44 protein-coding genes (2 of these 44 only partly in view) are annotated in these 57,671 nt (G+C 48.0%); 22 read left to right on the top strand and 22 right to left on the bottom strand.

Translation table 11 applies throughout. The features are described 5' to 3' along the window. The 4 genes from GWG06_RS04210 to GWG06_RS04195 form a co-directional block, all read left to right on the top strand. Positions 1-96, top strand: partial view of an RNA polymerase sigma factor gene (locus GWG06_RS04210; RefSeq protein ID WP_160711531.1) — the end only. It extends 462 nt beyond the left edge of the window; 96 of the gene's 558 nt are visible here — the last part of the coding sequence; the start codon falls outside the window, past its left edge; the stop codon is at positions 94-96. Between the two features lie 27 nt (positions 97-123). Next, on the top strand, positions 124-555 hold the full coding sequence (locus GWG06_RS04205) for a hypothetical protein (RefSeq protein WP_160711529.1): 432 nt from the start codon (positions 124-126) through the stop codon (positions 553-555). 12 nt (positions 556-567) lie between these two features. After that, positions 568-777, top strand: a complete 210-nt coding sequence (locus GWG06_RS04200; RefSeq protein ID WP_127044287.1) for a hypothetical protein — start codon at positions 568-570, stop codon at positions 775-777. 197 nt (positions 778-974) lie between these two features. Further along, positions 975-1,541 carry a DinB family protein gene (locus GWG06_RS04195; RefSeq protein ID WP_127044288.1) on the top strand — a complete coding sequence of 189 codons (567 nt, stop codon included), beginning with the start codon at positions 975-977 and terminating at the stop codon, positions 1,539-1,541. A 123-nt stretch (positions 1,542-1,664) separates the two neighbouring features. On the opposite strand, the gene GWG06_RS04190 is transcribed toward GWG06_RS04195, so the two are convergent. Then, the gene (locus GWG06_RS04190; RefSeq protein ID WP_127044289.1) at positions 1,665-3,551 is read right to left on the bottom strand and encodes a M1 family metallopeptidase; all 1,887 of its coding nucleotides are present in this window, start codon (positions 3,549-3,551) and stop codon (positions 1,665-1,667) included. A 299-nt stretch (positions 3,552-3,850) separates the two neighbouring features. Between GWG06_RS04190 and GWG06_RS04185 the strand changes: the two genes are divergently transcribed. After that, on the top strand, positions 3,851-4,534 hold the full coding sequence (locus GWG06_RS04185; RefSeq protein ID WP_127043488.1) for a nitroreductase family protein: 684 nt from the start codon (positions 3,851-3,853) through the stop codon (positions 4,532-4,534). A gap of 5 nt (positions 4,535-4,539) precedes the next feature. Here GWG06_RS04185 and rsmI read toward each other — a convergent pair whose 3' ends face one another. The 4 genes from rsmI to GWG06_RS04165 all read right to left on the bottom strand — a co-directional run bounded on the left by rsmI (position 4,540) and on the right by GWG06_RS04165 (position 7,943). Then, a complete protein-coding gene (gene rsmI, locus GWG06_RS04180; RefSeq protein ID WP_127043487.1) occupies positions 4,540-5,208 on the bottom strand; it encodes a 16S rRNA (cytidine(1402)-2'-O)-methyltransferase in 669 nt (222 codons plus the stop codon). Positions 5,209-5,334: 126 nt separating this feature from the next. Continuing rightward, complete coding sequence (gene purS, locus GWG06_RS04175; protein ID WP_127043486.1) at positions 5,335-5,580, bottom strand: phosphoribosylformylglycinamidine synthase subunit PurS; 246 nt, start codon at positions 5,578-5,580, stop codon at positions 5,335-5,337. Between the two features lie 151 nt (positions 5,581-5,731). Then, positions 5,732-6,490, bottom strand: a complete 759-nt coding sequence (locus GWG06_RS04170; RefSeq protein ID WP_127043485.1) for a CDP-alcohol phosphatidyltransferase family protein — start codon at positions 6,488-6,490, stop codon at positions 5,732-5,734. 163 nt (positions 6,491-6,653) lie between these two features. Further along, entirely contained in the window at positions 6,654-7,943 is a 1,290-nt protein-coding gene (locus tag GWG06_RS04165) for an aminopeptidase P N-terminal domain-containing protein (RefSeq protein WP_127043484.1), read from the bottom strand. A gap of 399 nt (positions 7,944-8,342) precedes the next feature. On the opposite strand from GWG06_RS04165, the gene pckA reads away from it, so the two are divergent. The 4 genes from pckA (at position 8,343) to GWG06_RS04145 (ending at position 13,874) form a co-directional block, all read left to right on the top strand. Then, positions 8,343-9,947: a phosphoenolpyruvate carboxykinase (ATP) gene (gene pckA, locus GWG06_RS04160; protein WP_127043483.1), complete on the top strand. Its 1,605-nt coding sequence runs from the start codon at positions 8,343-8,345 to the stop codon at positions 9,945-9,947. 300 nt (positions 9,948-10,247) lie between these two features. Beyond that, positions 10,248-11,162, top strand: coding sequence for a bifunctional methylenetetrahydrofolate dehydrogenase/methenyltetrahydrofolate cyclohydrolase FolD (gene folD, locus GWG06_RS04155; protein ID WP_338076683.1), 915 nt, complete (start codon positions 10,248-10,250; stop codon positions 11,160-11,162). Between the two features lie 38 nt (positions 11,163-11,200). Next, positions 11,201-11,827, top strand: a complete 627-nt coding sequence (locus GWG06_RS04150) for a 7-carboxy-7-deazaguanine synthase QueE (protein ID WP_160711525.1) — start codon at positions 11,201-11,203, stop codon at positions 11,825-11,827. A gap of 160 nt (positions 11,828-11,987) precedes the next feature. Beyond that, a complete protein-coding gene (locus GWG06_RS04145) occupies positions 11,988-13,874 on the top strand; it encodes an OmpA family protein (protein WP_160711523.1) in 1,887 nt (628 codons plus the stop codon). 155 nt (positions 13,875-14,029) lie between these two features. On the opposite strand, the gene GWG06_RS04140 is transcribed toward GWG06_RS04145, so the two are convergent. Next, positions 14,030-14,836: a 5'-nucleotidase, lipoprotein e(P4) family gene (locus GWG06_RS04140; RefSeq protein WP_160711521.1), complete on the bottom strand. Its 807-nt coding sequence runs from the start codon at positions 14,834-14,836 to the stop codon at positions 14,030-14,032. A gap of 91 nt (positions 14,837-14,927) precedes the next feature. Here GWG06_RS04140 and dprA point away from each other — a divergent pair, with 91 nt between their 5' ends. Further along, positions 14,928-16,046: a DNA-processing protein DprA gene (gene dprA, locus GWG06_RS04135; protein ID WP_160711519.1), complete on the top strand. Its 1,119-nt coding sequence runs from the start codon at positions 14,928-14,930 to the stop codon at positions 16,044-16,046. A gap of 186 nt (positions 16,047-16,232) precedes the next feature. Then, on the top strand, positions 16,233-17,705 hold the full coding sequence (guaB, locus tag GWG06_RS04130) for an IMP dehydrogenase (RefSeq protein WP_127043477.1): 1,473 nt from the start codon (positions 16,233-16,235) through the stop codon (positions 17,703-17,705). A 118-nt stretch (positions 17,706-17,823) separates the two neighbouring features. Here guaB and GWG06_RS04125 read toward each other — a convergent pair whose 3' ends face one another. Together GWG06_RS04125 and GWG06_RS04120 are read right to left on the bottom strand one after the other, a co-directional pair. After that, the gene (locus GWG06_RS04125) at positions 17,824-19,236 is read right to left on the bottom strand and encodes a SusD/RagB family nutrient-binding outer membrane lipoprotein (protein WP_160711517.1); all 1,413 of its coding nucleotides are present in this window, start codon (positions 19,234-19,236) and stop codon (positions 17,824-17,826) included. A gap of 21 nt (positions 19,237-19,257) precedes the next feature. Next, positions 19,258-22,308, bottom strand: a complete 3,051-nt coding sequence (locus GWG06_RS04120) for a SusC/RagA family TonB-linked outer membrane protein (RefSeq protein WP_160711515.1) — start codon at positions 22,306-22,308, stop codon at positions 19,258-19,260. Between the two features lie 732 nt (positions 22,309-23,040). Between GWG06_RS04120 and lnt the strand changes: the two genes are divergently transcribed. The 6 genes from lnt (at position 23,041) to GWG06_RS04090 (ending at position 31,357) form a co-directional block, all read left to right on the top strand. Continuing rightward, positions 23,041-24,648 (top strand): apolipoprotein N-acyltransferase, encoded by a 1,608-nt coding sequence (gene lnt, locus GWG06_RS04115; RefSeq protein WP_160711513.1) that lies wholly within the window; start codon positions 23,041-23,043, stop codon positions 24,646-24,648. Beyond that, complete coding sequence (locus GWG06_RS04110; protein ID WP_160711511.1) at positions 24,629-25,420, top strand: alpha/beta fold hydrolase; 792 nt, start codon at positions 24,629-24,631, stop codon at positions 25,418-25,420. Before lnt ends, GWG06_RS04110 begins: the two co-directional genes overlap by 20 nt. A 33-nt stretch (positions 25,421-25,453) precedes the next feature. Then, on the top strand, positions 25,454-28,072 hold the full coding sequence (locus GWG06_RS04105; protein ID WP_160711509.1) for a PKD domain-containing protein: 2,619 nt from the start codon (positions 25,454-25,456) through the stop codon (positions 28,070-28,072). Between the two features lie 178 nt (positions 28,073-28,250). Next, the gene (locus tag GWG06_RS04100) at positions 28,251-30,173 is read left to right on the top strand and encodes a T9SS type B sorting domain-containing protein (protein ID WP_160711507.1); all 1,923 of its coding nucleotides are present in this window, start codon (positions 28,251-28,253) and stop codon (positions 30,171-30,173) included. Positions 30,174-30,282: 109 nt separating this feature from the next. Further along, positions 30,283-31,038 (top strand): SDR family NAD(P)-dependent oxidoreductase, encoded by a 756-nt coding sequence (locus GWG06_RS04095; protein WP_127042355.1) that lies wholly within the window; start codon positions 30,283-30,285, stop codon positions 31,036-31,038. Positions 31,039-31,195: 157 nt separating this feature from the next. Further along, on the top strand, positions 31,196-31,357 hold the full coding sequence (locus GWG06_RS04090; protein WP_158631587.1) for a hypothetical protein: 162 nt from the start codon (positions 31,196-31,198) through the stop codon (positions 31,355-31,357). A 131-nt stretch (positions 31,358-31,488) separates the two neighbouring features. Here GWG06_RS04090 and GWG06_RS04085 read toward each other — a convergent pair whose 3' ends face one another. The 5 genes from GWG06_RS04085 to ruvA all read right to left on the bottom strand — a co-directional run bounded on the left by GWG06_RS04085 (position 31,489) and on the right by ruvA (position 43,482). Beyond that, positions 31,489-32,694, bottom strand: coding sequence for a sialidase family protein (locus GWG06_RS04085; RefSeq protein ID WP_160711505.1), 1,206 nt, complete (start codon positions 32,692-32,694; stop codon positions 31,489-31,491). 5 nt (positions 32,695-32,699) lie between these two features. Next, the gene (locus GWG06_RS04080; RefSeq protein WP_276529320.1) at positions 32,700-34,985 is read right to left on the bottom strand and encodes a TonB-dependent receptor; all 2,286 of its coding nucleotides are present in this window, start codon (positions 34,983-34,985) and stop codon (positions 32,700-32,702) included. A 78-nt stretch (positions 34,986-35,063) separates the two neighbouring features. Next, on the bottom strand, positions 35,064-35,435 hold the full coding sequence (locus tag GWG06_RS04075; protein WP_160711503.1) for a hypothetical protein: 372 nt from the start codon (positions 35,433-35,435) through the stop codon (positions 35,064-35,066). A gap of 152 nt (positions 35,436-35,587) precedes the next feature. Next, a complete protein-coding gene (sov, locus tag GWG06_RS04070; RefSeq protein WP_160711501.1) occupies positions 35,588-42,862 on the bottom strand; it encodes a T9SS outer membrane translocon Sov/SprA in 7,275 nt (2,424 codons plus the stop codon). Positions 42,863-42,894: 32 nt separating this feature from the next. Continuing rightward, a complete protein-coding gene (gene ruvA / locus GWG06_RS04065; RefSeq protein WP_127042621.1) occupies positions 42,895-43,482 on the bottom strand; it encodes a Holliday junction branch migration protein RuvA in 588 nt (195 codons plus the stop codon). A 195-nt stretch (positions 43,483-43,677) separates the two neighbouring features. Here ruvA and GWG06_RS04060 point away from each other — a divergent pair, with 195 nt between their 5' ends. After that, positions 43,678-44,688: a beta-ketoacyl-ACP synthase III gene (locus GWG06_RS04060; protein ID WP_160711499.1), complete on the top strand. Its 1,011-nt coding sequence runs from the start codon at positions 43,678-43,680 to the stop codon at positions 44,686-44,688. A 116-nt stretch (positions 44,689-44,804) separates the two neighbouring features. On the opposite strand, the gene GWG06_RS04055 is transcribed toward GWG06_RS04060, so the two are convergent. From GWG06_RS04055 to GWG06_RS04040, 4 genes are all read right to left on the bottom strand, one after another. Then, positions 44,805-46,712 (bottom strand): sensor histidine kinase, encoded by a 1,908-nt coding sequence (locus tag GWG06_RS04055; protein WP_127042625.1) that lies wholly within the window; start codon positions 46,710-46,712, stop codon positions 44,805-44,807. Further along, complete coding sequence (locus GWG06_RS04050) at positions 46,709-48,658, bottom strand: sensor histidine kinase (RefSeq protein ID WP_160711497.1); 1,950 nt, start codon at positions 48,656-48,658, stop codon at positions 46,709-46,711. The genes GWG06_RS04055 and GWG06_RS04050 overlap by 4 nt, the downstream gene beginning before the upstream one ends. A gap of 86 nt (positions 48,659-48,744) precedes the next feature. After that, positions 48,745-49,440: an NUDIX hydrolase gene (locus tag GWG06_RS04045; protein ID WP_127042629.1), complete on the bottom strand. Its 696-nt coding sequence runs from the start codon at positions 49,438-49,440 to the stop codon at positions 48,745-48,747. Between the two features lie 47 nt (positions 49,441-49,487). Further along, complete coding sequence (locus tag GWG06_RS04040; RefSeq protein ID WP_160711495.1) at positions 49,488-49,982, bottom strand: DinB family protein; 495 nt, start codon at positions 49,980-49,982, stop codon at positions 49,488-49,490. Positions 49,983-50,238: 256 nt separating this feature from the next. Here GWG06_RS04040 and GWG06_RS04035 point away from each other — a divergent pair, with 256 nt between their 5' ends. Both GWG06_RS04035 and GWG06_RS04030 read left to right on the top strand, forming a co-directional pair. Next, a complete protein-coding gene (locus tag GWG06_RS04035; protein ID WP_160711966.1) occupies positions 50,239-50,706 on the top strand; it encodes a GNAT family N-acetyltransferase in 468 nt (155 codons plus the stop codon). Between the two features lie 70 nt (positions 50,707-50,776). After that, positions 50,777-51,628 carry a GNAT family N-acetyltransferase gene (locus GWG06_RS04030; protein ID WP_160711493.1) on the top strand — a complete coding sequence of 284 codons (852 nt, stop codon included), beginning with the start codon at positions 50,777-50,779 and terminating at the stop codon, positions 51,626-51,628. A 133-nt stretch (positions 51,629-51,761) separates the two neighbouring features. Here GWG06_RS04030 and fabD read toward each other — a convergent pair whose 3' ends face one another. From fabD to GWG06_RS04015, 3 genes are all read right to left on the bottom strand, one after another. After that, on the bottom strand, positions 51,762-52,652 hold the full coding sequence (gene fabD / locus GWG06_RS04025; RefSeq protein ID WP_160711491.1) for an ACP S-malonyltransferase: 891 nt from the start codon (positions 52,650-52,652) through the stop codon (positions 51,762-51,764). A gap of 284 nt (positions 52,653-52,936) precedes the next feature. Beyond that, positions 52,937-53,524, bottom strand: coding sequence for a GTP cyclohydrolase I FolE (folE, locus tag GWG06_RS04020; RefSeq protein ID WP_160711489.1), 588 nt, complete (start codon positions 53,522-53,524; stop codon positions 52,937-52,939). 58 nt (positions 53,525-53,582) lie between these two features. Continuing rightward, positions 53,583-53,996, bottom strand: coding sequence for a 6-pyruvoyl trahydropterin synthase family protein (locus GWG06_RS04015; RefSeq protein WP_127038106.1), 414 nt, complete (start codon positions 53,994-53,996; stop codon positions 53,583-53,585). A 113-nt stretch (positions 53,997-54,109) separates the two neighbouring features. Between GWG06_RS04015 and mqnB the strand changes: the two genes are divergently transcribed. Both mqnB and GWG06_RS04005 read left to right on the top strand, forming a co-directional pair. Beyond that, positions 54,110-54,796 (top strand): futalosine hydrolase, encoded by a 687-nt coding sequence (gene mqnB / locus GWG06_RS04010; RefSeq protein WP_127038104.1) that lies wholly within the window; start codon positions 54,110-54,112, stop codon positions 54,794-54,796. 24 nt (positions 54,797-54,820) lie between these two features. Continuing rightward, positions 54,821-55,612 carry a 1,4-dihydroxy-6-naphtoate synthase gene (locus GWG06_RS04005; RefSeq protein WP_127038102.1) on the top strand — a complete coding sequence of 264 codons (792 nt, stop codon included), beginning with the start codon at positions 54,821-54,823 and terminating at the stop codon, positions 55,610-55,612. A gap of 21 nt (positions 55,613-55,633) precedes the next feature. On the opposite strand, the gene GWG06_RS04000 is transcribed toward GWG06_RS04005, so the two are convergent. Continuing rightward, the gene (locus tag GWG06_RS04000) at positions 55,634-56,944 is read right to left on the bottom strand and encodes a cryptochrome/photolyase family protein (RefSeq protein ID WP_202182942.1); all 1,311 of its coding nucleotides are present in this window, start codon (positions 56,942-56,944) and stop codon (positions 55,634-55,636) included. A 123-nt stretch (positions 56,945-57,067) separates the two neighbouring features. Beyond that, on the bottom strand, positions 57,068-57,671 hold the 3' portion of the coding sequence (locus GWG06_RS03995; protein WP_127038100.1) for an aminotransferase class IV. The gene runs 239 nt beyond the window's last position; the window shows 604 of its 843 coding nt (coding positions 240-843); its start codon lies off the right edge, out of view — the gene reads right to left on this strand; its stop codon occupies positions 57,068-57,070.

Below are 57,671 nucleotides of genomic sequence, written 5' to 3'. Positions count from 1 at the left end.
ATCAGCGTCAATACGCTGCTGTCCAGAAAAAGATATGCCGTGCTGTACCTGCGGGAACAACTGGCAGCACTGTATAAAGAAATTTCAGAAGATTAAAATCATTCATTAAATAATTACATCATTATGAGACATCGATTCAGCATAGGAAAGAAAATAGGACTGGGCTTTCTGGGCATCCTGTTCTTTGCACTGGTTATTTTTGTAACCCAGCAATTGTGGAACTGGCTGATACCTGAGCTCTTCCATGGTCCGGTAATTACCTACTGGCAGGCATTGGGCCTCCTTGTTCTTGGCAAACTGCTCTTTGGATGGAATGGCCACCGTGGCGGTGGCTGGGGCAAGCGCAGGCAGTGGGATGAAAGATTAAAGGAACGTATGGCCGGTATGACTCCTGAACAAAGAGAACGCATGAAAGAACACCTGCGCAACCATTGCCGTCCCGGACGCGGCCCCTGGCGCAGAGACTGGCGGCAGTACCCGGAAGATGAAACCTGGGATAACCCCGGTCAGCCGTCCGCTGAAAAGGATAAAGAACAAGATAAAGGTCAACGCTAAATCCGCCATGCCATGATAGGTATTTTCAAAACCAACATATCCAGCCCGCAGGAAAAACAGCAGATGATCCATGCCATTGAATCACAGTTCATTGTCGGCAGCTGTCATGTAGATATCGAGGATTGTGATAAGGTATTACGCATCGCCGGTCTTCAGGTAGAAGAAAATATTATCATCGATTTTGTTAAAAACCAGGGCTTTTTATGCGAAGTCCTGGAATAATCTGAAAAATTTTTACACATACACATATTTTGCGGTACCCACTGCCAACAAAAGCTAATATTATCTTTTTAAATATTCAATATTTTATTGGTTACCTCGTAAAACCGGCGTAACTTCAGAGAGAATGCAATGGCCCGGGTATACTGATTCAAAGCGCGAGGTTATGTGTTTTTCTGCACCCTTTAAATCATCTTCCTATGTACCTGAACCAGCATGAGATCCGCACTCACCTCAGCAAGAGCTTCGACGATTTCGTCGCCTTTATTCAGACACTTCCTGATCAAAGGTTTACAGCTACGCCATATGGGAAATGGTCTGCCGGTCAGCAGCTGCATCATCTGATAAAATGTGCCCGGCCGGTAGGAAATGCCATGTCGTACCCTAAACTGGTACTCCGGTATTTCGGCACCAGCCAGCAACCTTCCCGCTCCTATAACACCCTTGTGGAAGCATACCAGCATTTACTTGACAACGGCGCTACCGCCACCAGAGCCTATTGGCCCGGGATTGTCTACAATGCACAACGCCCCGTACTCATTCAGGCATTTCTGAAACAACGGGACAAACTTCAGGACCTGCTGTCCGGATGGTCGGAGCAGGACCTGGATAAATACCGCCTTCCCCACCCTATCCTGGGCAAAATAACCGTCAGGGAAATGCTGTATTTCACCACCTACCATAATGAACATCATCTGCAACAACTCCGGTATAATGAGCTGCAAAGCCATACGTGGGAGAATCAGCTGCAACAGCTTATATTTTAAATTACGAATTGCGAATTACGAATTGCGAATGTAAAAGCGAAGACCGAAGCGCATACTTAAAGTATGATCGCTTCGGTCTTCGCTTTTACATTCGCAATTCGTAATTCGTAATTCGTAATTTCCTTACAGTATTGCTTTATTATTCTTCCTGTCCATATCTGCCATCCGTTGGCTGGGGTCTATTTCCAGTTCTCTGATGTCTGATAATGGCAGGTCTATTTCCACATCGTAGGTGGGGTGTGTCCAGAACCAGGGAGTATTTACCACGCGTTTAATGGCGGGGGACTCGTCAGGCTTTTCACCGTACATGATGGAGAGCGGAATGTATTGCAGTACCTGACTGCCGTTTCTGGCAGTTACCATCAGGTCAACCGGCATGGGCATGTAGCCAACGCGGCGCAGGCGTACCGTGGTTTTATTTCCGTTACTGAAAACGCTGTCGATGCCGTAATCTATGTGCTTGGTGGTGTTGATAAAGTATTGTTTATACCAGTCCAGCTCAATGCCGCTTTGTTTTTCCATAACGCGGATGAAGTCATTGGCGTTGGGATGTTTGAAGCGCCATTCGTTGTAATAGCGTAACAGGCCGGCATCGCGGTTTTGCGCGCCGATCACATATCCCAGCTGTTCCAAGAATACTGCACCTTTGGAATAGGCCGTGCGGCTGTAGCCAACATTGGTATTGTAGTGGTCGGAATGCGTGGTAGCCGGTTCTTCAAACGGGCTTCTGGCAAGTCCGAAGTAGCTGTCATACGAGCCCTGATGCGGGTTACGGTTTTTCAGGGAATCGATAGTATAGTGGATGGTATTATCTTCAGCGAAGGTGGTGAAGCCTTCATCCATCCATGGATACAGGCTTTCGTTGGTAGCCAGCATGCCCTGGTACCAGCTGTGCATCCATTCGTGGATAGCTACGCCGTAGAGGCCATCGATTTTACCATTACCGAGGATAAGCGTACCCATAGGGTATTCCATACCGCCGTCGCCACCCTGGATAAAGGAGTATTGCTGGTACGGATAAGGTCCGTAATGCGTTTTGATGAAGGCATAGGCAGCAGGAATCATCTTAGCCAGCTGCGGCCACGTTTCGCGCGTATGCTCATTTTCTATATAGAAGAAGTGCGCGGTGAAATTATCTACCTTCTGGGTGATGTGTTTATAATCCGGGTCTGCGGCCCACATAAAGTCGTGCACATTCGGAGCAATGAAATGCCAGGTCAGTGTATTGCCGGCTGGGCGAGTTACCTTAGCGCCGGGAGCTTCATAGCCGTAACCGATCTGGTTGGGGTTCTGCAGGTAACCCGTACCACCCAGTACATATTTTTTATCGATGGTGATTTTCACATCATAGTCGCCCCAGACGCCGTAGAATTCGCGGGCGATATAAGGAGTAGCGTGCCATCCTTCGTAATCGTATTCACACATTTTGGGATACCACTGCGCCATGGAGAAGTCTACACCTTCTGCATTATTTCTGCCACTGCGGCGGATCTGCACTGGCACCTGTGATTCGAACTCCATATCGAATACAGCTTTGGAATGAGGCAGTACAGGTTTATCCAGCGTTACTTCCAGGATAGTTTCTATTACTTTGAAAGCCTGTGGTTTACCATCTCTTTTGAGGGAGATGATTTTCTGGTAGCCGGTTTCATTGGGGGTCAGCTGGGAAATGCGGTCACGGACACGGTTATCCCAGTCAGGACGGTTGTTACCTTTGCTGTCTCTTCCCACCACAATTTTTCCCAGTTCACGACTGCGTACATCCATCATACTGTTGGGCTGAAACGCGTTCCAGTAAAGGTGGTAGAAAACTTTCTTCAGCGTGTCCGGAGAGTTGTTAAAATACTCAAGATGCTGTTTTCCGGTGAACCTGTTGGCAGGGGCATCTACCGCAATATCCATTGTGTATTTTACCCTTTGCTGCCAGCGGTCTGACTGCGCCTGAGACTGTAACCAGCTGCCTGCCAGCATTGTGACAGCCAGACAGCTACCTAATACCCTGTACTTCATTCAATTTAATTTTGTTCAAAAAGCGAAAATACCAATAATAATTACGAATTACGAATTGCGAATTACGAATGAGGAAGCCAATCTGATCAGGCAGGAATTGGAATTAATTATGAATTAAGCATTATGAATTATGAGTTAAAGCGAAGATTATAGCGAATAACACATGTCGCTCTGATCTTCGCTTTAACTCATAATTCATAATGCTTAATTCATAATTAATTCCAATTCCTGCCTGATCAGATTGGCTTCCTCATTCGTAATTCGTAATTTGTAATTCGTAATTTAAAAAATCATACATCATGTCAACCCAAAAAATCATCGCAGGTTATCCCTTTATCAGTTATTCTCATGATACTTACGAAACGTCTGAAATGATAGCGCAGGCGGCCTCCTTTGAAGATTGGATGGAAAAAAGGAGGACGGTAAGGGACTTTTCAGACAAGGCCGTACCGAAGGAGGTGATAGAGCACATTATCCGTGCTGCCAACACAGCGCCATCGGGGGCTCATAAGCAGCCCTGGACCTTTTGTGTGGTGGGTGATCCGGCTATCAAGAAAGTGATCCGGACAGAGGCAGAGAAAGAGGAATACAGGAGCTATAACAGCCGTATGTCGCCGGAATGGCTGGAGGATCTGAAGCCACTGCAGACCGACTGGCATAAGCCCTTCCTGGAAGTTGCGCCCTGGCTGATTATTATGTTCAAGCGTATTTATGAGACTGATGACAACGGGAAGAAGAAAAACAATTACTATGTACAGGAAAGCCTGGGTATAGCGGCAGGTTTTCTGCTGACGGCTATTCACCACGCAGGGCTGGTAGCGCTGACGCATACGCCCAGTCCCATGAATTTCCTGGGAGAGATTCTGCAGCGTCCGGAAAATGAGAAGCCTTTTCTGCTGGTGCCGGTAGGCTATCCTGCAGATGAGTGCTGGGTTCCGGATATTCACCGGAAGCCGCTGGAAGATGTGGCTGTATTTTATTGAGATGATTATGCTGCGCCCTGTACGACTACTACAATTTCGCCTTTCACGCCCTTTTCCTTAAAGTAGTCATGTACTTCCTGCAGGGTGCCGCGCTTATTTTCCTCGAACATTTTGGTGAGTTCACGGCTCACACAGCATTGGCGGTCTGGTCCGAAATACTGGATCAGGTCCGCCAGTGTTCTTACCAGCCGCATCGGCGACTCGTAAAAAACGATGGTGCGTTCTTCCGTGCTTAACTGTGTAAACAGTGTATGGCGGCCTTTCTTCAGGGGGAGAAAGCCTTCAAAAGTGAAGCGGTTCATGGGTATGCCGCTGTTCACCAGCGCAGGAACAAATGCGGTGGCGCCAGGCAGGCATTCTACGGGCACGCCTGCACGAATGCACTCGCGTACCAGCAGAAATCCGGGGTCGGAAATACCGGGAGTACCGGCATCCGTGAGCATAGCCATAGTTTTGCCTGCCTGCAGCTGCTGCAGCAGGTGTTGCACAATCTTATGTTCGTTATGCTGATGGTAGGGGGTAACCGGTTTGTTGATCTGATAATGCTTCAGTAATACGCCGGAGGTACGGGTATCTTCTGCCAGCACCAGTTCCGCCTCTTCCAGCACTTTTACAGCCCGGTAGGTAATATCAGCAAGGTTGCCGATCGGAGACGGAATGAGATATAATTTCATAAGAATTATGAATTACGAATGATGAATCATGAGTTGAAGAGCGAAGATACGAGCGGAACTTAAACGATCATCCGCTAAAATCTTCGCTCTTCAACTCATCATTCATCATTCATAATTCCTGAATTATTATTGTATTTGTACTTCAAAATATTCCATTACCTGATTTGCCAGGAGCTTCTGGCAGGCATTTTCAGCAATCTGCTGCGCATCTTCTTTGCTGGCGGCTTCAATTTGCAGAGTAATGTGTTTTCCGATACGTACATCGTGAACCTGGCCCATGCCAAGGTTTTTGAGACCACCCATCACCGCTTTACCTTGCGGATCCAGTAATTCCTTCAGTGGCATCACATTGATATGTGCAGTAAAAGTCATTGTGCTAAAAATTTGCCGCAAACCTACGATAAAAATTACGAATTACGAATTGCGAATTACGAATGAGGAGCGAAGATATTAGCGGATAGTGATTACATTATCTGCTAATATCTTCGCTCCTCATTCGTAATTCGCAATTCGTAATTCGTAATCAGACTTTAGGCGGCACTACCAGCGACAGCACCACATAGCATATAAACACAAACGGCACCGTGGCGAAATTCAGTACAGGTATGCTTATCAGGGTGAGAACCACCAGTAGCAGCCTGGGCCAGTTATTCTTCAGGCTTTTATCTTTTATTTTCAGGCTGAGCATGGGAATTTCGGCCACCATGAGGTAGCAGAGGGCAGCTATGGTGCCATAGAGTACCCATACGTTCTGCAGCCATTGAGCCAGGTTATAGGGATTAAAGAGCAGGATCAGCGGGAAAGAGGCTACCAGCAAGCCTACAGCAGGAGTAGGCACCCCGATGAAGTTTTCGGATTGCCGGGTATCCAGGTTGAACTTAGCCAGGCGGTAAGCAGCAAAACAAGGCACCAGCAAGGCCGGAGCCAGGTTCACCATAGAAACGTCGAATACATCAGGTTGTCTGAAATAGGCGCTGCGCAAGAGTCTGTACAACATCATGCCCGGCACCACACCGAAGGTAACCACATCTGCCAGGGAATCCAGTTCCTTTCCCATAGGCGATTGTACCTTCAGTAACCTGGCAGTCATGCCGTCAAAGAAATCAAATATTGCCGCCAGCACCACCAGGGCGGAAGCCCAGTACACCGGTTCAGGACTGGTGATCGTATATTCATTACCGTTAAACTCCGCCCGGAACTCCGGAGCATGCAGCACGCAGATAATAGCCAACGCACCACAGAAAAGGTTACATAGGGTGATAATATTAGGAACTTGTTTCATTCACTTGATTTGAGGCCACAAATTAAACATAAATATGAATTATGAATTGCGAATTACGAATTGCGAATTACGAATGAGGAGCGAAGATGAAAGCGAAGAAGTAAATTCTTTATCCGCTTAAATCTTCGCTCCTCATTCGTAATTCGCAATTCGTAATTCGTAATTATTTCATCAGCCTTTCTATCTCATCAGCCGTAATCGGTATATTCTTCATCAGATCTACATTACCTTCGGCGGTGAGCCAGTAGTTGTTTTCAATGCGGATACCGATTTTTTCTTCTTCGATGTAGATGCCTGGTTCGATTGTCATAACAGCGCCTTCCGGAATAGGTTTATGGAAGGATGGACCCAGGTCATGCACGTCGATACCGAGGTGGTGAGAGATGCCGTGGTAGAGATATTTGCGGTATGCCGGTGTTTCCGGATCCTGGTTTTTGATGTCTTCTTCCGTGAGCAGACCCAGTTTCACGAATTCCTTGCCGGCCTCTACTCCTACCATTTCATGGTATTTGGCAATGGTAATACCCGGGCGGAGGATGGATTTGGCGTACATATGCAGGCGCAGACAGGCATCGTATACTTCGCGCTGGCGGGCAGAGAACTTACCGTTTACCGGTACCGTGCGGGTGAGGTCAGCATTATAGCCGCCGTATTCCGCGCCGAAGTCCATCAGTATCAGTTCACCATCGAGGCACTCCTGGTTATTGGACACATAGTGCAGGGTGCGTGCGCGGTCGCCGGAGGCTATGATAGAGCCGTAGGCTTCGCCGGCAGAGCGGTTGCGCAGGAACTCATGGATAATTTCCGCCTGTATTTCGTGTTCCCATACACCGGGTTTGATGAATGTCAGCACCCGACGGAAGGCTTTCTCTGTGATGTCCATAGCTACCTGCATAACGGCGATTTCTTCCGGTGTTTTCACCGCGCGCAGTTCTTTGAAGATAATGGCAGCGCGGAGATAGTTATGCAGCGGGTAACGCTCTTTCACTTCCTGGGCGTAGCGGTAGTCCTTTACGGGTACCAGGCTGGCCTTGCGGTTATTTTCATTGGAGTTGAGGTAGATGTTCTGTGCATCATTGATCCACTGCTGAAGCAGTGCATCGATGGAGTCGAGCCATACTACGGTATTCATGCCGGATATGGCGTAGGCTTCATCTTTACGCAGACGGTGGCCATCCCATTTTTCTTTCAGCTCGTTAGGACGCACCAGTACCAGTACTTCCCGGAATTTCGGATCCGGATTATCCGGATACAATACTACCATTGTATCTTCCTGGTCAATACCTGTAAGCCAGTACAGGTCTGAGTTCTGTTTAAATTTGTGCAACGCGTCGCCGTTCATCGGCAGTTCATCGTTGGAATTGATAATAGCAATAGAATTGGGCTGCATTTTAGCGACAAAACGCTGGCGATTCTTCACAAAAAGCTGTGAGTCCAGAGGCAGATTCTTCATATCTTCTTATTTTCAAAATGAGGCTTCAAACCTATGCAAAATTTCGGATTCGCGGCCGCGTTTATTTCGTCTTCGGGAAAATTCAGACTGATGGCAATGTCACTGCAGCAATAAAAGAGGTCACATTCTGCGCATATTGCGTCAAATTAGGTAAAACGCAATTTAAAGCGCCCGGTGCCGGCGGTTTTGCACTGATACTCCCTTGCGCATACTTAATGTTATATTCACACACTTATTCTTTGAAATTAATACAAGGAAATGCAGGCTTATTAAACAGATCGCAAAAATATGGCTTGGTACCATCGTGTTCTTCTAAATTTTCATGGTACAACATCGATAAAATTTGACGGTATCAAAAAATCGCTAGTTTTGCTTTTACACCAAAACAATCTTGCTTTTATGCAAATGAGTAGCGTAAGGAACCCTGTTGCTGACTTACGGGAACTGGGCATAGAGAATGTGTCGAATGTATATTACCAACTTTCTCCTGAGGAACTGGCAGAGCAGACTGTAGCCAGGAACCAGGGTGTTTTCTCAGACACAGGAGCACTCGCCGTTAATACCGGAACCTTTACCGGCCGTTCACCAAAAGACAAATTCATTGTAAAAGATGCGATCACCAGTGACACTGTTAACTGGAACGATTTTAACATCCCTATCTCTGAAGCTAATTTCGATCGCCTTTACAAAAAAATAACTGCCTATTTCACCGGCAAAGACGTTTGGGTGCGTGACTGTTATGCCTGTGCAGATGAAGACTACCGCGTAAATGTGAAAGTAGTGACTGAACTGCCATGGTCTAACCTGTTTGCCTATAATATGTTCCTCCGTCCTGCGGAAGATGAACTGGATTACATGCATACTGACTGGACCGTTATTCAGGCGCCCGGCTGCCTCGCAGATCCGGCTACTGATGGCACCCGTCAGCAGAACTTCTCTGTTGTCAACTTCACCAAAAAGGTCATCATTATTGGTGGCAGCGCCTATACCGGTGAAATTAAGAAAGGCATCTTCACCATTCTGAATTATGTATTACCGCATGATAAGCATGTGCTGAGCATGCACTGCTCTGCCAACCTGGGCAAAGACGGCGATACCGCTGTATTCTTTGGCCTGAGCGGCACCGGCAAAACCACGCTGAGCGCTGATCCTGCCCGTAAACTCATCGGAGATGACGAACATGGCTGGACATCCACCGGCGTCTTCAACTTTGAAGGCGGATGCTATGCAAAATGCATTGACCTGTCTGAAGAGAAGGAACCGCAGATTTTCCGCGCGGTACGTAAAGGTGCGCTGCTGGAGAATATCACCTTCTTCCCCGGTACCAAAACGGTTAATTATGCCGATGGCAGCATTACCGAAAACACCCGTGTATCCTATCCGCTGTCTTACATCGAAAATGCGCTGGAACCTTCTGTAGGAGGTATTCCCCGGAATATATTCTTCCTCACCTGCGATGCTTACGGTGTATTACCGCCAATCTCCAGATTATCTCCCGGCCAGGCGATGTACCAGTTCATTTCCGGTTATACTGCCAAAGTAGCGGGAACAGAGGCCGGCATCACTGAGCCTAAATCCACTTTCAGTGCCTGCTTCGGCGCGCCGTTCCTACCGCTGCACCCTGCGCAGTATGCGCAGATGCTGGGCGAAAGAATGCGCCAGTACCAGGTAAACGTATGGCTGATTAACACCGGCTGGACCGGCGGTGCTTACGGCACCGGTAACCGCATCAAACTGTCGTTCACCCGTGCCATGATTTCAGCGGCCCTGAAAGGCGAACTGGATAATGCTACCTTCCAGCCGCATCCGGTATTCGGTTTCGAAATGCCCACTGCCTGCCCCGGCGTTCCGGACAATATCCTGGACCCGCGCAATACCTGGGATGATAAAGCTGCCTACGACGAAAAAGCCAAAGACCTGGCCGGCCAGTTCGTACGCAATTTCGAAAAATATGCCGCTGCCGCAGATGCTGAAATACTCGCTGCCGCACCAAAAACTGCTTAAATACACTTGTGATCCGGGTACTGGCAGCTGCTCCTCAGGCAGCTGCCATACCAAGACTATATGCCTTCGTTGCCTTATAATTTCCACATTCCGGTATTCTGACAGGCGCAACGCCTGAGCAAAACAAGCATGTTTTATGATGTGCTTGTTTTGCTGAATACCGATGAGACATGAATTACGAATTACGAATGATGAATTGCGAATGAAGAGCGAAGATATAAGCGGACTTTACATTAAATTGTTCGCTTATGTCTTCGCTCTTCATTCGCAATTCATCATTCGTAATTCGTAATTACGCCAATGGCGTTTATTTCCTTACCTTTGCACATGCAAATTTTAGACGGTAAACTAGTTTCTGAGGCCATAAAGGCTCAATTAGCCGCTTCTGTGGCAGAATTAAAGGCTGCTGGCAAGAAAGTTCCTCACCTGGCGGCGATATTGGTAGGCAATAATCCTGCAAGCGAAACCTACGTAGCTTCCAAAGTGAAATCATGTGCAGAATGCGGATATAATTCCACCCTGCTTCGCTTTGATGCCCAGATTTCTGAAAAGCATCTGCTGGACCAGATCATTCTACTCAACGAGAATCCGGATGTAGACGGTATCCTGGTACAACTGCCGCTTCCCAAGCATATTAATGAAGAGCTGGTTATCAATACCATTGATCCCAGTAAAGATGTAGACGGTTTCCATCCCATGAATGTGGGTAAAATGGTGAGTGGTCTGCCTGCTTTCATTCCGGCTACTCCTTACGGCATCATGCTGCTGCTGGAGCATTATAACATTCCAACCAAAGGTAAACATGCCGTGGTGATAGGACGCAGCCATATTGTAGGCACGCCTGTGAGCATCCTGCTCAGCCGCAACACCAATCCCGGCAACTGCACCGTAACGCTTACACATTCGCATACACATAACCTGGCAGAAATCTGCCGCCAGGCGGATATCATCGTAGCCGCCATCGGCAGACCTGATTTCGTGACTGCCGACATGGTAAAAGAAGGCGCAGTAATAGTGGACGTAGGTATCAACCGTGTGGAAGATGCCAGCAAAAAGAGCGGTTTCCGTCTGAAAGGAGATGTCAAATTTGATGAAGTAGCACCTAAATGCAGCTATATCACTCCTGTGCCAGGTGGCGTAGGACCTATGACCATAGCCGCACTGCTTAAAAATACCTATCACGCAACGATTGGGCTGAAAGGAAGTATGAACTAAAAGCTCCGGTAAATTCCGGACCTTTGTGAGATAAAGTCATGTCTGTAACAACTACTAATATAATGACCAGCACCCTGCCGGTGATGGAGCGCTTCTACACTATACAGGGAGAAGGGCAGCATCAGGGCAGGGCTGCCTATTTCATCCGCCTGGGAGGTTGTGATGTAGGCTGCCATTGGTGTGATGTAAAAGAGAGCTGGGATGCCGATAAACACCCGCAGCTGACGATCGACAACATTGTACAGGAAGCCGCCTCCTACCCCGGCCGCCTGGCCGTCATTACCGGTGGTGAGCCGCTCATGCATCCGCTCGACGCACTGACCAGAGCGCTGCATAAACAAGGCTTCAGAACACATATCGAAACATCCGGCTCCTCCCCGCTCAGCGGCAGCTGGGACTGGATTACGCTGTCGCCCAAAAAATTCAAGGCCCCCCTGCCGGAAGTCTGCAAGGTAGCCAGCGAACTGAAAGTTGTCATCTACAACAAATCAGATTTCGCCTGGGCAGAAAAATATGCTGCCCTGGTTAACAAGCATTGCCGGTTATACCTCGCGCCCGAATGGAGCCGCAGCGCAGAAATGACTCCGCTCATCATTGACTATATCAAGAACAACCCGCAATGGACCCTCTCTTTGCAGGTACATAAGTATATTAATGTCCCCTAGGCATTTTATCATTTGAAATTTTGTTATTTGAGATTTTAAAGCTCATCAAGGTGCATACTGAAACAATAAGTACACCTTGATGAGCTATAAAATCTCAAATAACAAAATCTCAAATGATAAAATCTCAAATCCGTAAATTCGTGGATCAATAGATCCGTCAATGCTGAAAACTCTTCCCCTGTTATTGCTCCTTTTCTATGGCCTCACCCTGAAGGCGCAGGTTGTTACATATGAAACAGCCCCTAAAAAAGCCAAAGCCAGTTTTGATAAGGCGGTAGACGCCGTACGCATGTATAACACCAAGGAAGCCATCGGCTATCTGCAGGAAGCCCTGAAAACAGCGCCCGGCTTTACGGATGCCTACGGACAAATGGGCCTCTGCTATACAGAACTTAAAAATTACACACAGGCAGTGGCCGCCTTCCAGAAGCTCCAGCAACTGGATAGTAACGGCCTACGCCCGGTAACCATGGCTTACTCCAAAGCGCTGGCAGGAACCGGAAATTTCGTTGAGGCATTGAAGTTAGTAGACAAATACCTGGTTACCGCCCGTTCCAAAAATGCAACTGCCGAAAAACTGAGAGCCAACTACACCTTCGCCGTTAACAACAGCCAGCGCCAGGTACCCTTTCACCCGGTGAACCTCGGCGATCATATCAACAGCAGGGACCTGGAATATTTTCCATCCCTCACCATCGACAGCAGAACCCTCATCTATACCCGCCGTATCAACGGACGCAATGAAGATTTCTTCCTTTCGCGCCGCGATAGCAGCGGCTGGAGCCAGTCCGTGAATATGGGCGAACCGGTAAACAGCTCGTATAATGAAGGCGCACAGAACATATCGCAGGATGGTACCATGCTGATGTTCACCGGCTGCGAATTTCCCGATGGCAAAGGCAGCTGCGACATCTACTATTCTGAGCTGACACCCAACGGCTGGACAACCCCGCAAAATATAGGTGCGCCCGTTAATACCCGCGACTGGGAATCACAGCCCAGTCTTTCTGCAGATAAACAGACGCTGTATTTTGCCCGCGAAACCACCGACAACGCTACAGACATCTTCGTCAGCAAACGCCTCGCAAATGGCCGCTGGAGCGCGCCGGAGCGGTTAGGCCCCAACATCAACACCCCCGGCAGGGAAACAACTCCTTTTATCCATGCCGACGGGCAAACGCTGTATTTCTCTTCCAACGGGCATCCCGGCTATGGCGGACAGGATATTTTCTACTCCCGGCGGCAACCAGATGGCAGCTGGGGACCAGCCGTTAACCTGGGTTATCCGATCAATACCATCGATGAAGACGCATCTCTCATTGTTGATGCAAACGGCACCACCGGCTACTTCGCATCAGACAGGTCTGATACCCGCGGTGGCCTCGATATCTACAGCTTTGAGCTGTATCCGGAAGCCCGCCCGCTGCAGACATTATACGTAAAGGGATTTGTATACGACACGGTTACGCATACGCGCATTGCTGCCAATATCGACGTTATTGACCTGCAGGGAGGCTACCAGATCGCTGCCGTAAAAACCAATGACAACGGGGACTTCCTGGCTCCCCTGCCGGTAGGAAAAGATTATGCCTTCCACGTTAACAAGAAAGGTTATCTCTTCTACTCGGATAATTTCTCCCTGAAAGATCATAATCCCGGTGTTCCCTTTGAAAAAAACATTCCACTGCAGCCCCTCGCTGCCAATGCCAGCATCGTGCTACACAACATCTTTTTCAAAAGCAAACAGTTCAACCTGGAACCCGCTTCTGTTACAGAACTTGATAAACTCGTAAAACTCCTGCAGGAAAATCCGACGATCCGTATTGAAATCGCCGGCCACACCGATAACGTGGGCAGCGATAAAGACAACCTGCTGCTCTCCGACAACCGCGCCAAAGCCGTTGTAAAATACCTCGCAGAAAAAGGTATCCCCACCACCCGCATGACCGCCAAAGGTTATGGAGAAACCCAACCCATAGTTTCCAATGATACTGAAAGCGGCAGAGCCGAGAACAGGAGAACGGTGTTTAAAATAACGGGGTTATAATATAATTACGAATTGCGAATTACGAATTACGAATGTAGAAGCGAAGTTCAAAACGAAGATTAAAGGTGATATTTAATATTTATCCTCTCTAATCTTCGTTTTGAACTTCGCTTCTACATTCGTAATTCGCAATTCGTAATTCGTAATTGATAAAGCTAGTAGTTTTTCAACCTGCTCCTCATCACACTGTCTTTTGCCTGCGGGGTGAGTTTGTATTGAAAGTTGTACAGTGCACCTTCCCAGTCGCCGTACATGGGATTGGGCAGTACGATGTATCTGCTGCCGAAGCCGGGAGCGGATTGGAGGGTAGCGGCGTTTCTTTCGGCCATTGGTTTTTTATCGAAGATATCGGCGAAATCGCTGAGGTTATCACCACAGAGGAGGGCGATATCGTAGTGCTGTAACACTTGCCTGCGGCGGGGTTCTTTGCCGGAGGTGGTGGTTTTCAGCAGCAGGTGTTGTTCATCAGCATCCGGGAAGCCGTATTGCTGCAGGTTTTTCAGCGTAGCTGCTTTTTCTGTTTCCAGTCTGTTGGTGATGTAGAATATTTTTACGCCTTTGGATGCTGCGTATTTAAAAAAGTTCGGCGCACCGGGAACGGTGTCAGCAGCAGCTTTGGCGGTCCATGCTATCCAGCTTTGTTCATCGTAGCCCTTGCCGTTGAGTGCCTGATGAACAGAGTAGGGGCTGTTATCCAGTAGGGTTTCATCAATATCAGTGACGATGGCGAGGGGCTTGTCATGAGGCTGGGCCAGCAGCTGATCGAGGCGCCATGCGGCCAGCTGATATGCCTGCAGGCAGAGGGCTTTATATTCGCCGGATTGCTGCTGCCAGAGGGCTGCCCAGGCCGGACCGTAAGGAGTCAGTGAAGTATCTGAGGCAGCGGTGGTTGCCTGCCTGGTAGTTTTGCACGCGAACAAACCGAGTATCAGCACTCCTGCCCATAACCTTTTCATCATCATAAAAATATCTGTTGGTGTTTTACAAAAATAGTTCTCTCTGCAAAAATAATGATGCAGGAAAGTCGTAATTTAATTTGAAATTAAGTTTGTTATGCCCCAGGAATTAATGTACCAGATTGCATTAACCCGAATCCCGTTGATAGGCGATGTCATTATACGCAGGCTGCTGGAAACCTTTGGCAGTGCCGCTAATATCTTCAAGGCAAAGAAATATGAGCTGGAAAGAACAGCTACAATTGGTGCGGTAAGAGCTGCAGCCATCAGGGATTTCCGTGATTTTGCGCTGGTAGAAAAAGAGATAGCTTTTATAGAACGATATAAAATACAGGCGTTGTTCTGTACCGATCCTTTGTATCCGCAGCGGTTGCTTCAATGCTATGATGCGCCTTCCCTGCTGTATTACAAAGGACGTGCAGATCTCAATGCCGCGAGGATGGTGAGTATAGTAGGTACGCGGCATCCTTCTGCCTATGGCAGGAAGGTATGCGAGCAGCTGACGCAGGAGCTGGCCGCCGCCGATATTACGCTGGTGAGCGGGCTGGCTTATGGTATTGACATCCTGGCACATAAAACAGCACTGGCGCAGCAAATACCCACCATCGGGGTACTGGCACATGGGCTGGACCGTATCTATCCGCCGGCGCATAAGGAGGTGGCGGCCCGGATGCTGGAGCAGGGCGGCCTGCTGACGGATTACATGAGTTATACGCAGCCGGACCGGCAAAATTTCCCCCGCCGCAACCGGATAGTGGCGGGCCTCTGCGATGCCACCATCGTGGTGGAAAGCGGTCTGCAGGGAGGTTCGCTGATTACTGCCGACCTGGCCAACGGCTATAACCGTGATGTATTCTGTATTCCGGGGTCGGTATATGACCCGCATGCTGCCGGATGCCATCACCTGATAAAGAATAATAAAGCCATGCTGATTACCGGAGCAGCAGACATCCTGGAAACCATGGGCTGGTCGGAAACCGCTAAAATACCAGTATCCGGGCAGCAGGAATTGTTTTTACAATTAACCGACAATGAGCGGCAGATACTGGGAATGTTCCGGGAAAAGAGTGAAAGACGGCTGGAAGAATTATATATACAGAGCAGTTTATCCGGCAGTGAAGTGGCTGCCGCGGTGTTCAGCCTGGAGATGCAATTGCTGCTGAAAAGCCTGCCGGGACAACGTTACGGGCTGATAACAGCTGCAGACCGGCGATGAAATTCTTGCTTGTCATTCATCATATGACATTTACCTGGTTAACAGGCTCAGGCTATCTTTTAATCAACTGTAAGTAACATAATATTAACAATGGTAATCATGAGTCGGGGAGTGAATATTTTATTTATTGCCGAAATAGAACTACATTTGCGTGCAATTATTTTTTAACTGACAAATAGTTGCATCATGCCTGCGGGAAAATCTAAACCCAAATTTGTAGCTGACGGACTTACATTTGATGATGTGCTCCTGGTACCTGCCTACAGTGACGTTCTGCCTAAAGAAGTAAATATCTCTTCGCAATTAACAAAAAACATACGCCTGAACATACCGATGGTATCTGCAGCGATGGATACTGTTACAGAAGCCAATCTGGCTATTGCGTTGGCGAGAGAAGGCGGAATAGGTATTCTCCACAAAAACATGAGCATTGAAAGACAGGCCGAAATGGTGAGAAGGGTGAAACGTAGCGAAAGCGGTCTGATTATGGACCCCGTTACGCTGAAAGCCGACGCCACTATCGGACAGGCGCTGAAGCTCATGAAAGAAAACGGCATTGGCGGTATTCCCATTATAGACGACAACAATAAACTGGTTGGTATTCTGACTAACAGGGATCTGCGTTTCGAAAGAAACAAAAAGAGACTGGTAGCTGAAGTGATGACCAGCGAAAAGCTGATCACGGCGCCGGAAGGCACCGACCTGAAAAAGGCTGAAAAAATCCTTCAGCAATATAAAATTGAGAAATTACCGGTTGTTAATAAGCAGGGCAAGCTGGTAGGTCTGATCACTTACCGTGACATCCTGCAGCTGACCAGCTACCCGAACGCAGTAAAAGATGAGTTCGGCCGTTTGCTGGTAGGTGCGGCATTAGGTATTACCCCTGATGTACTGGACCGCGCACAGGCTCTCATCAACGTAGGCGTGGATGTAGTGTGCCTGGACAGCTCTCATGGTCATTCCATTGCGGTGCTCAACACCCTGAAGAAATTAAAGAAAGCATTCCCTAAACTGCAGGTGATTGCCGGTAACGTAGCCACCGCAGAAGGCGCACTGGCACTGGCACAAGCCGGCGCTGACGCAGTGAAGGTTGGTGTAGGCCCCGGTTCTATCTGTACTACCCGCATCGTAACAGGAGCAGGCTTCCCGCAGCTGTCTGCCGTACTGGAAGCAGCCGAAGCATTGAAAAAGCTGGGTATCCCGGTGATTGCTGACGGCGGTATCCGTTATACCGGCGATATGGTAAAAGCCCTCGCAGCAGGCGCCAGCACTATCATGGCAGGTTCCATCTTTGCAGGTGTGGAAGAAAGCCCCGGAGAAACAATCATCTACGAAGGCCGTAAGTTCAAATCCTACCGTGGTATGGGTTCTATCGAAGCGATGCAAGAAGGCAGCAAGGACCGCTACTTCCAGGATGAAGACGATATCAAGAAACTGGTACCGGAAGGTATCGTTGGCCGTGTACCATACAAAGGCAACCTGTCTGAAATCATCCAGCAGTTTGTAGGCGGCTTACGCGCCGGTATGGGCCTGACAGGCTCCAAGGATATCAAAACCTTACAGGCAGCACAGTTTGTAAAAATCACTGCCGCCACCGTAAAGGAAAACCATCCGCACGACGTAGTCATCACCAAGGAAGCACCTAACTACAGCAGATAGATTTCATTTAGTTATTTGATTATTTGAGATATTGAATAAAAAGAAGAAGCCCCCTGATATGCTCAGGGGGCTTCTTCTTTTTATTCAATATCTCAAATAATCAAATAACTAAATGAAATTACTTGGTGTCCCACCATACGCGGGTAGCAATGCTGGTGCTTTTGTGTTCCGGTTGCGGATTGGCTATTTCTTCGTTGGAAGGATAAGGCCACCTGCGCGGAATGTAGTTTACGAAGGCATTTTCAGCCAGGCTCAGTTTAGGGAAACCTGTGCGTCTCCAGTCGTTGTATGTTTCGATGGAGAGGAAGTTGGCTACGTATTTTTCGTAGATGATTTGTTCCAGTGCGTTAGCTGCGGTGAGGGCAGGTCTGCTGTTAATGTAAGCCTGAGCTGCTCCCGTAGCAACACCCAGCATATTCATGTGTGCTGCAATAGCTTCTTTATAAATTGGTTCTGCCGCTGCTGCACCAGACATAATGAAGGTAGCTTCTGCTTTGATAAAAAGTGCCTCGGCATAAGTTGTCAGATAAAGGGCGGAGCCTTCACTGCCATAGAAACTATTGATGCGGGAAAGTGTCATATAGTCACCTACGGTTTTTGCACCGTTCATTTTGCCGACATAATTCACTCCGCTGGCATCTGTGGTTGAGATGATTGGTAAACGTGGGTCAGCAGTAGCTTTCAGGAAGTTGATAAATGTTTGTCCCATAACAAGACCACCCTGTCCGGATTCAGCATTTTTAAACCAGGGGTTTTCCTTCTGAGCAGCGTTCTGATATTGTACAGATGCATTCTGACCGTTACTGGTAAAACCACCTTTAGCCAATGCTTTCAGGGCGCTGTCTGCCTGTAGGGCAGGTGTACGGCCAGGAGCATTGGAAAGACGGAGATAAAACCGTGCTTTCAGCGTATAAATGAAGCTCTTCCATTTAGCCATATCACCCTGATAGATCAGATCATCATTTCCGGGTTTAATACCACTGGCTGGTTTATCTAATGCTACCAATGCTTCATCCAGCAGTTGCTGTATATTACGGTAAATAGATTCCTGGCTGTCGTATTTAGGCTTGATATTCTCCGGTACCTTAAATGCTTCAGAATAGGGAACGCTTCCCCATACGTCCGTTAATATTGCCAGATTAAAAGCTGTCAGGGTCTTACCAATGGCTACATATTCATTATGGCCTACACTGGCAGCCTGGTCCATCATAACCTGAAGGTTCTTCAGCGCATTAGGATAGATAAAAAATGTCCAGGTATTATCGACATCATTGGAAACTATCCTGTAGGACTCCAGGTGCGGAGCCTCCTGGTTAAGTGACAACTGTTGCGTCCAAAAAGCAGCAACGGTACCATTATACCCGCCAACTACCTGCGTTGTTGTAGTAAGAATAACAGGAGGCAGTATGAGTTTCTCAGAGACGCTAATCGGGTTGTTGGGATCCGTATTCACATCCAGGAATTTTTTACATCCTGTAACGCCCAATAGCGCAGTGCAAATTAATGATGCGGCTATATATAATCTTCTCATGATAATTTCTTTTTGTTTCTACTAGAAGGTTGCTTTTAATCCAATGATAATGTTATGATTGGATGGCACCATGAAGTTGCCGAATCCCTGACCATTTCCGCTACCATTCAGGCTCACTTCAGGATCAGATCCGGTGTAGTTTTTATGCAGGATAAAATTGGTACCGGTTACATTCAGTACAAGTGATTTGAATGGTGTGTTTTTTACCATCGTTCCGAAGTTATAACCTAATGACACCTGTCTTAACTTCAGATAAGAGCCATCTTCAATAGAACTTTCATCAACAGCTGAATAAATATTTCTATAGTAGTTTTCATCCAGCACAACTGCTTTATCATTTACTTTCTGTGTGCTTTCGATAATACCTTCAAAAACTTTGGTACTACCTCTGTTTTCAGTTGCTTTTGGCGTACCGTAAGTATACAGGTAGTAATTGTCCAGGTTCAGGATATCGCCACCGTTTTTATGATCGATAGTAAAACTGAAAGTAAGTGCTTTGTATGTGAGTGTGCTGGTAACACCTCCCAGCCAATTTGGTGTTACGTTACCAATGGGAATAGATTTATCGCCTACCTGTGGATAACCATCATCATCCAGTAACAATTGACCTTGCTCATTACGGATATAGCTGGTTCCAAGTATTACGCCATACGGCTGATTAGCAAATGCATAAATACCTGGGTGCGTAAACCCGGCAAAAAACAGGGAGTTCAGGTTATTACCCAGAAAAGTAACTTCATTCTTAATTCTGGTATAATTCACGTTGATATCCCATGTAAGGTTCCTGGTTTTAATCGGAGTTACACCTAAAACCACTTCCACACCCTTATTGGTCATATTACCGGCATTAAGCGTGGCGGAAGCAAAACCTGTAGCACCGGAAATCGGAGTACCGGTTGTCAGCAGGTCTTTACTTTTCTTATCAAAATAGCTGACATCCAGTGATGCCCTGTTCTGAAAGAATTTTGTTTCCAGGCCTACCTCAAACTCAGTTACCTTTTCGTTACGTAATGGATATGCATAGTTAGTAGTTAACTGGAAACCATTAGCGCCGTTAAACGGTAATTGAATATTCCCGATGGCATTGTGAACATAAGGATTGTTCAGTGAATACGAAGCCACATTGTCATTACCTACTGATGCATATGACGCACGGATTTTACCGAAATTGAGGATCTTGTTGGAAGACATTCCAAGCGCTTCCGTAAATACAAATCCACCGCTGATAGAACCGTAAGGATAGAACTGCTCATCTTTTGATAACACAGAAGATCCGTCATAACGCCCTGTCAACGCTAAAGTCAACATTTTCCTGAACTCTACGTTAGCCTGAGCATAAAACCCAACTTTGCGCTTCTTATAGTAGTCATAGTCTGCGCTTATGCTGTTGGTATTGGAAATGGTATACAGGCCTGGTGTCAGTAACTCTACTCCCTGTTGATAAGCAGTGTTGCTGTAATTGCTCAGTATATTGTTACCCAGTACGATATCTGTAGACCAATCTTCACCAAAATTCTTTCTGGCCTGGATCATCAGGTCATTATTGAACTGCTGGAATTGATTTTGTCTTGTCCATAATTTACCACCTTCATTGGTAGATCCGATTACACCAGTATTTTCATGATAGTCCAGATTATTCACATACATATCCGCACCGAGTCTTTCAGTAATCGTCAACCACGGGAGCGGATTATAGCTCAGGTTAATCACAGGAATAATACGGTTTGTTCTATCCCGCAATCCGACATTTTCTACTGCCCAATAAGGATTGTTACGGGAAGCACGGAATACACGCTGTGTACCATCAGGATTAGTGATAGGAAACGGATCCCAGGAAATAGGCGCTGAGTATATTGTCCACAGCGGATTAGCCAGGGCATTACCTTCCGGTAAACGGTGGTTGTCAGAAGAAATAAAGCTAAACTGAGTTGTCAGCTGTAAGTTCTTCGTCAGTTTTGTAGTGTATTTAGTAAAGAGTGAATGCCTGGAATAATCTGTTGCAGGCATAGTACCATCTGTTTTCAGGAAAGAGTACGAAACAAGATAGTTGGAATTATCTGAATACCCACTTACAGATATGTTGTTATCTGTAGTGTGGCCTGTTTTGAAGAAATCCTTTACATTATTACGTTTCTGCACAGGTTTACCATTATCAGTCAGACCATCAATAGCCGGCCCCCAGGATAAAGAGGTTTTTTTATTCTCTCCGTTGTAATAAACACCACCTGTACCTTGCGCATACTTTTCCTGGAACTTAGGCAGGATAGGATTTTCGAAAGAGTAGCTGGAACTTACGGAAACGGTTGGTTTACCATTTTTATTACCGCCCAGACCATTTTTGGTGGTGATGATGATAGCGCCCCTTGCAGCAGCAGAACCGTATAAGGCAGTTGCGGCAGCACCTTTCAGTACGTTGATGCTTTCGATGATGTTAGGGTCAATATCACTGGCTCTGTTCACGGTACCGCCGGCACTCAGCGCACCATCCGGATTACCGGCTTCGGTATTATCCATAGGTACACCGTCGATTACCATCAGCGCCTGGTTCTCACCTGTCAGGGAAGTAGTACCGCGGATCACAATCCTGGCGGAGCTTCCGGGCATACCGCTGGAGTTGGTGATCTGCACACCGGCTACTTTACCAGCGAGGGCGTTCACCATGTTATTCTGCTTCGCTTCCACAATTGAAGCACCTTTCACTTCCTGGGTAGCGTAGGTCAGCGTGCGTTTATCACGTTTGATACCCAGCGCTGTTACCACCAGCTCGTTCAGGGATTTGTTACCGGATTGCAGCACCACGCTAATGGGGCCGTTGCCTTCCGGCGTTATGGTCTGATTGGTATAACCTACAAAAGAAAATACGAGTGTTCCACCACTGGGAACCTCGATTTTGAAGGTACCATCAGCACCGGCAATGGTGCCTTTGGAAGTACCTTTCAGCAACACGTTTACTCCGGGTAAAGGAGTACCGTCTTTAGCATCAGTCACTTTACCGGTAACAGTGCGCGACTGTGCAAAGGCTTGCACAACACTGATGGCCATGAACAGCCACAGGAATAATCCTTTTTTCATTGCGATTTCAGATTTTGTAAGAGATTCAGATTTTTAGTATGACGTTTCAAAAGTGTATTTCTGAAGAGAAGTACCCCATAAGCAATTCGTTGGCAAACACCTCTCCGGTTTCAGTCTGGTATGGGATATTACTCTTGCTGGACTACTGTTTTTCCGATCATAAGCTTGAAAGTGTTTTGTGTTAGTTTCAGTTGATTTCAGGCATAGCAATCCCTGTAACATCATTGCACGAGTCTGATGATACCTGAAATGTTATATATAAAAGTTCGGGAATCAGCCACCCATAAGCAAAAGCTGGCAAAATTGTTTCCCGTTAACGAGTAAAATTAATCCGGTGTGAACTATTTGGTGATATAGAATAACTGCTTCTAACCGGTTGGCATTGTTGTTTTAAACAAGAACTTCCCCTGGAACAGATTTAGATTTTAGATGTAATTTTTGATTTAGATGATGATATTGGCAATAAGTTTAATGATAATGATTATTTCCAAAAGATATTCTTACTGTTACTGATTTGTGGTATTACGAGCTATTGTTTTCAGGAAACCAAGTTATAAATAATTGTTAAACTTTCCAAAGAGTTTAAAAATATTAATTTACCGGAGAAGGCCGGCAGGCAGGCTGCGACTGTCTTACTATCCGGTTAACTCCTTAAAACGGCTGTAATGGCGAAGCTACTTTCCTTATCTTCGCTGCGTTTCAACGCATTGGCTCATTCGTAATCCATCTTACATGAAGAATTTACTTTTATGTGTACTCAGTAGTGTGCTGCTTTGGCTGGCATGGCCTACCATGCCTGTTACGCCGTTAATCTTCCTGGGATTTCTTCCGTTACTGTATATCACAGAAAAAGTACGTCACCGCACAAAATATTTCGGACTGGTTTTTCTTTCCCTGTTATTATGGAATGTGGCAACTACCTGGTGGGTAGGCAATACCACCCTTCCTGCCAGCGGCGTGTTTGCCAATTCATTCAACGCCCTGCTGATGAGCATTCCCTGGCTCGCCTATAAAAACACACGGAAAAGACTTCCTGAAATGATGTCTTACTTCGCGCTGATCGTTTACTGGCTGACGTTTGAATATATCCATCAGACCTGGGAACTCAGCTGGCCCTGGCTGGTGCTGGGCAATGCCTTTGCCGGCCGTCCCGGATGGATACAATGGTATGAATTTACCGGTGTAAGCGGTGGTACGTTATGGGTGCTGCTGGCCAATATCGCCATTTACCAGGTATGGAAACGGGCACGCATATACGATCTTTCCATTGCGCAGATCCTACGCTACGAAATATGGAAACCTGCAGCCATCATAGTCATCCCGCTACTGATTTCCGCTGTGCTGCGTCCTTCACCGGACAACCCGGCGCATCATACCGGCGTGGTCATTGTTCAGCCCAACATAGATCCCTACGATGAGAAATTCACGGATAATACCGCACAGCAGCAGCTCGGGAAATTTATCCGCCTAACCAACGAAAAAGCTGACAGCAATACCCGCTACATCATCTGGCCTGAAACCGCCCTGTTTCCTGCCGGCGCATGGGAATCTCAGCTCAACTACCAGCCGGAAATTATGGCTATCCGCGACATGTTGCGCCAATACCCAAAAGCACGGCTGATCACCGGCGCCGTTACCATGAAACAATACAATCCCACGGATGAAGTGCCAGCCTCCGCCCGCTACATGCAGGACGGCACTCCCTGGGAACCTTATAATACGGCCCTACAGATTGATACCTCACAGCATATTCAGATATACCATAAATATGAACTGGTACCCGGCGTAGAATTAACACCATATGTACGGTACTTTTCCTTTCTGAAAACACTGGCGCTGGATTTCGGCGGCATCAGCGGCAGCTATGGGCGCACCCCGGCTGCACGGCTGCTTACCAATCCGGCAGACAGTATCAATGTTTTTCCCACCATCTGCTATGAATCCGTTTTCAGCAACTATGTGGGAGCAGGTGTGAAAGAAGGCGCTAACCTGCTGGTTGTCATCACCAACGATGGCTGGTGGGGTAATACGGAAGGCCACCGTCAGCACCTGCAGTATGCCAGGATCCGTGCCATAGAAACGCGGCGGTGGGTGGCCCGCAGCGCCAACACCGGCATTTCCGCCGTGATTGATCCCGCCGGAAATGTTTACCAGCCGCTTCCCTACTGGAAAGAAGGCGTTATTAATGCCAATGTAACTCCCCGGTATAATTATACGTTCTATGTAAAAAATGGCGATCTCATTTCAAAGGGTGCTATAATATTTTGTATCTTGTTAATCGTACATGCTTTTGTTTCACGATTTATTCCCGGCGTAAGACATGCGGAAAACAATCAATAACGGAACCCATAGCTACTATGATGAAGGTACAGGCCCCGTGGCAGTGCTCATTCATGGTTTTGCAGAGAACGGTAGTATATGGGAAATACAACAGGCTTACCTCAAGGACCGATACAGAATCATCACCCCTGATCTGCCCGGTACCGCTGACGTTCCGCTGACAAGCCCTCCTACCATGGAGGAAATGGCAGACTACGTATACGCGATCCTGTTAGCAGAAGGTATCAGCAAGGCCGTTATCATTGGTCACTCCATGGGCGGTTATATAGCACTGGCACTGGCAGAAAAATATCCGCAGCTCCTGCAGGGACTTGGACTATTTCATTCCACCGCTACTGCAGACAGCGACGAGAAAAAAGAAGGACGTATCAAGTCCATTAAATTAATGCAGCAGTACGGCAGCGAAACATTCCTGCGGCAGACATTGCCCAGCATGTTCAGCCCGTCGTTCAAAACAGCGCAGCCAGATCGTGTAGACGCATACGTACAGCTGTGCCTCCCTTGCCCCACGCCTTCACTCATTGCCTGGTACGAAGCAATGATGGCCCGGCCCGACCGCAGGGAAATATTAAAAAGTGTCACCGTTCCGGTGTTGTTTATCGTAGGAAAAGACGATAATGCCGTTCCGCCGGAATTGATTATTCCACAGATTACGTTACCCCGTATCAGCAGCATTCATATATTCGATGGCGTTGGCCACATGGGTATGTGGGAAGTATATGAAGCCTCAAACGTAATACTGCAACAGTTTATAGCTTTTTGCCAGAAATAGGTTTGCCCGGTATATCAACCAAAACTGTCCATTGTGAGAAAATTACTTTTCATAGTAATATGCCTGGTGTTTTCCCTGCAGGCGCAGGGTAGTCACATTATAGGCGGACAAGTATTTTACCGTTTTCTCTCCAAAACCGGTAACACTGCCAGCTATCAGGTAACACTGAAGCTATACCGCATCTGCGAAAGCGGCGAACGCATCGCAGAAATGCCCCCTGCCATTTACCTTGCCTCCTTCGATAAAAAAGATAACAGCTTCGTTTCCAGCTACCTCATCAACCGCTCCGGCTTTGAAGTAAAAACCCTCGCACAGATTGATCCCTGCATCATCAACCCGCCAAGGGTATGCTTCCAGGTAGGCACCTACGAAACCATTATAAACCTGCCGGTTAACGCGGAAGGCTATACGATCTCCTTCCAGAGCTGCTGCCGCGACGCCTTCATGGTCAATATTCTCTCCGATCCTATTCCAGGCTCCAATGACCGGGGCACCGGCGCTACCTACTTTACCGAAATCCCCGGAACAAACGCCATTGCTACCGGCCACAACTCCAGCCCCGCCTTCAATAAAGAAGAAGCGACGCTGGTCTGCGCCGATAAAAAATTCACCTACGACTTCTCCGCCTCCGATCCGGACGCCGACAGTCTTTCCTATGAATTCTGCGATGCCTACAAAGGAGGTCAGCTTACCGACCAGTCAGGCATCCCCCCCGTATCCGTATCTCCGCCCTATAATTTTGTTTCCTACAATAACCCTTTCAACGGCCAGTCGCCGCTGGGACCCAAAGTGAAAATAGATCCCAGAACCGGCATCATCTCCGGCATCGCGCCGGCGGCAGGTAAATATGTGGTCACCGTATGCGTCAACGAATTCAGGAACGGCGTGAAGATAGGAACACTGCGGAAAGACTTCCATGTGAACGTTACCAGCTGCGTAAAACTGGTGAATGCCGCCATGCCGGAGAAGTATGCCGACTGCAGCAGTTTAACCATCACCTTCCTCAACACCAGTACCGATGGCAAACCCTACTTCTGGGATTTCGGCGATGGCACTACCCTGCTGACCAACAGCAAAGCGCCGCTGCAACATACCTATACCAGAGAAGGTACCTATAAGGTTATTCTGTACGTAGACAAAGACAGTAACTGCGGCGACAGCGCCATCGCTACCGCCTTCGTATATCCGAGGTTCGATCCGGAGTTTACATCTGCCGGCGCATGTATGCAAAGGCCCACCACGTTTATTCCGGATATAACACGGATTGACAGGGGCTCCGTCGAATATTACCACTGGGACTTCGGCAACGGTGATACGACCAATGTGAAGTCACCACAATACCAGTATAAAGCTCCCGGCACCTATAATGTACAGCTCTTCCTGCGCTCTACGGTAGGTTGCGAAAAAACAATCGCCCATCCGGTCACCATTTATGACAAGCCGCCCTTTCTCGCTATCGGAGATACGTTACTCTGCTTCCGGGACAGCCTGCAAATGTGGGCGCAGAGCAATCTGCCCGGCACTTTCAAATGGTCCCCCGACAATTACAGGATACTAAATCCCACTACTCCCAACCCGGTTGTTTTTCCGCGCCAGGATACCAGTTACACTGTCGTGTTTACTGACAGACAGCAATGTACAAATGAAAAAACGGTACACATTGATGTAAAGGATACTATCCTTGTGCATACGATCGACGACTCCACTGTCTGCACCGGCGATGAAATACATCTCCGCTCCCAGGCGGATGATAAATACGCCTTCCGCTGGAGGCATATCAGCAGTAATACAGTTATCAGCAATACGGCAGATGCCCTTGTTACACCCGCTCCCCCGCAGCAGTCCTATGAGATAAAAGCTACCCTGGGCAGATGTCAGTCTGCCGATACGGTTACGCTCCGGGTAGTGGATCCTCCCAGGCCTACTGCAGCACCTGACACAACTATCTGCTTCGGTACCCCGGTCACGCTGCGGGCCACCGGCGGCGCTTACTACCGATGGTCGCCGTCATTCTATATCGATCAGCCGTCTTCCGCTGTCACCATAGCGCATCCGCCGGATACCACGCTTTACACGGTAACGGTAACGGATACACTGGGATGCCCCAAACCGGTAACCGCCAGCGCATTGGTACGGGTAGTGCCCAAAGTTCCGGCCTTCGCCGGCAACGATACTATTGTAATGCTGCACCAGCCCTTCCAGCTGCAGGCCAGCGGCGGCATACGTTTCGACTGGACCCCCTCCGACGGCCTGAACAGAACAGATGTATTCAACCCCGTTACTACCGCCAACAAAGACATCACGTATACCGTTACCGCCTACACGAAAGAAGGCTGCTCCGGGAAAGACGATATCTTCGTCCGTTTTATCAAAGGCCCCGGCATCTATATACCCAACGCCTTCTCTCCCAATGGCGATGGCATGAACGACATATTCCGCCCCGTTCCGGTAGGTATCGTCAAAATTGATTACTTCCGGGTATACGACCGCTGGGGAAAACTCATGTACTCCACCACCTCCTACATGAAGGGCTGGGACGGTTATATCAACGGCCTTCCCGCCAATCTCGGTACCTACGTATGGGTAGTGCAGGGCCAGGATATTAACAATCAAACCGTTCAGCAAAAAGGCACCGTCACCCTGGTCCGTTAGCATGTAGTTATTTTATTATTTGAGATTTGGTTATTTAAATGCAGTGAAGATTTTAGCGGAGATTTATCCGCAAATTTTCGCTGGGATCTTCGCTGCATTTAAATAACCAAATCTCAAATAATAAAATAACCAAATGAACTCTTTTTTTGTTAAATTCAGATAGCAGTTTCCCCAAATTATGAAGAGAGTCATACTACTGGTGTTGTGCTGCTGTTTGCTCCATCTGATAGCCGCAGGATACCATATCATAGGTGGCGAAATTTATTATAAGACATTAGGAATGAACGGAGATAATACACGCTACCGTTATCTCATTACCCTCAAATTATATCGCGACGCAGATTTCTCCTGCGGCGACAGGCAAGGTTGCATCGACAGGTTCGAAAATCCGGTTGTCGCAAATGTTTACAGACCCAATGGAGAGAAAGTACTGGCATCTGTTTACCTGTATATCAACCGCGTTGTTCCCCTCATAGATACGCTTAAAAATCCCTGCCTTTCTCCGCAGGCGCAACACCTGGATGTAGCTTTCTATAATGCTGTTATAGAGCTGGCGCCCGCTCCCGGCGGTTATTACGTTGCTTCGCAACGCTGCTGCCGCGGTGAAAAGCTCGCTAATATCTACGACTCTGAACATGAAGGCTCTACTTATTACACCGTTATTCCCGGTACAGAATCAAGACCCAATAATAACAGCGCCTACTTCAACAAGGATACTGCCATTGTTATCTGCAATAAAATTCCTTTCACCGTTGATTATGCCGCATTTGATGAAGATGGAGACAGCCTTACCTATAACCTCTGCTCTGCGCTGACAGACGGCACTATCGCCAATGAAACCAATTCTGCCACCCCGCCGCCGTACGATAAAACAGTGAGGTACATCCCTCCCTACTCCGGCAGTAATCCTATGGGGGGCAGTCCTGTTATTGCTGTTTCTGCAGCAGGGTTGATTACTTGTACACCTGACAGGCCGGGAAAGTATGTAATCACGGTTTGCGTGAATGAATATGATCGCGTCACGAAAAGACTACTGGGTACACACAGCAAGGATATTCTGCTGACTGTTTTTGATTGCCAGACAAAGATCGCTGCAGGATTCCCGCCGGTACTGAGCAATTGCTCGGAGTCACCTGAACTGCAGGTGGCTATGCCCAACTACAGTGTATCCGGATTTACGTCTACCTACTACTGGGATTTCGGCGATGGTACGGATACTACTACCGACAGTAAAAGCATCTTCTTTCATCAGTATCCGGATACAGGTGTGTATAAAGTGAAACTGGTGGTAAACCGTTATCTTACCTGCCGTGACAGCATCACCGGTGAAGTCCGCAACTATCCCGGGCTGCGGGCCGGCTTTACCAGCACCGGCATGTGTAAGGGAGATCCTATCAGCTTTGAAGATACTTCCACTTACCGGTACGGAAAAATTACCAGCCGGATCTGGGACCTTGGAATAAATAATTCCATACGGCTGACCGGGCGGAACGCCACCTACCGCTTTCCTAAAGGTGATGTATATACGATTTCGCTGACATTACAGACAGACAAACAATGTGAGAAAACGGTCACCAAAAATATACGGATATACGAAATCATCCCGTTCGCCGGTAATGATACCATCCTGGCCAGGGGGCAACTGATGACGATGAATGGCAGCGGCGGAGACATTTACTCCTGGCAGCCTTCCACCGGACTTAGCGATCCCACTATTGCCAACCCGGTGCTGAACTACAACCGGGATATTACCTTTACCCTCCGCGTTGCCAACCGGGAAGGGTGCTTCAGTTATGACAGCATCCGGGTGAAATACTACAAAGGTCCAGATATCTATATCCCTACTGCCTTTACACCTAACGGCGACGGACAGAACGACCGCTTCCGGTTTATTCCTGTTGGCATAGTATATTACAGGTACTTCCGGATTTTCAACCGCTGGGGACAGGAAATCTATTCTTCCACGGACTTCAGAAACGGATGGGACGGTACTGTCAAAGGTATGCCCGCCCCCGTGGATACCTACCTCTGGATACTGCAGGGTACCGACCTCTCCGGAAAGGATATCCAGAAAAAGGGTACGGTCACGCTTATACGATAAGATAGTTAATAAAGTACAACGCTATTTCCAATTAACCTGTTTAATTTTGCATCATTCCAAACTGCAGCCGGGTCTGTTTGCGCAGACTGGCGCACATAATCTTCTTCTCATGGGTATAGTTCTAATTACAGGCGCTACTGCCGGTTTTGGCCAGGCATGTGCAGAAACATTCGCCGCAAAAGGATTTGACGTTATTATCACCGGCCGCCGGAAAGACAGGCTGGAAGCGCTGCAGACACAGCTGACACAGGAATTTGGCGCCAATGTACTGCCACTTAATTTTGATGTAAGAGATGAAAAAGAGGTCGCCGCAGTGTTGGGTAACATTCCGGAAGAGTGGAAAGCCGTAGATATACTGGTTAATAATGCCGGACTGGCTGCCGGGTTAAGTACTATCGATGAAGGCAGTATCAGCGACTGGGATGCCATGATAGACACCAATGTAAAGGGGCTGCTATATGTTTCCCGCACCGTTATTCCCTGGATGCGCGCCCGCACTACCGGTCATATCATCAATATCGGTTCTACCGCCGCCAAACATGTATATGCCAAAGGGAATGTCTACTGTGCTTCCAAAGCCGCTGTAGATGCCATTTCCCAGGGTATGCGCATTGACCTGCTGCCCTACCGGATCAAAGTTACCGCCGTTCACCCCGGCGCTGCCGAAACGGAGTTTTCACTGGTACGCTTTAAGGGGGATGAACAAAAAGCCAAAGATGTATACAACGGATTCATTCCGCTCAGCGCCCAGGACGTAGCCGATGTAGTGTACTACTGCACCACCCTGCCGCCGCATGTATGTATCAACGACCTGGTAGTAACACCGCTGCAACAGGCCAACGCCTATTACATCGATAAAAATTAACACTTACATGTGACTGCATAGTTAAAGTTTTTATTCTATATTTGAAACCACTAATATGTTATTTTTTTGCCTAACGTTCCCTGTTATGCAGAAAAGTTTAAGAATGCCAATAGACTGAACTAAGACTGACTATCCATTTACTGAAAACCATATCCCTATGCTTACATTTTTAACTATGTACGTCTTGCGACTGTACTATCCCCGGTGGAAAGAACAGTGGCGCATTTATTTCGGCGGGTCCCGCAGAGGCAACTATGGCCGCTGGGCATCGCGTAAAGACTGGAGCAGCCAGGCGGGTTATTCTCTTGGCTACAGCTGAGTTACATTATTAATTGTGAATTAGGAATCAGGAATGATGAGTTAACACGAAGATCAAAGCGAAAAATGCATTTATTATCCACATTAATCCCCGCGATAACTCATCATTCCTAATTCTTAATTCATAATTTTTCAAAGATTTAGTTTCTTCACCACCACTTCTTCCCCTAACCTGTACCCTACTACCACCTGCTTTCCCGGAACAGTTCCTATTACCGGATAACCGGCATGTAAACTATCTGCCGTGATCCACCTGGTGGAGATCGTTTTTCCGTCGGGCGCCTTATGGCAAAGTCCTATTCTGCTGCCGAACTCGCCTTTCCATTTTACCGGCTCATCCCAGACAATAGCTATACCATCCTGCTGCGTGGTAACAATCTGCGGGTGCTTGGCCATGGGCGCCTTACTGAGAGATTCCTTCTGCGTATAGGTGTTGCCGTTATCAGCCGATGTAGCGTAAAAGACTCCCTGTCCGCCCCCCATGGTGAACCAGGCGGTATGAAGCCCATGGCTGTTGGCCGTGAGAGCCGGACCGGTATGCGGGCAGCCGTTAATGACCCAGTTGTCGGCACTGATACGCACAGGAACAGAAAAGGTGCTGCCTCTGTCGGTAGATAGCTGATGCACCATATCCCTGATGGAGTCATTGATAATATCCCGGTAAGCGAGGTGAATATCACCATTGGCTGCTACATACAAGCGCGTACGGCAGCACTGGCAAACCGTCTGCGCTACCGGCCGGGCTGACTGAAACCCTTTAGCGCCGGCCGTAGTGGCAAAATACAGCGTAGAGCCTTCTGCCCTGGTATCTTTACGGTTATCCAGCCAGATGGCTGCCGCCTCCCCGTCAGGAAGCAGCGCCATATCAAAATATCGCTGATCGTAACCAGCCGTATCTGTTACCAGCGGCTGCGCTGCCTCCCATGTACGGCCGTTATCCGGTGATAAGGCATACATTACTTTCCCGGCGTATTTATTCCGCGCGTCATGCTGCTCTACGCCAAACATCACTACCATGCTGCCGTCAGGTTTATAGAGCAGCTTAGGCAGGTTCTCCGCATGAGGATACACACCGGCCGTTACGGGAATTTTTACAGGATCCAAAAACGTATATCCGTCATCGTTAGATACCGCATAATACATTACACCGGTAGTTGCGGCACTGTCATTTTCCACCCAGCTCACGACTATATTCCCTTTAGTATCGCGGGTAATATAAGGACAGGAAGCTATCGCGCCGGGATGCGATAATACCAGTGCATCTTCCTTTGTCGTCTTCCTGTTAAGTCCGCAGGACAACAGTCCTGCTATCATCAGTAAAATTATTCCCTGCTTCATTCCTGTTATTTTTTTCCGGTGAATGTATATGCAACGCCTATATTAAAAGTTTGTCTGGGCCCAACACGGTAACTTTTTCCGTAAGCCGTCTTCTCTGCTGTGGTGGCATACAATCTGTCCCCTGCATTCATACAGTTTACCCAGCATTCCAGCCCTTTCCACTGATACCCTGCGCGTATATTGAACAGTTCATATCCTCCGTATTTCGCAGTGTTGGCGGCATCCATAAAATAGCTGCCTACATGCTGCCACTCCAGGCCCAGGCGCAAACCATTAAGCAACGCGGGTTTCCAGGTTACCTCAGTATTGGTAATCCAGCGGGGCGCCCCATTCATCTCATTGTTATCATATATTTTTCCATTCTCCGTATAGGCGTTGAAGATATGCCTGGCGAAAGTACCGCTGCTCCGGAAAAAGAGGCTGCGCCATGGCGTATACCGCCCATTCCATTCAATCCCCTGATGGGTGGTAGCGCCGGCATTACGGTTCTCGTAAGATCCGTCGGCATTACGCACACTTACTATTTCATTCGATCCTTTCATCTGATACACACTAACATCCAGGTAGCCTTTGTGTCGGGCAAATTCCAGCCAGCCGCCGGCTTCATAGTTATCATAGGTCGCCGGTTTCAGCACCGGTGTCTTCACCCCACGATATAACTCGGAGATATTGGGCGGCGCAAAACCTCTGCTGTAATTAACATACACCCCACGCTGCTGTCGCAGGTTATATGTCACACCCAGCTTGGGGGTCAATGCATTAAAATTATTCCGTTCGCTGGGAGCGCCTGTAAATGCAGAGGGAGGCAGGTGATTATCGAAATTATAATCCATACGGTCATAGCGCAATGCCGCTACCACCCGCATATCGGCTACCGGCGTAAAGGAAAACTGCGTATAGGCTGCTGTATTCATCAACCCTACGTTGTAGCTTGTCAGCACAGAATCAGTGGCGCGGTAACCTACATAATAACCGTCGGCATTCCTGTCTATATCAATAAAGTTGGAGAAATAGTCAGCCGGACTGTAATCTGCGCTGACACCAGCTATCAGTGATGACTGCAACCACCTGAACTGTTTTTTATGTTGTATAATTACACCATAACTATAAAATCCGTCACTATTGATTTCACCTTTTGCCTTCAGTGAGTTGGGGATATTTTTAATAGCATAGAAGGGATTCTGTCCGATAACACTATGACGGAAGAAGCCCGTAAAACTCGTATGGTTACTGCTATTCCACGTATGATCCCAGGTACTGCGTATGCGCAATGCCTTTACTTCCCTGTAGCTGAAGGTTTGAAAATTACTGTAGTCTTTGGCAAAAAAATGGGTACTGTCCAGCCCGCCGGTCTGATCTGTTTTATAATTTATCAGGGTGGCAGCAGTCGTCCATTTATTCTTTTCATTGAGCTGTAAGTCCAGCCGGGCAGTCAGCGCCAGCTTATGAAAATCGCTGTGATCCATGTAACCGTTCTGTTGACTGGCGTAATACCCACCGATGATAAATCCTGCTTTACCTTTGGTATCAGACACACTGAAATCAGTGCGTTTGTATCCCCAGTTGCTGGCTTCCAGTTGTACTTTGGCAGTAGGCACCAGTGTAGGCGTAGCCGTTATAAAATTCACCGCGCCGCCTACGGCTTCGCTGCCATACAGGGAAGAGGCCGGTCCACGGATCACCTCTATATTACGCAGTGCCGCCATATTGATTTCTATGAGCGCATTATGGTTAAAATCACCGGTAGTACGGATCGGAATCCCATCTTCCAGGTAGAGGAACAGGCTCTTGTATCCTATCGGCTGCCGGATGGCCATGGTATGCTGTTCATTGCCCAGATCCACCATATATACACCGCTTACCTTATTGAGTACTTTATCCAGCGTGGTAGCCTTGGTTTCCTGCAGTGTCTGCGGTGAAATAGTGCTGATAGCTACCGGCGCTTCCGTCCGGTATTGTTTATCCCTTGATGAAGAAACAATCACTTCATTCAGGTTGGTAGATACCGGTTGCAGGTAGATGACAGACAAGTGTTCTGCTTCGGTAACCGTCATCTTCCTGGTTACATATCCCATAAAGGATAACTGCAATGAATCTGCCTGCCGCCGGACAGGCAGGAAAAATTTCCCCTGCGCATTGGCTGTACAGCCACTTCCATCCGGTATCATCTTAATATTCACTCCTGGCAGAGCTTCCCGCGTTTGTGCATCGGCTATCCGTCCCTGTAGCTGTTGTGCATGACTCATCTGCACGACAATACAGGCAATGATGAGTAAACAACATTGTTTCATAATGTCATAAATAGTTACATGCCCGCCAGTGGCAGTGCACGTTGGTTTGTCAGTAAAATAAAGGAGGAGGGTCAGTATTTAGCAAACCTGCGGCTGTGGCGGATGGAAGATGGAATAAACAGGGGAAACAATAAGAGGATTGCAGTAAAAGCTGCTGTGCTGCAGCATTTCATCAGGAGCATCCAGCTGCAGTGTTGGTATGGCATTCACGAACATTACCTCAAAACGTTCTTTGCCCATGTTACTGTTTTTCTCCTGACGGGTATCCCGGTCCAGCTTCTTTTTCAGATAGCACTTACCATTACAATGCATTTCCGGCTTGCTCCTGTTCTCACAAAGTACCTTTGCAATATAGGACTGCTGCGCCTGAAACTGCATCACAATAAGGCTCTTGCTGAAGTTCTGCAGCAAAAGACCCAGGGAGATGCACATGACGAGGAAGTATTTCACGGAACAAACCTACGATATTAATTACGAATTACGAATGATGAATTGCGAATGGACAGCGAAGATTTAAGCGGATCAGGGGTAACTCTTTCGCTTAAATCTTCGCTGTCCACTCGCAATTCATCATTCGTAATTCATAATTAACAACCATATTCTTACTGCGACAACACAAACCTAAACGTTATCCCTCCTCTGGTATTCGTTATCGGGTATGCCGTAGAAATAACCGGTATGGTTTGTCTGCGGTCGTAGAAGAAGCGCAGATTCAGGCGGTTGTTTACAACATAATCTATGGAGGGGGCGATGCCTATTACTTTCTGGCCACTGGTGGGGATAACCAGATCGGCATCGAGCCTGTTGTTGGCGGTTTTGTCGTCACGGAAGCTCAGGTCCAGCCGGAAGTTCAGGTCGTTCTGCAGGCGCTTGCCTCCGTCTTTGCTGAAGGAGAAGGGCAGCTGCAGGCCGCGTACACGGTAACCTGCGCCCACTACTATTTCGCTGGAGCGTAATTCTGTCAGCTGGTAGTCGATCAGGCTGAGGCTGAGTGAACGGCTCTTCCTGAATTCGAAACGTGCATTCAGGCTGTTGGTAAATGTGAGGTCCATACCGAATAACGGCGAGAACTGCTCTGTGAGCGTGAGGTTCGGCACCAGGAAATATGGATAGTAGTTGCCGGACAACGTATCCCTGAAAGCCGGATAGCCAGCCAGGCGCGGATCTTCGTAATACATGGAAGTATTGTACGAGTTCATGCTCAATGAACCGATATAGGCATGTGTAATGGTGAAGTTGGTCAGGAACTTACGGAAAGGCTCCAGTTTGGTTAAACCATTATAGGTTACACGCCAGTTGGGTTTGGGAATGAAATTCCGGAACGGATTGCTCTTCACGCTGTTGGTAGCGCCTTCCATCAACCCTATCTTATCCGGGGCTTTGCCGGTGTAAGCCGCCAGGAAGGCTGGTATCAGCACATCCTGTGCATAACGGGTGTACCCGTAGGCATAGGACGGATCTTTCGGATCATTGGCCGGAACATTCGGATCCCTGTTATATGGATTGAGCGCACCCAGTCGCTTGGAAATGATGTTACGGTATGATTCAAAATTCCGGAAGGTCTGAGAGATGCCGTCGGTAGTATTGATCTTTCCGAACATCGTTTTAATGGCGATGTAGGTTATTTCAAATCCGCCGGCGTCGTATGGGCTGAGATGCTGGAAGTTCACAGGGTCTGTGAGGTTTTTGAACATCTCCGTATGTGTTCTGGTAAACGACTTGGTCATATTCAGATCAATACGCAGGTCATTGAATGGCTCCAGCTGTGCCTGTGCATCCCAGCGTTGGGTGAACTGCTGCTGATACTGAATATTGAATAAGGTATCCGGTGTTACCAGTCCTCTTTTTGCGAAATCGTCCAGCCATTTTTTATCTGGCTGCTTACCCAGTACAAAGCCCAGCCCCGGCGCCATAGACGCCCAGTTCATACCCAGTATCTTGGAGCTGTCTATATAACCTGGCAGACGGGTGCCTGCATTTTCGTTATAGTTGAAGCCGATACGTTTCAGCATCATCAGCGGTTTCAGCAGTCCTTTCACCCATGGTGAGATTTCAGGTGCTGCCTGTTGCTGCTGCGATTGCTGCTGTTTGGTGACTGCATTATTATTGTTCGGGTTGTTATTGTTATTGTTGTTCGCAGGTTGTTTGCGGGTGTTGATTTCCCGCAGGAATTTAGATTTGTTGTACAGATCTACGAACTTGAATTCTGCTGTCAGTGTTTTCTGCTGGGTGTTCTCGATGGCGTTACCAAGGTATATAGCCAGCCTCGAAGCCGCTATCCAGCGGTATTCCGTACTATAGCCGAAGTTGATGTTTGTCCAGCTCAGCGCCGGGAACTTCTGCGTAGGCAAGGTATACGTGAAGTTGGCATTGTGCATGTAGGTCGTATTACGGCCACCTCTGAAGAAGTTGGAGCGTACCGTATCTTTCTTCTGCGAAGTATTGATTCTACCTGCCGGTTCATCTATACGTGAGTTATTCACTGCATTGAATTCGATATTGATACTGCGGGTGATGTCCCATTTCAGCGTATAGTATCTGTCGAAGGTGAAGTACTTGTCGTATGTTTCAGGAAGCTGGTATTTCACATCGCCGCCAACATTACGGATACGCGCAGCGCCGAACTGGCGGGTAATATCCGCCCGGAAGCTGACGATAGCCGGTACATAATTGACATTGAAATCCCGTATCAGATCCAGCCAGCGCGTTTTGGCTTTAAGGAGTTTTTTGAACGGCTCCAGGTAATGTGGCTGTCCCGCATAGTTGTAGCCCAGTCCCCCGCGATGTTTAGTCAGCACGTCGCTCTGTATAAGCGGGTTATGCCTGTTTATCTGCGAGAAGGAATAGCTCACATCAAAATTCTCTATATCCCAGATATGCCGCTTACCCTGCCGCATATTGAGTTTGCGGACATTGGTAAAGTTCAGGCTGGTAATAGAGGTGAAGTCCTGCGCGGCCTTGCGTATAGAATCTTTTTCCGCGCGGCTCCTGGCCAGTGCCAGTTTATCTTTCAGTTTTATATCCAGATCATAGGGATCATATTCCGGATTGCTGGCAGATTGTGAATAGCCTGCATATACCGGGATAGACATGCCGGCATTTTTCGGTAATAATTTTCCGAGATCAAGGTTAGCGGCGGCATCGTACTGCAGGAAGTTATCACGGAAACGTTCATTCACGCGCTGGTCTATGTTTCCGAATCCGGAGGTATGCATATTACCCGACACCGAAATGGTTCCCAGGTCTGCCAGCTGTACGTCTACCCTTGCCAATGCGGCATAGCCACCTTTTTCATCAAAGTCGGACAGGCGTAATTCATTCAGCCATACTTCCGCACAGCGTGGCTGGCCATCATCTTTCGGGTTGAGAATACCGATCATCATGTTCCGCGCGTCGCCCAGGCTTGGGTTACCCACAATGGACATGAAGTTGCCGAATTCGTCAGCCACCGGAATTTTCGGATAGGCTTCCAGCGGAGAACAGGAATCGCACATGTTACGTTTCTGTTTCAGCTGGCTGAGGCGCTGCATAACGAGCTGCATGTTATTGCTTTCCGGCCAGATTTCTGTAGCGGACTTAGCATTCCAGGATGTTACCTTCAGCGGAATACGGTATTCGTAGTAGTTATTTACAAAGTCGCTTCCGATACGGATGACTGCATGTACCTGTCCGTCTTTCAGGGAGTTCACGTTCTGCACTGCTTCTGCGTGGAGGTACATTTCCATTTTCTTGTACTGGCGCAGATCCAGGTTCAGTGTTTTATACAGGGCGCGGATTTCGCCGTCTTTCAGGTTACACACCTGTACGGACAATGCCTGTTCGTTCAGCTGCAACGTGGTGTTGTTGGTGCTGATGGTATTCTGGCGTACCACGCCCGGAGGCATCACGTACGGAATGGGCGTACGGGATGAGTTTTCTTCGATATTTACGGCAGATGAGTTAAAAGTAGTTGTCTGATCTAACGGAACAGGATCGCCGGGCCGCAGCTCATACATGTACCTGCGCCACTGATTACGCACCAGTTCCAGTTTAGCGAAACGTACTACCACCGGATCATTGAAATTGGTGAGGAACATACGCATGAAGCGGATGGATTTGAAATCCGGTATATTGCCCACTTTGGTATCGAACTGGTTTACGGGTACTTTAAACTGATACCAGGTTTCTGTGGTTTTGGTGCCGTTAGGGAGATCTACTGCGGCGTCTATTTTATCCACGATGAAGTTGCTGCCCACAGCCATATTCGGCTTCAGGTCCACGCGGTACTGGAAATATTCTTCCGTTTCATTCATGGTATTATCCCTGTTCAGGTCTTCTGATTCCGGGATATTGGTCGCCGCATTGGAGAACTGTGATTTAGGATCAGATACCGGGGAGTTACCTTCCGGGTTGCTGTAATTTTTATAACGTCCAAGGATGTCTGTACGTGCAGCGTCATATTCTGCGTTGCGGTAATGTTTATAGTCATCGTTCGCAGGGTCCCTTCTTGCCAGGTCCATTACCGGGCTGCCGCCGAAGTTCATGTTCATGGAGTCCATGTAACTTTTGAAATAGTTGGCTTCGTCGGAAGACCTCAGACCATCATATCCTACGTCCTGGAAGGCGCGTATATTGGGATCGTTATCGAAAGCCTGGGTGATCTGCTGCTGGAACTTAGGCTGACGGCCCCATTTGGAGGTGTCAATTTTATTCGGGTCCACGTTGGGATCAGGCATACCGTTCTCAAAGAATTTCTTGGAGTCCTTGAGAATATCTTCAGAAACGTTACCGAGGTTGAAGTATAGTGATCCGCCGGTGCTGTTGGGCGATTTAATAAACGGATCCTGAATCCAGAATTCTATGAATTCAATGTTGGCGGTTTCGAAGTCACTGTTATCAATAGCGCGCATAATACCGCCCCATCTTGACTGCGGGCGGGCCAGGCGGCCGTTTCGGTCCATCTGGATCGGACTGCTGGTAAAGTTATAAGGTCCCCGCTCGGTCGGATAGTAGGCCAGGTCAAGGGTGCTGAGCTGGCTCTGTCCGAAGTCGGTAGAGCGGTTACGGAATACTTCCTTCTGATACACGAGCCTTACGCGGGGATCAGACTGATCGTCCACGGAGATGCCTGCAGGCAGGTTAGGCGATTTAGGTATCTGTAAGGTAGGTTCAATGATATACCATGCCAGTTTGGCCCTGTTTTTCCCATAGTCGAGCATGTTATTGAGGTCGGCCTCGGGGAACAGGATGCTGCCGTTGGGGGAGGTAGCGCCTTTCGGCGTAGATGCCAGCGCCCAGGCGGTTGCCGGGAATTTCAGGTCATAACCGCTTTTCACCCCTTCAAAGTCGTCGATGAAGGCTGTTCCCTGTTTGCTGCCGGGCTGGTTAATCAGTTTACTGTGGCCGGGGAAGAGGCGGGCCACTTCACCGGTGAACAGGATGCTGGAAGGAGCGGTAGTGCTGTAGTTAGGCAGCTTATCCAGGAATCGGGTCAGCCCTTTCCAGTCGGAGGCATAGTTTACGTCAAGGCCCACCATCGTGTTTTTGATGGGGTCTTCGCCGTAGTTCACCTTCTGATAGTAGGGGCGTTCGCTCATACGTACCACGGTACCGCCTATACTGAGTTTATCGTTGACCATATAATCCAGGCGGGTACCAAAATAGTTCCGGACCTGTTGCCCGAAGAGGGCGTTATTCTCAAACTGCACGTTGATGGGCACACCGGAGTTGAGCACACCGCTGTTGATGATTTTGAGTCTGCCCAAGTTATAGTCGATGATATAATCCACGTTTTCACGGAGCTGCTGTCCGCCGGCCGTTACCACCACGGATCCTGGCGGAATGGTGATACCGCCGCCGAGGTTGATTTCGGAGGAGTTGGCAGACTTATACGACCCACGTATCACATAGCGGTTCAGTTGCGGAAACTGCTGGGCTACCACCTTGATGGAGTCGTACAGTACCTTATACATATATTGTTTCTCCAGGGCCCCGTCTCCGCCGAAGGATTTGCGTAAGCCATCGGAGAAGGGTTCCAGCACCGGGAACATGATTTTTCCGGTGAGGGAATTTATCGTGTAGCCTTCTACGTAGTCGAAAACGCCGTCCGGCTGCGGATCGAGCTGGTTGTTCAGGCGGTCCAGGTTGAGTATGGTGATGATGGGTGCACCTGCATAATCGCCTTTGGCGTCAGGGATATATCGTTTGTCGCTGGGTGGTCTGCCTTCAGCGCCGGGGTCTTTATAAAATACATCCATACGGAAATCTTCCTTATTCACCTGGAAGGCGCCGGTAGCATAGATGTTTTTCATCATGAGGTCCCATATCGGGAGCGTTGGCCTTGCGGAGGTGGCCTTCAGTAATTTCAGGAACAGTACAGGCTGGTTGGCGCTGTTGTTCTGATCCGGCGGCACGTCCTGGGAGAATTCACCCACCTGGTATACGCGGCCGTTATACGTGTACTGGTAGGCAACTGCCAGCACTTCATCCGGCTGCAGCTGCTGATTGAGGGAGATGAAGCCCAGTTGTTTATTGACAATATACTCTGTGGAGTCCAGTTTGCGGGCGAAGGTCTTTTCAAACTCCGACACCGGTTTCAGTCCCAGGGCCAGGAGGCGGCTGACTACCGTACTGGTTCTCCGGCTGCCGGGATCGGATACCAGGTTGCTGTACAGGTTGTTGGTTCCTCTGTCCGGCAGTTTATTGCTGGTATTTACGATAATGCTGGTGGTATTCCAGGGTTTCTGTTCACCGAGGTCCATCAGACCAACGATATCACGGGTCTGCGTGGTGGCGCCGGTTTTATTGGTGACCCATACCTCTATCCTGGTGATGTTGGCCAGGGAGCGGATAATGGGGAGGTTAGACATCGCGTAGTTGAAGGTGTCCCGGAAATACTGTGCCAGGAGGAAGTGCCGGTTATCTTCGTATTCATCCGCCCGGATGTTGTAATCCTGTACCATGGTACCGCCTTTCAGCATCAGGTTCTGCTTCTGCGATTTCTGGTTAGACAGTACGCTGGTAACGGTAAGGCGGCCGAACTGCAGCTGGGTTTTCACCCCGAAGAGGGACTGAATACCGGAGATGAGCGAGCTGCGCAGCGGGAAGCTGACGTTACCGGCTTCTATTTTCTTGATAATTTCGTCCGGATAGCCGGTATATTCCAGTTTTACCTGGTTTTCAAAATCGAAGGTAGACTGGGTATTGTAGTTGGTGATGAGTTTAAGTTTATCCCCGATACGGCCTGTCACGTTCATGTTGATGCCCATATCGAAGTTAAACCCGCCGTTTTTGCGGGCCTGTTCCACCAGTACGGGGTTTTTGATATTCTGCCCCTGGTAACCGAAGGTAAGGTCCAGGCTTCCCTGCGGGCGTATATCTACCTTGCTGCCGCCGAATATGCGGTCAAACAGGTTATTCCCGTTATAGAGCTGGGGCCCTATACCTCGTTGATTGAGATTACCCAGTGCACTGGCTCTTTTCTGCCAGTAGTTCCTTTCGCTTTGGGCTGATTGGAGCTTATAGAACTCGTCGAAGTTCATATAAGTGGGGTTACGGTAATACTGGTTACCGATTTTCTCCTTAACGGTGTATTCTTTGGTAACAGGATTGTATTCTACAGTTTTGTTGATGTTTGCCGGGTCATTCAGGTCAATAACGCTCCTGGACGCGGGTTCCGAAATAGTGGGGCCGCGTCTGTCTTTCAGGGGGTATTTCAAGGTATCTTTTTTCCCGGTAGTATCGATTTTGGTATTACCAGTAGTTGTAGTGTCCGACTTCCAACTCTTCTTACTTACAAATTTTAAATTCCACGAACGATCCCTTGCGGCAGTGTCAACAATGATAAAAGATACAATTCCTATTACTGCAAAAGCACCATAGTAAGTCTTTCTTGCCAAGAAAAATAGGTTTTTATAGAGGTCTTATTTAATTATAAACTTTTCAAAGCCTTCTTTATCAGCTCTTCCAAGTTCTGCAATAGTGGTTCGTTCTTCATAACCCTTTGAATTGCCGTATCTGCCATATTACGGGCTATACCGAGAGTTACCAGTGCATTTAACGCGTCTTCATGAATAGTATTGTTTGAAGTTACAGATAAATGTAAACCGGAATCTTTTTGTTTACTGACTTTATCTTTCAGTTCCAGTATAATTCTTTTGGCTGTCTTGGCCCCTATACCTTTTACGCCTTCCAGCATTTTTTCATTTTCCATCATGATAGCCCGCTGGATATCATCCGGCTGCAGGGATGACAGCATCATTCTTGCAGTGCCGGCGCCTACACCGGAAACACTGATGAGCAAAAGAAACAGGCTTCTTTCTGCTTCTTCAAAAAAACCATATAAGGTATGGGCATCTTCCTTAATCTGGAGATAAGTTAACAATTTACAACTATCCAGGTCCTGTATCCTCGAATAGGTATTGAGGCTAATCTGTACTTCATATCCTACTCCATGTACCTCCATGTGAACAAGAGCCGGGGATTTATATGCCAATTTTCCATTCAAATACGCGATCATAGAAGGTAAAGGTTCGGTAAATTACTTAAACTTACGAAAAATGAATTAAAATGCATTTCAATTATCACAAGGGGGCAAAGATGCTAACTTTTAGCGGATTGACAATCTCCTGAATCAGATCATATGCGACTTTTTTAGGAAATATTCGTTTATATCGTATTTTTACGCCTCGATTTAAACACATATTTAGTTTATATGAATAAAATAACGGCCGCTATTACAGCGGTGGGCGGATATGTTCCGGACTACGTGCTTACCAATCAGGAACTGGAAAAATTAGTAGACACAACAAATGAGTGGATATTAACCCGCACCGGCATTTCCGAAAGAAGAATACTGAAAGGAGAAGGCAAAGGCACCTCTGACCTGTGTGTTCCGGTAGCACTGGAAATATGCAAAAAGAGAGGCATCACTCCGGCCGAAATAGATCTGTTGATTGTAGCGACTGTTACTCCCGACATGACCTTCCCCGCCACCGCCAACGTAGTGACCGATAAAATCGGCGCCACCAAAGCTTTTGGCTTTGATATCAGCGCTGCCTGCTCCGGCTTCCTCTACGCACTGGATACAGGCGCCCGCTTCATTGAAAGTGGCCGTTACAAAAAAGTAATGGTCATCGGGGCCGATAAAATGAGCTCTATCATTGATTATACCGACCGTACCACCTGCATCATCTTCGGCGACGGCGCCGGCGGCGTACTGCTGGAACCGGATACAGAAGGATACGGCCTTGTCGACAGCGTGCTGAGAAGCGACGGACATGGCCGCGAATACCTTCACATGAAGGCCGGCGGCTCCGTAAAACCAGCTACCCTCGAAACGGTAACTGCCCGTGAACACTTCGTTTACCAGGAAGGTAAAATGGTATTCAAATATGCCGTTTCCAACATGGCGGAAGCCGCTAAAGAGGTCATGCAACGCAATAACCTGACCTCCGACAGCATCGCATGGCTGGTACCGCACCAGGCCAACAAACGTATCATCGGCGCTACTTCCCAATACATTGAACTACCTGACGAAAAGGTAATGATGAATATTCACCGCTACGGTAATACCACAGCCGGCACCATTCCACTGTGCCTCTGGGATTACGAAAAGCAACTGAAGAAAGGTGACAACCTCATCATGGCAGCCTTCGGCGGTGGCTTCACCTGGGGCGCCAGCTACATTAAATGGGCTTACGACGGCGATAAAACCGGCAAATAATTTTATTATTTTTTTATTTGAGATTTTCTCTCTTATCATAGTGCTTTCCCATCTTCCGGATGACACCTTGATAAGAGAGAAAATCTCAAATAAAAAAATAATAAAATAGTAAATTCTTAGAGGCAGTATTCAAAAATCAGGTACTTCTCTACTTGTTCTTCCATGTGGAAAGTGCCATCCATTTTATGAATGAAGTCCCGGCTGATGACCAGCCCCAGGGCAAATGTATTCTCCTCCCATTGCTGCAGGACCAGTAACTTCTCTCCCACCCGTTCTCCTGCGTTGATAATGATGTTCACGATGGTTTTTTCATATTTTTTCTGAGATGAGATAATCAGGAGGCTGCCCGGCGCAGCAGTGATGATGGCTACCTGCAACAGCAGTACATTGACCACACGCAGCATTTCCTCATCCGCCGGCACTTCCAGACCTGCAGGGATACGGTTGATTACCGTCAGCCCTTTCTCCTGTATATCCGCTTTATGGATTTCCAATGCACTGATTACTGCCGCCGGCAGCAGGCAGGGAACAGCCTTGTAGGCGAAACCCGATAATTGCAGCCGGATCCATTTCAGGATGGTGTCAAATGCATCCAGGGTCTTGCGGGAAGCCCCCGCAATCTGCTTCAGCAGTGTGACCACCTCACTTTGTGCCAGCATGCCTGTTTTCAGCTGCGCGGCTACTTCCACGATATGGTGCAGCGGCGCCCGGAAATCATTTGCCAGTATGGTCAGCAGCTTATTCTTAAATTCATCGTTTTCCACCAGTGCCGCATTGGTGGCAGCGATAGCATCATAGCTTTTCTCCATGGCCCGTTCCTGCTGGCGCTTGCGGCGGTAATGCCAGTAATGGGACAGCAGCAGCAGGAGCAGCAACGCCGTTACGGTAAAGAGCCCTATTGTCAGCAGCCCCTTGTTCTTGTTTTCTGCCTGTGCCTTTTCCAGCAGCTGTTGCCGGACACTGTTTTTCATGGCCAGTGACTGCAATGCCTGCTCCTTCAGAAAGAAGCCGATGTAATTGATATCACGAGAGGCAGCCTGGTAGCGGCTTTGTGCCGCCAGCCGCATAATTTCGTTGCTGTAATATACTACCTTATCGGGCTGCCGGTGCTTGCGGTAGTAATCGTACAGCCGTGCCACCCAGTACAGATTCAGTTCAATGCTGCCTGTCTGGATGCCCAGCTGATAAGCTCTTTCCTGGTAACGGGTGGAGTCCGCAAAATATCCCAGCCGCTGAAAATCGTCCAGCTTACCGTACATATCCATGGCTACGTAAGGCATACCTCTCTGTAAGGCAATATCTGCCAGGTAATACATCTTCTCTTCTGCTTCCCTGCCCCTTCCCTGCCGCACCAGGTTATCTGCGTCATATGCTTCTACATAGAATATCTGTTTGTTAAACGGATATTTTTCAGCCACTCTTCTCCCTTCCTTTATCGCCCATTGCACAGAATCCGCCCGGGTGCTGTCTTTATAAAACCGCATGACGTAATTCACCAGCAGAATACCGTATACAGAATCCTGCTCCGGCGGCAACCTCGCCGCCAGGTGAAATGCCCGGTAGAAGTAATTATTAGCATCACCGGCCCTGCCCAGATTACGGTAAAAGAGATAAATGTTACTGAGCGTTTTGGCCATACGGGCAGAATCGCCCAGTTGCTGATGCAACTGTAACGCCTTATATCCGTAAATACCGGCGATGGTAAAATCCGTTTTCAGCGCATAGTAAAAGCTGATGAGGTCATTGGCATCTGCCAGCCCTTTGGCATTATGCTGCCGCATGGATATATCCCTTACCTGCAGAGAGTATTTAAAGCAGCTATCCAGGCTGATGACTGCATACAGCGCTGCTATCTTTCCCAATACAGCTACATATCCTGCGCTGTCCTGCTGCTGCGCCAGCTGCGCCTGCAACAGCGGCAGCTGTGGCGTACGCCTTATCTGGGCGGTAGTGTCCTGAAACACTAACAACCATGCCGTCAGGAAAACAGCTATATAACGTGTATGTATATACGCTTTTATCATGATACGATATTCTCTTCCTCACCGGGGGCTTCCGGCAGCCGGTAATAGAAAGTACTTCCCTTCACAGGATTATTGACCGCACCAATTTCTCCTTTCATCTTGTCTATAAAATCCTTGCAGATAATCAATGCCAGGCCGGCGCCTTTCCCGGTGCGCTTCTGCCGGTAGGAGTGGCTGTCGTAGGCAAACAGCCAGGGCAGCACTTCTGCCGGCACACCTGGCCCTTCATCTGAAAAAGAAATTTCTGTAAATGTATTTATTCGTATAGCCGTAATAGTTATAGTACTTCCGGCGGGCGAGAACTTAATGGCATTATGCAGGAAATTGCGGTGGATAAACTGCAGCATTTCGTAATCGCAGTGTACCTGCAGACCGGGAGGCAGCTGCTGAATAATCAGGAGCTGTTTATCTTTCACCAGGTGGTGCAGACTTTGTATCATCGCTGTCAGCATATTCTGCAGCAGGTAAGGCTTTGGGTAATACACGAAGCCGGAAAGCTGCGTACGCATCCAGCTGAGTATTTCTTCAAAAACAGTCAGCGTATTGGTAGCAGTACGTTCTACTTCTATCACCATTTCGGTGGCATCTTCAGGAGTAAGTACGGATTCATTGACAAAGCCGGTAATATCGATAATATTATGCAGGGGTGTTCTGAAATCGTGGGCAATCAGGGAGATCAGTTTATTCTTGAAATCATCGTTTACACGGAGTGTTTCATTGGAATCGCTGACTTCCTGCTGTAGCCTGCTGAGACGCTGCGCCCTGATACCGGAGGCATGATAGGAACGCAGGAATTTAAAGAACAGCAGCAGCACCAGCAGAATAACGACGATCATAAATACCAGCAGGTATTGCCAGAACCTTTGCTGCAGCCGGCTTTTCTGCAACGCACTCTCCTGTATCACCGCCTGCAGTTTCAGTGAATCCATTGTCTGATCCTGCATGGTATAGGCGATGTAATCCATTTCTCCTTTCTGCATATCATCCTGCTGCTGCTGCATAATACGCAGGGCAATGCGGCTGTATCTGGCCGCCTGCAGTGTATCTCCGCGGCGCTGGTAATGATTGTACAGGATAGTAACGGCCGGTAGTATTAAACCGATATACCCGCCGGCCATCGCATATTTCACTGATTTTTGCCGGTATTCCAGGGAATCGGCCTGCCGCAGCCATACCTTGTAGCCTGTCAGCTGCATACTGCCGTACATGGCCAGGTAGTTGAGTCCTGCGCGGGCGGCAGTATCGATGATATGTTTCAGGTCTGTTTCCGCCTGGCTGAACCGGCCGTTCATAAATGTTTCATTGGCCTGCAGCAGCTGTATAGTCAGGGAAGCCCTGACATCGCGGAACTGTTCTGCCAGGATGCCTGCCTGCAGCAAGGCTTTGGCGGCATATGGCTTCATGAGGGAATCAGCATAATATACGGTGTAATAATTCGCCAGTACCATAGCGCGCAGGGAATCGGCTTTCAGCTGCCAGGTAAGCAGAAGCGCCCGGTTAATCATACTTCTGGCATCTTTGGCGTTGCCGTTAAAGTTATAGTAGATGCCGATATTCATGAGCACCTGTGAAACATGACAGGAATCGCCGGCAGCACGGCTTTCATTCAGTGCATCATTGTAAAAGAGAAAGGAAAGATAGCGGTGCGGCCGGAACGCGTAATAGCTGCCCAGATTGCGTAGAGCATGCGCCCTGCCTTGCCGGTCATGGATACGGGTAGCCACATCGCGGGCCAGGGATGCATATTTACCGCAGCTGTCCAGCTGGCATGCCTGGTACGCAATCGCCAGCCGGTTGAGGGTAGTAACATACGCCACGCTGTCTGTAACCAGCGGCAGTTGTTTTTTCAGTTTTTCAATTCCGGAAGATTGTGCCCGGATAAATACAGGAAGCGCCAGCAGCCAGCAAAGGGCCAGCTTGCGCAGATATGGTAAATGGTCGGTCATAACGGACCCGGAAAATAAACAGAAACAGTGAATGACACGAACTGTTCAGCCTGTTCATTTTGTTCATTTTCCACCTGAAGGAAAGTCTATATTTCAAATACCAGCCCCTTGTGCATGAGCGCCTCGTAACGGGCAGGATCAAAACGGTAGAGATGCGCGCCTTTCTTGGAAGAGGTTTTGTCTTTCTCATCCAGCTTTTCCATTACATCCAGCGACAGAATTTTCTTACGGAAATTACGCTTGTCCAGCGGCTTGTTATAGATTTCTTCGTACAGGCTGCGCAACTGTGAGAGCGTGAATTTCTCCGGCAGCAGTTCAAATCCTATCGGATGAAAGTGCGCATTGTTGCGGAGCTGAACGAGCGCATCTTCTATCATACGTTTGTGGTCAAAAATCAATGGCGGTATTTCGTGCAGTTCCAGCCAGTGTGCGCCGTGTTCCTGTGCCAGCGGACGGTCGTGATCCTTGATACGGATAAGCGCGTAATAAGCCACGGAAATAACCCTGGCGCCGGTATCGCGGCCTACCTCACCATAACAGCGGAGTTGATCCATGTAAATATTTTCCAGTCCGGTGGTATGTTTGAGTACTCTGGCAGCGGCATCGTCCGTACTTTCGCCGGATTGTACGAAGCCTCCTACCAGCGACCATTCACCAGCCATAGGCGCCACTTTCCGCTTCATCACGAGCAGCTTTAATTTACCTTCATCAAAACCAAAAATGATGCAATCTACTGCCACCAGGTGTTTGGGGGCTTGTGCATAAAAAGAAGCAGCATTCATAAAAGGAGCATTTGCAGCATATATCCAGTAAAAATAATAAAATCAGCCTACTTTCTGGGCTTATAATGACGATAGTCCAGCGGAGGTATTTTTGTTGATACGCCCAGCATCCGGATCATATTCACCAGCTGACCACGGTGATAAGTGCTGTGGTTAAAAACATGCATCAGCGCATCGTGTACCGGCAGCTTCACCACACCGCTGCCGGAGGTGTTATAGGCCAGCGTATGTTCCAGCCTTACCGGCGTTGCATGCTTCACCCACTCCTGCAATGCCTGCGATTGCTGTTGCCATGCCCGGCAGGCAGCTTCAAAAGATCCCGTAAATCCGGTACTGGGGTCTACCGGTTTTTCTGTCAGCAACAAACGCTGATGCCAGATGCTCTCTGCAAACCACAAATGCAGCACCGTTTTCTTCAGCGAAGGAAAGCTGCCCCCCACCTCGGTTTCCGTCTGTGCTTCATCCAGCTTCAGCAGCACTGCGATTATCTGCTGATTGGCCCAGCAGTTATAAGATGCGTAATGCACCAGTAATTCTTTCATTTACAGCATTTATTAAATTGTCCGCATGTGAATCCTCAACAAATTACAATATTGTTTGACAATTTCCGATGTGTTTTCCCCCATCTGCCATTCATAATTTTTTATGCGGCAGATACGCTTCTATTTGATTACATTGCGAACGGCAGACAGGCAGTTCCCCCTGTATCTCCTCCGGGACAGCACAATACCCCGGAAATATAATACAGTAGCCCGTTTGATCCAAACCGTACCTGCTCAAAAATTAAATATGGAGACTATGCAAGATATAACGTTAAGGGTTGCACGAAAAGAAGATTGTCCCCGCATTATGGAACTGATCCGTGAACTGGCGGAATATGAAAACTCCGTACATGAAGTAACGGTAAGCCCTGCGGCATTTGAAGCCGCCGGATTTGGGCCTGATCCTGTATGGAAAGCATTTGTAGCCACCGTACCGGTACCGGACGGGGAACAGATCATCGGATTTGCCCTGTACTACATCCGTTACTCTACCTGGAAAGGTTGCCGCCTGTATCTGGAAGATATTGTTGTTACCTCTTCCTGGCGCGGCAAAGGTGTAGGCAAACTGTTATTCGATCAGCTGATTGCAGAAGCAAAGGAGAAACAGTTTTCCGGTATTACTTTCCAGGTGCTGGAGTGGAACGAACCGGCTATCAATTTCTACAAAAAGTATACAGACAAATTTGAACCGGAGTGGACAAATGTGCGGATAGAGTTATCATAATACGCCCGCTTATATAAATCTACTCCTGCATATGGTTAATCCTTCCTAATATTAATGAGATCTTAAGGTTATGACTTTTCTACATGATTTCCACGACCTGCGGGCTGCAACAACAGAGGTAATCAGTGAAACTTTCAATGAGGCATTCAGCGATTACATTGTTCCCCTGCATTTAACACCATCGATCCTTGAACAGAAGATGAAAGCTGAAAACCTGCAACGGCAGTGGTCTATCGGCGCCTTCAACCAGGACGAGCTGGGCGCTTTTATTCTTCATGGAACCGACAGCCAGGTAAAGCCGCAGGTACTCTACAATGGCGGTACCGGTGTAATACCCGCCTATCGCGGGCAACACCTTATTCAAAAAATGTATGAGCAGTTTATTCCTGTTTATAAGCGGCAGGGGATCAAAAAAATACTGCTGGAGGTCATTACCTCCAATCTGCCTGCCATCAAGGCTTATACCAACAGCGGCTTCAGCAAGGTGCGTCACTATCACTGCTATAAAGGCACAGTGGCTACCCACAAAACAGCGGAAAACATCTCCATAGAAAAAACAGCGGATCCCGACTGGCAGGTGCTCAGCACCTTTATGGATCAGGAGCCTTCATGGTCCAACACCATCGCCAGCATTACCCGTGAACATCCTTTCACGGCTACCTGGCAAGCCACGCTTGACGGACAGCCTGTAGGATTCATCAGCGTTCACAAGGAAAGCCGCCGCATCAGAAATATTGCCGTACATCCCGGCTTCCGCAGGCAGGGTATCGGCAGCAGCCTGCTGCAGCATGCCTCCGGGGCCCTGAATGGTCCCATGAGCATCATTAACATCGATGATAAATTCCCGGAGATTTCACGCTTCCTGGAACAGGCAGGGTTGGGGCATTATTTGTCGCAGTATGAAATGGCGATTATGCTTTGAATTGCGAATTACGAATTGCGAATTACGAATGTAGGCGAAGATTAAAACGAAGATTTAAGGAGATAACTATTAAACATCTACTTAAATCTTCGTTTTAATCTTCGCCTACATTCGTAATTCGTAATTCGCAATTCTAGTTTATCCCGTTCACCACCGTCTCCTTATTAATCTTCTGCACTAACCCTTGTAACACTTTACCAGGGCCTACTTCGGTGAATTCTTTTGCGCCGTCAGCGATCATGGCCTGAACGGATTGTGTCCATTTTACGGCGCCGGTCAGCTGATCGATGAGGTTTTGTTTGATCTGCGCAGGATCGGTAACAGCTGCTGCTACTACGTTCTGGTATACCGGGCAGGCGGGAGTATTGAAGGTAGCTTTTTCGATAGCGGCTTTCAGCTCTTCTCTGGCAGGCGCCATGAGGGGAGAGTGGAAAGCGCCACCTACCGGCAATACCATGGCTCTTTTAGCGCCGGCAGCCTTCATTTCTGCACAGGCAATATCGATGCCTTTCAGAGACCCGGAGATCACGAGTTGTCCCGGACAGTTGTAATTGGCCGGCACCACCACTTCGCCGGTTTCAGCGGCTACTTTGGCGCAGATCTCTTCTACCTTTGCATCCTCCAGGGCCAGTACAGCGGCCATGGTGGAAGGTTGCAGTTCACATGCTTTTTGCATGGCGTTGGCTCTGATTGCTACCAGGCGCAGCGCCTCTTCAAATGACAATACGCCATTGGCTACGAGTGCGGAAAATTCTCCGAGGGAGTGACCGGCTACCATTTCAGGTGTGGAATGTTCCGTGCAGAGGAACGCGATAACGGCATGCAGAAATACGGCAGGCTGGGTGACTTTGGTTTGTTTCAGATCTTCTTCAGTACCACCGAACATGACGTCGGAGATACGGAATCCTAAGATTTCATTAGCTTTCTCAAATAATTCTTTTGCTTTTGCATTGGTGTCATACAGGTTTTTACCCATGCCCGGAAACTGTGAGCCTTGTCCGGGGAATACGTATGCATGCTTCATGTGCTTATATAGTATTTAATTTCAAATGAAATATATTCCAAATATACAATCTATTAATTTATAGAAAAATCCGAATACAACTGCGCTAAAATTGCATTAAAAAACAGTTACCGGCAAAAATGGTTCAACCAGTAAACATTTGAGATTTATTTATTTGAGATTTGATTATTTAAACGCAGCGAAGTTATAGGCTTACATCTTCGCTGCGTTTAAATAATCAAATCTCAAATAAATAAATCTCAAATGTTTACTGGTTGAGCATTTTTCCGGATAACAGGAAAGTCCTATCTGCCGATAAGTTTCATGAATTCGCTGCGGGTAGCTACGTCACCAAACTGGCCGCTGTAAGCGGATGTGGTGGTCACCGAGTTTTGCTTTTGTACGCCGCGCATCATCATACAGAGGTGCTGTGCTTCAATCACCACTGCTACGCCTTCCGGCTGCAGTGTTTCCTGGATAGCGTCCAGGATCTGATGGGTCAGCCGCTCCTGTACCTGTAATCTGCGTGCGTAAACATCAACTACACGGGCAATCTTACTTAAACCGGTGATATAGCCGTTCGGAATATAAGCTACATGAGCTTTTCCGAAGAAAGGTAACATATGATGCTCACACATCGAATACAACTCTATATCTTTCACAATGACCATCTCACTGTATGATTCTGTGAATTTAGCACCATTCAGAATTTCTTTTGCGTCCAGCTGGTAGCCCTGTGTCAGGAACTGCATGGCTTTAGCCATGCGTTCAGGCGTTTTTTCCAGGCCTTCGCGCCGGGCATCTTCTCCCAGCAGCTCCAGGCATTCCTTATAATTCTTTACAAGACCGGACGTGATCTTTTCGTCGTAACTTTCAACCTTGTTATACGCCATTCTTATATGATTTTATCAATTCCAGATGCAGATCCGCACTAGCCAGACAACACCGGTATTACTTTCCACCGTAATACTCTACGTATATACGTGGTGTTTCATATAATTTGATACAATGCAGCTGCACTTCCGCAGGCAGATGTTTTGTCAGCTGATCCCAGATGGCAATAGCCAGATTTTCGGCAGAAGTAAACTTACCCGCCATAAAATCAACATCCAGGTTCAGATTACGATGATCCACCTTCTCCACCACATGATCCTTGATAATGGTACCCAACGTCTTGGCATTGAATACAAAACCAGTATCCGGATCAGGATTTCCCTTCACAGTTACATGTAATTCATAATTATGTCCATGCCAGTTATCATTGGCACATTTACCAAATACTTCCTCGTTTTTTTCCTTGCTCCAGCCCGGGTTAGACAACTTATGCGCTGCATTAAAGTTCTCTACACGCGTTAAATAGATCATTATTGCGAAAAATTTTTGCAAAAATACCACTATTCTCCGAGTCGATCCAATTATTCCTGATTACTGTCAATTGTTTTACACGGGCGATGTCATTTTTGGCGTAATTTTATCGGATGAAATTACTGGTTACAGCTGCCACCATACTGGAAATAAAGCCCTTTATCACCTTCCTGGACCATCAAAGCCAGCGTATATCCGATACGCAGTACCGGCTGGCCAATTGTTACATCGATGTTCTCATAGCCGGTATAGGCATGATGCATACTGCTTTCAGCCTCGGTACCCACCTGGCTGTCCGCAAGCCAGATATGGCACTCCAGGCCGGTATTGCAGGCTCTTTCCGCCGGGAATGGCAACTGGGCTCCCTTGTAATGGTAGACCGGGAATACCTGGCCGACCTTGGTGCGGAAGACAACGATCAGTTTAAAGATTTATTTGATATAAATCTCTGGCAACCTTCCCAGCCACCATTTACAGGCACTGCCCTGGTAAATACCTTTGCCGGACTACCCTGCCTGCCTGAGTTGCCCCGGGCAACCAGCGTCAGTGTAAACCTCGTCAGCGGCAGCGCACAAACCATCACCCGCCTGGAAACCAGGTATATGCCCGATGTGGAAAGCATGGAAGGCGCCGCTTTCCACTATGCCTGCCTCACTTCCGGCATCCCTTTCCTGCAGCTCCGCAGCATCTCCAACTATGTGGAAATACGCGATAAAAGCAAATGGAAAATACCACTGGCCATAAAAACATTAAATGATGAGCTGATCTCCATCGTACAGACGATCGCCGGCTTATCCTGACAGTTACTAAAATTTTGCTCGTATATGCACTTATCACTAGGATTTTCACCCTGCCCGAACGATACCTTTATCTTTGATGCACTGGTGAATAATAAGATCGATACGGAAGGATTTACTTTCGACACACAACTGGAAGATGTGGAAACCCTCAACCGATGGGCGCTTGAAGCCAGACTGCCTATTACCAAACTGAGCTTCGCCGTATTCCTGAAAGTAAGGGATCAGTACGAATTACTGAACAGCGGCAGCGCACTGGGTCGCGGATGCGGCCCCCTGCTCATCGCCAGGAAAGACATTCCTGCAGAGGACATAAAAAACCTGACGATTGCCATACCTGGCGAAAACACCACCGCCAACCTGCTCTTTTCTATCGCTTTCCCGGAAGCGAAGCACAAAAAAGTAATGCTTTTCTCAGAAATAGAAAATGCAGTACTCAACGGTGAAGTAGATGCCGGCGTTATCATTCATGAAAACCGCTTCACCTATCAGCTCAAGGGCCTGGTGAAACTCATGGATATGGGCGAATACTGGGAACAGACAACCGGCAGTCCTATTCCGCTGGGTGGCATCTTCATCAGAAAAGACATTCCCGCTCCCGTACGCGCACAGATAGATCAGTTAATCCACAAAAGCCTGCAGCACGCCTACACAGGCTATCCGCAGCTGTCTGATTACGTGAAATCCCACGCGCAGGAAATGGATGAACAGGTTATGCGGCAGCATATCGACCTGTATGTAAATGATTTCAGCCTCGACCTGGGCGTCGAAGGCAGAGCCGCCGTTGATGCATTGATGCAGGCGGCTGAAAAACGCTGATACCTCCGGCACTTGACAGCATCAGCTGTTAAGTGCCTTTTTATATACTTCTATAGCCCGCTTTCTCGCTTCTTCATGGGCCACCACCGGCTTCACGTAATCAAACGATTCAAATTCCGGTACCCACCGCCGGATATAGGCCAGGTCTTTGTCAAATTTCTGTGTCTGCAACGTTGGATTAAATACCCTGAAATACGGCGCGGCATCACAGCCGGATCCTGCCGCCCACTGCCATCCGCCATTATTGGCGGCGAGGTCATAGTCCAGCAACTTAGCAGCAAAATAGGCTTCTCCCCAGCGCCAGTCTATCAGCAGGTGCTTGGTTAAGAAACTGGCGGTAATCATACGTACGCGGTTGTGCATATACCCCGTGGCATTCAGTTCCCGCATTCCTGCATCCACAATGGGATAGCCGGTCTGCCCGTTACACCAGGCGGCAAACCCCTTCTCATCATTCCGCCACGGAATATTATCATATTCTCTTTTAAAGGCATGCCCGACCACATGTGGAAAATGAAACAGTATCATCTGATAAAACTCACGCCAGATAAGCTCTTTCACAAAGAGCTCATTCAGTTGCATAGCCCGCCGCATTACCTGACGAATGCTCACGGTACCGAAACGCAGATGCATACCCAGCCGCGAAGTCCCTTCCAGGGCAGGAAAATCGCGGGTTTTATCATAGTGCTTTATCAGCGCCTCCTCCAGTTGCTTCGCAGGAAAATGACGTTCCCCCGCTGTGAAACCCATTTCCTTCAACGTTGGCATATGCTGTGCCGGCTGCCGGTAAAAGCCCAGGCAGTACTTCTTTACGGGATAGGATTTTAACATGAAGGGCGTTATCGCAGCCAGCCACTTCTTACTGTAAGGTGTAAAAATCGTATATGGCTCACCGTTATCTTTCAATATTTCATTCCTGTCAAAAATCACCTGATCCTTATACGTATGAAAGGAAATGTTCTTTTCTTTCAACTGCTTTGCCACAGCGGTATCACGCTGTTTTGCATAAGGCTCGTAATCATGGTTCGCAAATACTTTCGCCACCTTGTATTTGCTTGTCCAATGTGCAAATGCTGCCTCCGGCGTACCATAGAAAACATCCAGCGAAGCACCCAGCTTTTGCAGCGCAGCATCCATCTCCTCCAGCACAGCATGAATAAACGTCACACGCCGGTCCTGCCTGTCTTCCAGGTCGTCGAGAATATGCGTATCAAACACAAACACGGGCACCACCGGATATTCATCACGCAATGCATGATACAATGCCGCCTGATCATCCAGCCGTAAATCACGGCGCAACCAGCAAAGACTAATCATTTGAGATGTGTTCATTTGAGATGTGGTTATTTAAAATGCAGCGAAGATTACGTTGTATACACATGAAGCTATACGCGAAGATCTTCGCTGCGTTTTAAATAACCAAATCTCAAATGAATAAATCTCAAATGATAGGTCTTAAATATCGAAGAGGGTTTCGTGTAATATGGCGGAGGTGGCATTGCCGTAGCTGCTGTCGCGGAAGGCACCTACCCACCTGATGCCCTGGATAGCGTTCGTTAAAAATATTTCATCAGCATTTTCCAGGTCTTCGATGGTAAGCGGCTGTTCTATAATACGGAAGGGAAGGTCAGATTTCAATAGATGCTTACGCATCACACCGCATACACCTCCTTCAGAAAGCGGCGGGGTATAGATGGTTTTCTGATGAACGATGAAAACGCTGGCGATAGTACTATCCGCTACGCGGCCATACTGATTCAGTAACAGCACTTCATTCAGCCGGTGTTGCCGGGCATACATGGCAGCCATTACATAGGGCAGGCAGTTATTGGATTTGATGGAAGAGAATTTATCAGAAGATTTTCTGGCATCCGGGAAGACATCCAGTAAAAGGCCAGTTTCATTCAGCTCCATCACGGATTTATTGAGATCCCATGTCTGGATCACATAGCAGGGCTGGTTATTAACAGGGTCGTACAGGCCGCCGTCTGCCCGGAATACTGTAAACCGTACCCTTGCCATTTCGGCCACCTGATTTTTATGGCAAAGGTCTAATATC

It is taken from the genome of Chitinophaga solisilvae, from assembly GCF_009928525.1.
GTDB classification, from domain to species: Bacteria; Bacteroidota; Bacteroidia; order Chitinophagales; family Chitinophagaceae; genus Chitinophaga; species Chitinophaga solisilvae.
Note: the sequence above shows the minus strand (reverse complement) of the source record. Positions and strands in the feature narration are given on the sequence as shown.

What these genes read in the sequence shown, in the direction of transcription:
- GWG06_RS04205 (WP_160711529.1), top strand. Translation starts at nt 124, where the DNA reads ATGAGACATCGATTCAGCATAGGAAAGAAAATAGGACTGGGCTTTCTG.
- GWG06_RS04200 (WP_127044287.1), top strand. Translation starts at nt 568, where the DNA reads ATGATAGGTATTTTCAAAACCAACATATCCAGCCCGCAGGAAAAACAG.
- GWG06_RS04195 (WP_127044288.1), top strand. Translation starts at nt 975, where the DNA reads ATGTACCTGAACCAGCATGAGATCCGCACTCACCTCAGCAAGAGCTTC.
- GWG06_RS04190 (WP_127044289.1), bottom strand. Translation starts at nt 3,551, where the DNA reads ATGAAGTACAGGGTATTAGGTAGCTGTCTGGCTGTCACAATGCTGGCA.
- GWG06_RS04185 (WP_127043488.1), top strand. Translation starts at nt 3,851, where the DNA reads ATGTCAACCCAAAAAATCATCGCAGGTTATCCCTTTATCAGTTATTCT.
- rsmI (WP_127043487.1), bottom strand. Translation starts at nt 5,208, where the DNA reads ATGAAATTATATCTCATTCCGTCTCCGATCGGCAACCTTGCTGATATT.
- purS (WP_127043486.1), bottom strand. Translation starts at nt 5,580, where the DNA reads ATGACTTTTACTGCACATATCAATGTGATGCCACTGAAGGAATTACTG.
- GWG06_RS04170 (WP_127043485.1), bottom strand. Translation starts at nt 6,490, where the DNA reads ATGAAACAAGTTCCTAATATTATCACCCTATGTAACCTTTTCTGTGGT.
- GWG06_RS04165 (WP_127043484.1), bottom strand. Translation starts at nt 7,943, where the DNA reads ATGAAGAATCTGCCTCTGGACTCACAGCTTTTTGTGAAGAATCGCCAG.
- pckA (WP_127043483.1), top strand. Translation starts at nt 8,343, where the DNA reads ATGCAAATGAGTAGCGTAAGGAACCCTGTTGCTGACTTACGGGAACTG.
- folD (WP_338076683.1), top strand. Translation starts at nt 10,248, where the DNA reads ATGGCGTTTATTTCCTTACCTTTGCACATGCAAATTTTAGACGGTAAA.
- GWG06_RS04150 (WP_160711525.1), top strand. Translation starts at nt 11,201, where the DNA reads ATGTCTGTAACAACTACTAATATAATGACCAGCACCCTGCCGGTGATG.
- GWG06_RS04145 (WP_160711523.1), top strand. Translation starts at nt 11,988, where the DNA reads ATGCTGAAAACTCTTCCCCTGTTATTGCTCCTTTTCTATGGCCTCACC.
- GWG06_RS04140 (WP_160711521.1), bottom strand. Translation starts at nt 14,836, where the DNA reads ATGATGATGAAAAGGTTATGGGCAGGAGTGCTGATACTCGGTTTGTTC.
- dprA (WP_160711519.1), top strand. Translation starts at nt 14,928, where the DNA reads ATGCCCCAGGAATTAATGTACCAGATTGCATTAACCCGAATCCCGTTG.
- guaB (WP_127043477.1), top strand. Translation starts at nt 16,233, where the DNA reads ATGCCTGCGGGAAAATCTAAACCCAAATTTGTAGCTGACGGACTTACA.
- GWG06_RS04125 (WP_160711517.1), bottom strand. Translation starts at nt 19,236, where the DNA reads ATGAGAAGATTATATATAGCCGCATCATTAATTTGCACTGCGCTATTG.
- GWG06_RS04120 (WP_160711515.1), bottom strand. Translation starts at nt 22,308, where the DNA reads ATGAAAAAAGGATTATTCCTGTGGCTGTTCATGGCCATCAGTGTTGTG.
- lnt (WP_160711513.1), top strand. Translation starts at nt 23,041, where the DNA reads ATGAAGAATTTACTTTTATGTGTACTCAGTAGTGTGCTGCTTTGGCTG.
- GWG06_RS04110 (WP_160711511.1), top strand. Translation starts at nt 24,629, where the DNA reads ATGCGGAAAACAATCAATAACGGAACCCATAGCTACTATGATGAAGGT.
- GWG06_RS04100 (WP_160711507.1), top strand. Translation starts at nt 28,251, where the DNA reads ATGAAGAGAGTCATACTACTGGTGTTGTGCTGCTGTTTGCTCCATCTG.
- GWG06_RS04095 (WP_127042355.1), top strand. Translation starts at nt 30,283, where the DNA reads ATGGGTATAGTTCTAATTACAGGCGCTACTGCCGGTTTTGGCCAGGCA.
- GWG06_RS04090 (WP_158631587.1), top strand. Translation starts at nt 31,196, where the DNA reads ATGCTTACATTTTTAACTATGTACGTCTTGCGACTGTACTATCCCCGG.
- GWG06_RS04085 (WP_160711505.1), bottom strand. Translation starts at nt 32,694, where the DNA reads ATGAAGCAGGGAATAATTTTACTGATGATAGCAGGACTGTTGTCCTGC.
- GWG06_RS04080 (WP_276529320.1), bottom strand. Translation starts at nt 34,985, where the DNA reads ATGAAACAATGTTGTTTACTCATCATTGCCTGTATTGTCGTGCAGATG.
- ruvA (WP_127042621.1), bottom strand. Translation starts at nt 43,482, where the DNA reads ATGATCGCGTATTTGAATGGAAAATTGGCATATAAATCCCCGGCTCTT.
- GWG06_RS04060 (WP_160711499.1), top strand. Translation starts at nt 43,678, where the DNA reads ATGAATAAAATAACGGCCGCTATTACAGCGGTGGGCGGATATGTTCCG.
- GWG06_RS04055 (WP_127042625.1), bottom strand. Translation starts at nt 46,712, where the DNA reads ATGATAAAAGCGTATATACATACACGTTATATAGCTGTTTTCCTGACG.
- GWG06_RS04050 (WP_160711497.1), bottom strand. Translation starts at nt 48,658, where the DNA reads ATGACCGACCATTTACCATATCTGCGCAAGCTGGCCCTTTGCTGGCTG.
- GWG06_RS04045 (WP_127042629.1), bottom strand. Translation starts at nt 49,440, where the DNA reads ATGAATGCTGCTTCTTTTTATGCACAAGCCCCCAAACACCTGGTGGCA.
- GWG06_RS04040 (WP_160711495.1), bottom strand. Translation starts at nt 49,982, where the DNA reads ATGAAAGAATTACTGGTGCATTACGCATCTTATAACTGCTGGGCCAAT.
- GWG06_RS04035 (WP_160711966.1), top strand. Translation starts at nt 50,239, where the DNA reads ATGCAAGATATAACGTTAAGGGTTGCACGAAAAGAAGATTGTCCCCGC.
- GWG06_RS04030 (WP_160711493.1), top strand. Translation starts at nt 50,777, where the DNA reads ATGACTTTTCTACATGATTTCCACGACCTGCGGGCTGCAACAACAGAG.
- fabD (WP_160711491.1), bottom strand. Translation starts at nt 52,652, where the DNA reads ATGAAGCATGCATACGTATTCCCCGGACAAGGCTCACAGTTTCCGGGC.
- folE (WP_160711489.1), bottom strand. Translation starts at nt 53,524, where the DNA reads ATGGCGTATAACAAGGTTGAAAGTTACGACGAAAAGATCACGTCCGGT.
- GWG06_RS04015 (WP_127038106.1), bottom strand. Translation starts at nt 53,996, where the DNA reads ATGATCTATTTAACGCGTGTAGAGAACTTTAATGCAGCGCATAAGTTG.
- mqnB (WP_127038104.1), top strand. Translation starts at nt 54,110, where the DNA reads ATGAAATTACTGGTTACAGCTGCCACCATACTGGAAATAAAGCCCTTT.
- GWG06_RS04005 (WP_127038102.1), top strand. Translation starts at nt 54,821, where the DNA reads ATGCACTTATCACTAGGATTTTCACCCTGCCCGAACGATACCTTTATC.
- GWG06_RS04000 (WP_202182942.1), bottom strand. Translation starts at nt 56,944, where the DNA reads ATGAACACATCTCAAATGATTAGTCTTTGCTGGTTGCGCCGTGATTTA.